Source organism: Gulosibacter sp. 10, from assembly GCF_900163695.1.
GTDB lineage: Bacteria > Actinomycetota > Actinomycetes > Actinomycetales > Microbacteriaceae > Gulosibacter.
This window is the reverse complement of sequence record NZ_FUIC01000009.1, coordinates 1-47,381: the sequence shown is the minus strand read 5'-3', so window position 1 is coordinate 47,381 and position 47,381 is coordinate 1. Positions and strand designations below refer to the sequence as shown.

Sequence of the window (47,381 nt, the reverse complement as noted above, 5' to 3'; positions counted from 1 at the left end):
GGGTCCAAAAAATGGCATTAGACAATAAAAGTGCACACTGTTGAGTTCTCAAGGAACGGATGCTTTCCGACTTCGCGGACCTATTCGGTCCGATCTGCTCGGAAGCAACTTCTCTATATTACACCGGTCAGCGCTTTTGTCAACTGACTTCCGGTCAATCTGTCCGAGTGGAGGCGAAGCCTCCCGATCGGCAATCCGATCCGCTCGTCATCCTTGGGACATCGGAGCGATAGTGGATTTTGACTGGGGACCGTGGTCCCGGTGTCCTGCTGCCGTTTCGGCAACTAGATAAGCGTACGACACGGCATTCCGGAATGTCAACTCGGACCTCCTCCCCGCCTCGATCGCGCCGGCTCATGCCGCGCGCGCCCCGGAGATGAGCGGGTCGACGGGGCGCCGACGCGCGCGCCGGAGCGCGATGACGGCGAGCAGGAGCCCGATCACGGCGATCAGCACCAGGCCGGCCAGGCACGCGAACACCGTCGCGGCCGAACCTCCCGCGAGCACCGTCTGCATCGCCGTCGCCGCCTGCGGCAGCGGGAAGAATCCCGCGACCGTGCTCACCCATGCGCCCCTGAGCTCGAGCGGGAAGAACCCGCGGATGAGGAGGCATTGGAAGAGCAGCAGGAGCACCGACGCGATCGCCGCGTTCCGGCGGCCCATGAGCATCGCGAGCAGCAGGTGCACGGCGCTCACCGTCACCGCCGCCAGCAGGGCGATCAGCACGGATCCGAGGAATCCGCTCCAGGGCGCGCCGAGGAACACGTGCGGGATCACGGCGAGCACGACCCCGACGATCGCGACGGGAAGGGTGAGCCGCCTGGCCGCCGCGAGGAAGATCGAGAGCGTCGACGCGCTCGAGTCGAGCTGGTCGCGGGTGACGATGCGCCGGCGGAGGGCGGTGATGAGCGCCGCCAGCCAGATGCCGACCGCCGTGCCGATCGCGCCGAGCACTCCCCCGAATCCGGGGGCGCCCTCGCGCACCGTCTCCGCCTCGACCGGCGCGGAGAGCACCTCCGCGAACTCCTCGGGGTCGCCGATGGCGTTCCTGGCCTGGTCCGCGCCCTCCTGCAGGCCGTCGCCCATCGTCGTCGCGCCGTCCTCGAGCTCCCCGATGCCGTCCCCGAGCTGCTGCCCGCCCTCGATCAGCTGGTCCTGGCCGTCGCGGAGCTCGCCGAGCCCGTCGACGAGGGAGGAGGCGCCGTCGGAGAGCTGCTGCGTCCCGTCCACGAGCTGCGGCCCGTTCTCGACGAGCTGCCGCCCGCCGTCCACGAGCTGCTGGCCGGCGGTGCCGAGCTCCTGCGAGCCGCCGGTGAGCTCGGCGCCGCCCGCGATGAGCTCGCCCGCGCCGCCCGAGAGCTGCTGGGCGCCGTCGTTCAGCTGCGAGACGCCATCCGTGTACTGCACGATCCCCTCGGCGAGCTGCCCGAGACCCTCGCCCGAACCGCTCAGCTGGTCCAGCTGCTCGACGGCCTGGTCGAGACCGCTCCGGATCGCGTCGAGGTCGACGCCCGAGGCGTCGATCGCGCCGACGAGCTGCTCCACCGCGTCGCGGCACTCCTGCGCGGACTCGGGCGATACCGCCTCGAGCTGATCGCAGTAGACCCCCAGCTGGGCGGGGTCGTATTCCTCGAGGCCGTCCAGCACCGGGCCGAGCTGCCCCAGGGCGTTCGCGACCTCGGCGATGCCCGGGCCGTACTCCTCGAGCCGATCGGCCATGTCGCCGAAGGCGCCGGCGCCCTCCTGCAGCGCGGCCGAGCCGCCGTCGAGCTGCTCGATCCCGCTCGCGAGCTCCTGGGCGCCGCCCGCGAAGGTGTCGACGCCCTCGACGTAGGAGCCCACTCCGTCCGCGTACGACCCGACCCCCGAGACGTACTCCTCGACGCCGCCCGCGAAGGTCGACACCCCGGAGACGTACTCGTCCGCGCCGCTCGCGAGGTCGCCCGCGCCCTGCGAGAACTGGACCGCGCCGTCGTGCGCCTGGCCCGCGCCCTCCGCCAGCTGCTCGTTGCCGTCGAGGAACTGGTCGAATCCGTCGCCGAGCTCGCCCGCGCCGCCGGCCAGCTCGTGGGCCCCGTCGGCGGCCTCCTGCAGCCCGTCCGCGGACTCGTTCATCCCGTCGGCGAGCCCGAGGGCCACAGTGCTGGTGATCGTCTGGCCGAACTCCGCCGTGAGCCCCTCGAAGAGCTCCTGACTCACGGCCCCCGTCGCCCAGTCGGAGGACTGGTTCGCGGTGATGTCGATCCGCGCGCTCCGCGGCTCGCCGCCCGAGAGCGAGAGCACCGCGCTCGAGAAGTCCTCGGGGATCGTGACGGCCACGTAGGCGTCCCCCGCCGCGAGCTCCTGCTCCGCCGTCTCGGGGCTCACGAGTCGCCAGTCGAACCGGTCGATGTTCGCGCTGTCCGTGAGCCAGCTCACGAGCAGCCTTCCCGCGACGACCTGCGTCTCGGTGCCGTCCGGATTCGACTGCGTGACCATCTCGTCGTTGTTCACGATGAGCGCGGGCAGCGCGTTCGACCGCTCGTCGGCGCCGCCGAGGGCCGCGAAGTACGCGGCGAGGAGGGCGATCGGGAGGAGCACGGCGAGCAGGAGGTTCCTGGTCCTCGCCCCGCCGAAGCCGGATGCGTGTCGAGTCGTGGCGCTCATGCGCGAAGGTCCTTTGCAGAATCGTGGGACGGGATGAAGTGCTGCTCGCGGGCCGCGACGACGAGCGCGTGCGGCCGCCTGGCTTCGAGGTGGGCGGGGACGTCGACCGGCTCCTGCGCGCCGACGACGATCGTGACCGAGCCGTCGACGAGGCGGTCGACCGCGCGGAGGACCTCCCCGGCCGCGGCGCCGTTGGCGCCGAAGTCGAGGATGAGCACCTCGGGCAGCTCGACGATCGACACGCCCGCGAGCGCCACGGATCGGGCGAGGGCGTCGAGCTCGTCGAGACGGGTCCCGGGATGCAGTCCGCCGCGGTGGCCGACCGAGTGCAGCGCGGCGTTCAGGTCGTCGATCACCCCGCGCACCGCGTCCTCGGGCAGCTCGGATCGCAGGCTCGCCGCCGCGTAGGTCCCGTGCCGTCCGATCAGCTGGCCCACGGTGAGCGAACGCGCCCGGTCGCTCGGCGCGTCGAGGTTCGCGATCGCGACGCGGGAGACGAGCCCGCCGCCATCGCCGGGCACCGTGCGGCCCAGCACCTGCGCGCGCCCGCCGACCGGGTCGAGGCGGCCGGCCAGCGTGGCCTCCAGCACGCGGCGCGGTCCCGCCTCCCCGGCGATCACGAGCAGGCCGCCCGCCGGCACGTCGCAGGCGACCGGGGCCAGCGGCTGCTCGGCGGTGCCGGCGCGCAGGTCCTCCAGCGCGATCGCCGCGCGGTGCTGCTCCGCCCAGACCGCGCGTTCGCGGTACTCCCGCAGCGCCTCCCCCTCGATGTCGAGGTCCGGGAGCCGCCGCTCGAGCCAGCGCGGGAGCGTCCAGGCGCGCTCGCCGAACAGCGACATGAGGGCGGGCACCAGGGTCATGCGCACGAGGAAGGCGTCGAAGGCGATGCCCGCCGCGAGCCCGAAGGCGATGACCTTGATCACGCCGGCGCCCTCCGGCACGAATGCGACGAAGACGAAGAACATGATGAGCGCCGCCGCGGTGACCACCCGGGCCGCGCCGGCGAATCCCTCCTCGATGGCCGCGCGCGCCCGATCGCCGCGGACATGCGCCTCGCGCATGCCGGAGACGAGGAAGACCTCGTAGTCCATCGCGAGGCCGAAGACGATCGCGAGCAGGATGATGGGGAGGAACGCGATGATCGGCCCGGGCACGATGCCCATGAAGTCGCCGAGGATGCCGTCCTGGAACACCAGCACCACGACGCCGAAGGCGGCGAAGGCCGAGAGCAGGAAGCTCAGCGCCGCCTTGAGCGGGACGAGCAGCGAGCGGAACACGAGCATGAGCAGGATGAAGCTCAGCCCCACCACGACCCCGGCGAAGGGCAGCAGCGCGCCGTTGAGCCGGTCGGTGATGTCGATCTGCACGGCGGTGGCCCCCGTGACGGAGCTGACCGCGCCGTACTCCTCCTCGATCTGCGGAGTCAGGGCGCGCAGCGCCTCCACCGTCTCGAGCGTCGCGGCGTCATCCGGTCCGGTGGTCGGCACCACCTGGATGATTGCGGAGTCGATGGTCGGGTTCGGGATGGCCGCGCCCGCCTCCTCCACGCCGGGGGTCTCGGCGACGAGATCGCCGATCGCCTCGAGGTCGTCGAGCAGCGTCTCGTCGTCCATCTGCGTGATGTCGAGCATGAGGATCATCGGCCCGTTCGCGCCCTCGCCGAAGTGGTCGGCGACGATGTCGTAGGCGTCGCGCGCCGTGCTCCCGACCGCCTCGCTGCGCCCCGAGGGCAGCGAGGTCTCCATGTGCAGCGCCGGGATGGCGAGCGCGCCGAGACCGCCGATCACGAGCACCACGAACAGCAGCGGCGCCTTGAGCACGGTCCGCACCCACCGGCGGCCCATGGTCGGGCGCGCCTCCGGGCCGACCTCGCGCCGCCATGCCCGCGAGCCCTGCCGGGGCCGCAGCCGCTCCCCCGCGAAGCCGAGCAGCGCCGGCAGCAGCGTCAGCGATGCGAGCAGCGCCATGAACACGCCCGCCGCGGCCGCGACGCCCATCACCGAGAGGAACGGGATGCCCACGATCAGCAGGCCGAGCAGGGCGATCATCACCGTCGCCGCCGCGAAGGTCACGGCCGAGCCCGAGGTGCCCACCGCGGTGGCCGCCGACTCCTCGACGTCCTCACCCCTCGCGAGGCGGTTGCGATGGCGCACGAGGATGAAGAGGGCGTAGTCGATGCCCACCGCGATGCCGATCATCACCGCCAGCAGCGGACTCGCGTTCGAGACCGTCACGAACCGGGCGATGAACAGCAGCGCCCCCATCGTGATGCCGACCGCGACGAGCGCCGAGGCGAGCGGCAGGCCGGCCGCCAGCACGGAGCCGAAGGTGACGATGAGCACGACCGCCGCGAACAGCACGCCGATGGCCTCGGTGACGGTCACGCCGTACTCGATGTCCTGGTAGAGGGTGCCGCCGAATTCGACGCCGAGCCCTTCGGCCTCCAGATCGCTCGAGATCGCGACGACCTCGTCGCGATCGTGCTCGAGCTCGCTCATGACGTCGGTGTCGAACTGCACCTGCACGATGGCCGCGTGCCCGTCCTCGCTCAGGCTGCCCGTGGCGTATTCGCTGAAGGGCGACATCGCCTGCGCCACGGAGTCGAGCTCGCCGAGCCGCTCGGCCACGTCCTCGATGGCCTCCTCATGGTCGGCGATCGCTCCCGACCCCGCGTCGATCACCACCTGCGCGCTCGCCCCCGCGACCTCCGGGAACACCTCGGCGAGGCGGTCGAGCGCGTCCTGGGATTCGGTTCCGGGGATCTCGAAGTCCTCCTGCATCTCCCCGCCGAGGCCCAGGCCGAGCCCGAGCGCCGCGGCGAGCGCCGCGAGCCACGCGACGAGCACGGAGCGGCGGTGGCGGAACGAGAAACGACCGATGCGGTACAGGAGCAGCGCCAAGTTGCATTCCTTGTCTGGTGAGGAGGGAGCCGGCGAACGCGGAGGAGTCGAAGATGAGACGGTGCGTTCCGTCTTACGATAGCGCGACTCCCCTCCCGTGAACAGGTACGCTGAGTGCATCCGCACGCTGCACGTAAGGAGCCCACATGCGCAAGTACCTCCTCAACGGGGCACTCATCTCCGCCGTCGCCGGCATCATCCCGACGCTGAAGCGCTCGCAGGACGCCGATTCCAAGGGCTCCGCGATTCTGCAGTGGGTGGCCTGGGGCGTCGCGGTCGGCCTCGCGGTCATGGCGGTGCGCGAGCAGGCGATCTCGGCCCGCGAGGACGACGAGCTCGAGCGCTGAGCGGATTCATCCCGACTCGGCCGGTTTTCCGCGTGCCTGGATGAAATGTCCGGGTCGTGTCCCTAGGCTTGCCTGAAGCCACGAAAGGGGGCCTGGGATGTTCGGCTGGTTCCGCAAACTCACGCAGCGGGAAGACACGGCGCAGCAGCGCGCGCCGGAACGACACGACTCCGATGCGAGCCTGCTCCAAGAGCCGGTCGCGCAGGAAGCTCCGCAGCGGGAGGTGGAGCCGGCGGAGGAGTTCATCGAGGTCTACACCCCCGAGCCGATGCCGGAACCCCCGACCTTCGCCCCGCCGCTGCAGCGCGAGGTCCCGCTCCCGCAGATCGAGGAGCGGGCGGACTCGGAGCAGGAGGACGCCCAGGAGCTTCCCGAGTTCCTGAACGCGCCTCCCGCGCCCCCGGCCCCCGTCGCGCAGCAGGCGCCCGAGGCCGAGCCCGCGTTCGCGCCCGATGACCGGGAAGTCGACGAGGCGCAGAACCCCGACGAGGCGCAGCCCGGAGCGATCGAGACGCCCGCGGCCTCCGAGGCGGTCGCCGAGCGCGAGCCCGAGTTCGACGGGCTGCTCACCGCCCCCTCGCCGCGTCCGGCGATGCCCCTCAGCGCGCATCCCAACTTCGCCGGCCTCGGCCTCGCGGAATGGGAGCCCATCGCGCCCCGGCTGCTCGAGCCGGAGGCGGCGCTCACCCCCGCCGCGCAGGCCGAGCTGATCAAGCTCTTCGACGATCTCTTCGGCCCCTGCGGGCGATACCGCCTCGAGTGGCGCACGACCCGCAGCCCGGGCGACGACGCGATGTTCGCCGAGATCATGACCGCGGACCTCGTGCGCCGGGTGCAGAACACGATCGCGGACGTCTCGGAGCTCGAGCGCCCGGTGCCCCCGAAGGCGATCGGCGCCGCGCCGCTCGACGCCCTCGAGTCGGAGGCCGAGGCCGGGGAGGCGGAGGACGACGCCGATGCCCGATTTCGCCGGGCCAGCTGAGGCGCGAGCCGAGACCCCCTGAACGACGAAGCGGCGGGGCGATCCGAGAAGGATCCCCCCGCCGCTTCGTATCGGGCCCGGTGCCCGGCTAGATCATCGACAGCCGGATGATGTCCCACATCCCGGCCAGTACGAGGCCGATGACGGCGAGGTACCAGACGACGATGACGACCCAGGCCCACTGCGCGAGGCCCCGGCCGGCTCGGATGCCGCCCCGGCCGAGGCGGCCGTTCGCCAGGTTGCCGATCGTGGTGAGCGCGAATGTCGGGATCGTCGCGGTCCAGATGACCATGCACCAGAGGCACAGCGCCCGCAGCTGGAAGCCGCTGTACCACTGCAGATAGGTGATGAGCACCGCGCCGCCGAGCAGGCCGACCTGCAGGCCGATCCAGTACCAGCGCGGCAGCGCGGAGCCCGCGAGCAGCACGACGCCGGAGACCACCGCGATCGTGAAGCTGACGAGCCCCAGGATCACGTTCGGGAAGCCGAGGATCGCCCCGGCGCTCGAGTTCATGGCGGGCTGGCAGGTGACGAACACGTTCACGTCGCACAGCAGCTGCGCATCGGGCTCGGTCAGCGAGTGGATGTACTCGATCGTGAGCATGAAGCTCGCGAGCAGGCCGATGCCGCCGCCGATCAGCAGCACCCAGCCGAGGCCGCGGTTCCCGTACAGCGACGGGAGGGGCTCCGCGGTCTCGACCTCGCCGGTCTTCGGTCCGGTGTCCATGCGCGGCTAGCCGGCCGGGGTCTCGGCCGGCGACTGCTCCTGCGTCGAGATCGGCGCCTCGACGGAGGGCTCCGGGAGCTCCTCGCCGGCGATGATGGCGCGGAACTCCTCGGCGGAGACGGGAAGCTGCTCCTGGATCTCGCCGTCGATCATGATGGTGGGCGTGCCGGGGATGCCGTCCTTGCGGGCCTGATCGGTGCGGTCGCTCAGCCACCAGGAGAACTCGCCGTTCGCCGTGTCCTCGATCGCCTCGGTCGAGGTCACGCCGAGCGTGGCGAGGTGCTGCGAATAGTCGTCGTAGCTCCAGCCCGTCTGCTGCTCCGCGGGAACCGCGAAGAGGCCGTCCATGACCGTGTAGAACAGCTCCGGCTGGTACTCGATCACCGCGGCGGTCGTGGCGCCGGCGAGCAGGCCGTACTCCGCCACGAAGCGGATCATGTGGTAGTTGACCTGCACCTCGCCGTCGGCGATGAGGGTCTTGATGTCCTCATCGACCACGGCGTGGTATTCCGCGCAGTGGGGGCAGGAGAAGTCGAAGTAGTAGTCGATGACGTCGGGCGCGTCCTCCTCGCCGACGAGGATGCCGTCGTTTGACACGGTGATCGGCACCTCGACCGGCTGGCCCTCGGAGTCGGTCACCTCGATCATGCCGGAGGACTCCGGCGTGCGCTGGTTGCCGAACCACTTGGGGCCCATGACGACGAGCAGGACGATGGCGCCGATGACCACCACGGCGCCGATGACGATGCCCACCTGCGTGAGCATGCGGTTGCGGCGCCGGCGCGCCTCCTCCTTCTGGCGGAGCGCGTTCGCCTCCTCGCGGAGTTTGCGGATGTGTTCGCGGTCTTTACTGGCCATACTGCTGGGATTTTCCGTTTCGGTCGGTGGTGGGGCGCGTCCGTCCGCCGCGGTCTCGCGGCTCGGGACGCCGTCGATGCGAGCGGGAACTCGCGTCAGTGCTGCAGGAGGCGCTTGATCGCGGGGTTGTCGGTGCGACCGTGAGGGTCGAGATCCGTCCGGATATGCGCGAAGTCACCATAGCGCGGCATCACGTGCGCAGCCTCAGGACCGTTGAGGGTGTGCCAGCCGCCCCAGTTCGGCAGCCCTCCGAGCGTGATGAACAGGTTCTCGGCATCGCGGGCCGCCCGCTCGTTGGCCGCGTCGAAGCCGCCGGGCAGCTGCAGGCAGACCGCGACGACGTCGCGCGCATAGGCGGGCGAGAGCCACACCTCGTCCGCCGCCACCAGCGAGATCCGGACGTTCGCCGCCGCGAAGAGCCTGTTGCGGTGCACGAGCAGCTTGATCGCCTCGACCACGCGCCCCGCGCTCGCGACGGGGAACTGGTACTCCACCTGGAGGCCGTGGTCGGCGTCGCCGAGCAGCTGCTGCGGGGTGCGCAGCCCCTCGTTGTCGGTGCGGTCGAAGAAGTTGCTCACCCGGTCGATCGTCGGCGCGAGGAACGGCAGGAACTTGGCGAGTCGCGTGCGGATCCGCGAGCGCCTGCGAGGCTTGGGCTCCGCGGCCGGGGCGGCCTCGAGCCGGGCGCGCTTGGCCGCCGCGACGGCCGGGGTCGCATCCTCGAGCCAGCCGACCGTGAGCATCGCCTGGTCGGTGTTCGGGCGCCAGTCGACCCGGTAGAAGTCGGTCTTGGCCCGCGCCTCGGGGATGTCCTGCACGAGGCGGTCGATGTCGCGGCGCTTCTTGCTGGTCTCGAGCACCGCGTTCCTGCGGAAGCCGACGGCGACCTCCGCGATGACGCCGAGCGCGCCCATGCCGAGCTGCGCGGCCGGCCAGTACTGCATGTTGTGGCGGGGCGAGACGCGGAGCACGCTCCCCTCCCCCGTGACCAGCAGCAGGCCGCGGATCTGGGCGGAGAAGCTGGCCTCGCGCGGGTGGTAGCCGTGGCTGCCGGTCGAGACCGCGCCGCCGAGCGTGGCCGCGTGATCGCCGGGGGCGCCGATCATCATCGCGCCGTAGCGGTCGAGCTCGGCGATGGCCTCGCCCACGGTGGTGCCCGCCAGGAAGGTCGCCGTGCCCTGCTGGTCGTCGACGCGGACGAGCCCCTTGAGGTCGCCGGTGTCGACGAGCACGCCGCCCGCCGCGGCGATGCCGGTGGCCGCGAGCCCCGCCCCGGCCGCATGGACCTGCTCGCCGTTCGCGACCGCCGTGCGGACCGCGTCGACCACGTCGTCGACGCTCCTGGCCCGGACGATCCGGCTCGGGAAACTGCTCGCCGACCCCACGCGGTTCTCCCAGCGCAGGCCGGTCCGCTCGCGCGCGACGCCGGTGCCGGTCGATTCGCGCGCTGCGAGTCCATTGGTAGTGGTCACGGGTTCCGCCTTCCTCCCGAGGGCCCTTGGGGCGACGATCGCACCCGGATCCTCACACGTCCATTCTGTCGGATTCCGCGGCGCTTTGCGCACGCCCGGCGCTCGAGGCCCGCACGCGCAGCGTGACGGTGCTCGTCTCGACGATCGTCTCGGCGGGCGGCTCCTCGATCACCCGCACGAGCAGGCGGAGGCATTGCGCGCCGAACTCGCGCGGATGCAGATCGAGCGAGGTGATGTGCGGGTCGGTGTGCACGAGGACGGGCGAGTCGGCGGCCCCCGCGAGCAGCAGGTCCTCGCCGGGCACGCGGTCGCTGGCCGCGGCCGCCGCGAGCACCTCGAGGACGGTGCCGTCGGTCATCGATACGATCGCGTCGATCCCCGGGTCGGCGACGAGCCCGATCGCGGCGGCGTGCACCTCCTCGCTGCTGCCGGGGAAGCTCGTCTCGCGGATGCTGGGCTCGACGCCGGCCTCGCGGCACCACTGCCGGTACGCGGCGCGGGCGGAGATGGCCCAGTCGGTGGACTCGACGGGGGCGATGAGCGCGGGGCGGCGCGCGCCGCACGCGGCGAGATGGTCGAGCAGCACCGGGAACGAGGCCCGGTGGTCGCCGTGCACGACGCCGCGGATCGCCTCGGAGTCGGAGAGCGGCCGCTCCCCCGTCACCACGGGGATGCCGGCCTCCGCGGCCTGGCGGATGACGGGGTCGTCGCGCTGCGGGTCGAAGACGATGAGCCCGTCGAAGTCGGCGGGCGAGTTGAGCGCCCCGCTGCCGGCGATGACGGCGACGAGCAGGCCCGCCTCCTTCGCCGCGTCCACGGCGCCGAAGGCGACGTCCATGTAGTACGTCCGCGTGGTCGACTCGGGCGGGAGGCACAGCCCGACGATCCCGCTGCGCCGGGTGCGGAGGTTGCGGGCCGCCCGGTTGGGCCGGTAGCCGAGCTCGGCCGCGGCCCTGCGCACCCGCTCCCTGGTCGCCTGCGAGACCCGGCCGCGATCGGTGAGCGCGAACGAGGCCGCCGAGCGCGAGACCCCGGCGAGGTCGGCGACGTCCTGCAACGTCGCCTTCTCGCGACGGCCCTCTCCGGGCGCAGGGGTGTCCGCGGCACGCATGTCTGAACGCTACCACCCGGCGCCCGCGCGACGGCGGGCCCTGGCGTCCTCCCCCGCGGCGCGCAGCGCCCGGGCGACCTCGGCCCGGCGCCGCACGAATTCCGGCGACTCCTTCGTCGCGATCTGATCGCGCGGATACGGCAGCGGCACCGGGATCTCGGCGGCCACGCTCGCGGGATGCGCCGAGAGCACGATCACCCGGTCGGCGAGGTAGACGCTCTCGTCGATGTCGTGGGTGATGAAGAGGATGCTCATGCCGAGCTCGGCCCGGATCTCGAGCACGAGGTCCTCGAGCTCGGCGCGGGTGAGCGCGTCCACCGAGGCGAAGGGCTCGTCCATGAGCAGGATGGCGGGGCGGAACGCGAGCGCGCGGGCGATCGCGACGCGCTGCTGCATCCCGCCCGAGAGCCGTCCGGGGTACTGCCCCGCCGCATCCTCGAGGCCCACCCGTTCGAGGCCGGTGCGGACGCGCCGATCGCGCTCCTCGCGGGAGAGGCCGAGCCCGGACAGCGGGAAGGCGGTGTTCCGCTCGACCGTCATCCACGGGTAGAGCGAGCGCGCGTACTCCTGGAACACCACCGCGGGCCGCCCCGCGGCCTCGACCCGTCCCTCGGCGGGCTCGATCAGCCCCGCGATGCAGCGCAGCAGCGTGCTCTTGCCCGCGCCGGAGGGGCCGACGACGGCGAGGAGCTCTCCGCGACCGAGCTCGAGATCGATGCCCTGCAGGACGGGCCGGGCGGGCTCCCCGCGGCGCTCGGGCGGATACGCGTGCCCGAGTCCTTCGACGATGAGCGGCGAGCGGTTCATGCGGGTGCCTCCTCGAGGTCTCGGCGCCAGCGCAGCGAACGGCGCTCGCAGCCGCGCAGCAGCAGGTTGAGCCCCGCGCCGATGACGCTGAGCAGGGCGATGCCCGCCCACATGTCGATGATGCGGAAGGCGCGCATGCCGGAGAGGATCTCGAATCCGATGCCGTTGGTGGCGGCGAGCATCTCCGACACCACCATGAGGATGAGCGCCATCGACAGGCTCACGCGCAGGCCGGCGAAGATCGCGGGCAGCGCGGACGGGATGATCACGCGCAGGACGGTCCTGCCGCGGCCGATGCCGAAGACGCGGGCGTTCTCCACGTGCACGCGGTCCGTCGACTCGACCCCGTCGACGGTGTTGAGCAGGATCGGCCACACCGCAGTGAAGGCGATGAAGGCGATCTTCATCCCGTCTCCCGCCCCGAGCGCCACGAGGAAGACGGGCAGGATCGCGACGGGCGGCAGGCTGCGAAGGGCCGCGAGGATCCAGGACAGGAAATCCCCGAGCCGCGGCAGGAGGCCGATGAGCAGGCCCAGCGCGATGCCGATCAGCGCGGCGAGGCCCCAGCCGGCCAGCATCCGCGCGAGGCTCGGCGCGACCTGCTCGAGCGCCGCGCCGCCCTCGAGGAGGTGGGCGAGGATGCGGCTCGGCGGCGGGAAGTACGCGTAGGCGGCGGCGCGCGTCGCGGCCTCCCACAGCGCGAGGAAGAGGAGCACGGCCGCGGCGCCGATGAGCGGATCCCGCCGCCTCATGCCGCGCCTCCCCGATGCGCCGGCCGTTCCCGCCACGGCAGGAGGGCGCGCTCGAGCGCGCGCAGCGCCGCGTCGAGCACCAGGCCGAGGAGCCCCGCGAACACGATGCCCGCGAACATGAGGTCCATGCGGGTCTGCCCGATCCTCGTCTGGAGCAGCCAGGCGCCGAGTCCCTGCTGCCCGCCGCCGATGAACTCCGCGGTGATCGCGAGGATCAGCGCGATGCCCGCCGAGACGCGGATGCCGGTGAGGACGAGCGGCGCGGCCTGCGGCAGCACGACGGCGCCCAGGATCGTGATGCGGCCCTTGCCGAAGCTGCGCGCGGTATCGGCCGCGACGGGGTCCGCGCCGCGCACGGCGGTCATCGTATTGAACAGGATCGGCCAGATCGCCGCGTAGACGATCAGGGCGACCGACATCTCGAGGCCGCTGCCGAGCACGAGGATCGCGAGGGGGATCAGCGCGACCGAGGGGATGGGCCGCAGCAGCTCGATGATGCCGCGAGCCGCGGCCTGCGCGCCGCGGAAGGACCCCAGGACGAGGCCGAGGGGGACGCCGATCGCGGTCGCGAGGGCGAGGCCGAGCAGCGCCGCCGACAGCGTCGCGCCGAGATGGCCGAGGAACGCGGGATCGGCGAGGAGCCCGGCGGCGGCGCCGAGCACCGCGCTCGGAGCGGGGAAGTACTCGCCGTCGACGAGACCCGAGCGGACGAGCGCCTCGAGCAGCGCGACGAGGATCAGCATCCCCGCGGCGCCGCGCAGGGCGCCCGCCGTACGGGAGCCGACGGCCGCGCGGCGGCTCATCCGACCGCGATGCGCTCGGCGTCGAGCGGGGTCTCGAGCATGTCGAATTCGAGCATGAGGTCGTACACCCGCTGCGTCTCGGCAGCGGGCTGCTCGGGGACGAACAGGATGGAATCGGCGATCACGGCGGCCGCCTCGGGGGTGCTCCCGGCGGCCTGGACGGCGAGGTCGGCGACGAGATCGCGGTCGGCCCGCATGTCCTCGAGCGCGAGGTCGACGCCCGCGTCGAAGGCCGCGACGGCCTCCGGCTGCGCCTCTGCGAAGGCGCCGGACGTGTAGTAGCTCGCGACCGGGAGCCCGTCCAGCTGCTCGTAGTCGGCGAAGTCGAAGAGCGGCACGGCCTCCCCCGAGGCGATGGCCTCCTCGCCCCAGGGCTGGGAGATCTCGGCGGCGGCCACGTCGCCGCGCTGCATGACCGCGGACATCTCGGGGAACTCGACCTCGGTGAACGACACCGAGCCGGCGTCCGCGCCCTCCTCGCGCAGCGCGACCTGCACGCCGAGCCACGCGAGGCTGTGGAGCGCGTTCACCGCCACCGTCCGCCCCTCGAGGTCGGCGACCGACTGCACGCCGCCGGACGACGCCGTGATGACCTGGTGGTACTCGGGGCCGATCGCGTCCACCCCGGCGACCAGCCGCAGGTCGAGTCCCTGCGAGATCGCGAGGCCGGCCGAGACGTCGTTCGAGTAGAGGAAGTCGAGGTCGCCGGCGACGAGGGCGGGAATGGCCGTCGCGCCGCTCGGGTACTGGACGATCTCGACCTCGACGCCCGCGAGCGCGCCCTCGAAGTAGCCCTCCGCCGCGGCGTGATCGACGGCGATCTGCCCGAGGGCGACCACGCCGACGCGGATGCTCTCGGGAGCCTCGGCCTGAGCGCATCCGGCGGCGGCCGCGGTCGCGCCGAGCGCGAGGGCGGCCGTGACGGCGCGCGCCAGGGCGCGGATCGGGGTACGGGGCGGGAAGGGCATGCTGGCTCCTGACTCCGAGGCATCCGCTCCCGGCGGATGCGCGCTCTCCGGATACGAAAAAAGCTCCGCCCATCAAGTGCTGCTTGATGGGCGGAGCTAACCGTGCGCCCCCTGGGACTCGAACCCAGAACCCACGGATTAAGAGTCCGTTGCTCTACCATTGAGCTAGAGGCGCGTCATTCGCCGTGCTGGCGACTGGTAGAGCTTAGCACCACGATTTCTCGGATCGCAAATCGCGCGCGCAGGTTGCCCCGGGCCGGTCGGCGACAATGGTTCGGTTACCGACTTCGAAGGAGCGAAATGACCGAGAACATCCGCCTGCAGCCCGGCGACGCCGCCCCCGCGTTCACCCTCGAGGACCAGTCCGGCGAGCAGGTCTCGCTCGCCGACTTCGCCGGCCGGAAGGTGGTGCTCTACACCTACCCGAAGGCGTTCACCCCCGGCTGCACGACCGAGGCCTGCGACTTCCGCGACAGCGACGCCCGGATCACGGCGGCGGGATACGCCGTGCTGGCGATCTCGGCGGACCCGGTGGCCAAGCTCGCGGAGTTCAAGGAGTCCGAGGGCCTGCCGTTCACGCTGCTGAGCGACCCCGGCCACGAGGTGCAGACGGCGTACGGCGCCTACGGCGAGAAGCAGAACTACGGCCGCACGGTCGTCGGGGCGATCCGCTCGACCTTCCTGATCGACGAGGAGGGCCGGATCATCGAGGCGCTGTACAACGTGCGCGCCAAGGGCCACGTCGACCGCATCCTCAAGAAGCTCGAGGGCTAGTCCCGCCGCAGGTGCTGCGTGACCGCCGGGTGGAACATCAGCAGCAGCACGCAGAGCGAGGCCGCGGCGAGGCTCCAGCCGATCGCATCCGCCATGTCGCCCTGCAGGATCACCACCGCCACCGCGGTCTGCAGCACCTGCCACACGATGCCGCCGCTGCGGCTCCACGCCTGCCCCCTCGCCAGCCCGACCACGACGGCGGCGAGGAACGCCGCCCCGATCAGGGCGAGCACGACGAGGGCGATCGAGGAGGCCACGGAGAGCGAGGGCCGGGTGAGCGTCTCATAGGCGAGGAACGCCGCGACGGCGAGCATCCCCACCGCCTCGACCGCGATGAGCCCCCCGACCAGCGGGAGCGGCCACCTCGGCGCCGCGTTCACCTGTTCGCCCATAGCGCCTCCGTCAATAATTTCCCTTGAAGTGGCCGGTACTGCGTGGCAAGATATTACTCCAGGTCATGACAACATCTGCTGAGTTCCGCACATTCTGCTTATCAGCCGTTGTCTCGAAAGCTCCCCGACGGGAGCATTTTTCTCGCGCGCGTGAGACGCGTAGACAAGGAGCACCATTCCATGGACTGGCGTGACAGTGCCACGTGCCTCGAGTACGACCCCGAGCTGTTCTTCCCCGTGGGGAACACCGGGCCGGCCCTCGAGCAGATCGACGCTGCGAAATCGGTATGCGCCCGCTGCCGGGTGACCGAGCAGTGCCTGCAGTACGCACTGGACACGAACCAGGACTCCGGTGTCTGGGGAGGGCTCTCCGAGGACGAGCGCCGCGCACTCCGCCGCCGCGCCGCCCGCGCCCGCCGCGCCTCCTGATCGTTCTTCCCGGCGAAGGGGCGAGTTCCGAAGAACTCGCCCCTTCGTCGTTATCCGGATCGGACCGGTATCAGGTGGAACGGCTATTCGCGATATCGACCGCGCCGGTATTCGAGATGACGCCCCAGCGTTTCGGAATGCGGATATGCACGGTCGTGCCCTCGCCCGGCTCGGAGCTCCAGGTGATGCTGCCGGCGAGCTCGCCCTCCACGAGGGTGCGCACGATCTGCGTGCCGAGCCCGTTGCCCTCGTGGCCCGTGATCATGCCGAGCCCGTTGTCCCGCACCGCGACGTCGAGGTAGTCGTCCGCGCGGTCGACCTCGACGAGCACGTAGCCGTCCTCGACGTTGTCGTCGAAGCCGTGCTCCACCGCGTTGGTGACGAGCTCGGTCAGCGCGAGGGCCAGTGGCGTGGCGTACTCGCTGGGGACCGCCCCGAACGAGCCCTTGAGCTCGGGCCGGATCTTGTCGCCCTCGCTGCCCGCCACCTCCGTGGCCAGGCGCATGACGCGCAGGAAGACCTCGTCGAAGTCCACCGACTGCGAGAACCCGCCCGAGAGCGTGTCGTGGACCACGGCGATCGAGGACACCCGCCGCATCGCCTGCAGCAGCGCCTCGCGCGCCTCCTCCGAGCGGGCGCGCCGTGCCTGGATGCGGAGGAGCGCGGCGACCGTCTGGAGGTTGTTCTTCACGCGATGATGGATCTCGCGGATGGTCGCGTCCTTGGTGATGATCTCCTGCTCCTGGTTGCGCACCTCCGTGGTGTCGCGGACCAGCAGGATCGCGCCCAGGCGAGTGCCCTGGCGGTGCAGCGGGATCGCCCGCAGCGTCACGGTGATGCCGCGGGCGTCGACGTCCGTCATCCACGGCGCGCGCCCCGTGACCACGAGCGGCAGCGCCTCGTCCACGGTGACGTGGCGCTTGTCGTCCACGAGGTGCGCCGCGACGTCCGCGAAGACCTCGCCCTCGAGCTCGCCGCCGAATCCGAGCTTGTTGATCGCCGAGAGCGCGTTCGCGCTGGCGAAGGTGACGACCCCGTCGGGGTCGAGGCGGATCAGGCCGTCGGAAGCGCGCGGCGCGCCCTTCCGCGGGAAGTCGGGCGCGTCGAGGTCGGGGTACTCCGCCGCCTCGATCATCGCGAACAGGTCGTCCGAGATCTCGCGGAAGGTGAGCTCCTGACGGGTGAGATGCCGCGGCCCCGACAGATTCGTGTGCCGGGTGATCATCGCGATCGGCTCCTCGGAGCGCGTCGACTTGCCGTGCTCGCTGCGCAGCGAGAACACGGGCGTGATCGTGAGCTGCGCGGGGATCTCGTCGAACCAGTCGGGGGCGGACGAGCGCACGGTCTCGCCGCGGCGGAAGGCCTCTTCGACTCCCGCGGCCCACTGCTCCCGGATCTCCTGGCCGATGAGGTCGCGGTAGAAGAGCGTCGGCGCGCCGGACGGCCGCACCTGCCCCACCGCGATGAACTTCCCCTCGGTGCCGCGCACCCACATCACGAGATCGGCCGTGGCGAGATCGGCGAGCAGCTGCCAATCGCGCGTGAGCCAGCCCAGCCACTCGCAGTCCGACGGACCGAGGCTGCTGTATCGCTGTACAAGATTGGTGATGGTTGACACGCGATAAGACTACGAGACCGTGTCTGATAACTGCGCCGCGCCACGAGGGCGCGCATCCATCGCCTCGACCGCGAGCGCGCGCAGCTGTCTGGCGAAGCGGCTGCGGGGCGCGACGTCGGTGAGCGAGGCCGCCTCGCCGAGCGCCCGGTCCGCGGCCTTCGGCTCGTGCGGGAGCAGCGCGACGCGCTCGATGCCGCCGAAACGGCGGAGCGCCTGGCGGATCTGCGCCCCGGAGTCGACGCCCGTGACCGCGCCGCGGACGCGGTTCGCGACGACGAGGATGCGCGTGCCCGGCCCGACCGCGTCGAGCAGCTGCGGGTAGGCCCGCAGGAATCGCTGGATGCCGAGGGGCGTGGCGTCCGCCACCGCGATCGCCGCATCGCAGTCCGCGAGCGCGGCGTGCGTCGCCGCGTTGCGCCGCGGCCCCGCCATGTCGCTGAGCAGCTCCTCGTCGCGCTCGAGGCTGAAGCCCGTGTCCACCACCGTCGCGGCGGCCTCGTGCCGGGCCCGCTCGAGCACGCCGCGCATCCGCGCCCCGCCGAGCTCGGGCCAGCGCGCGGGGTTGGCGATGCCGCTCAGCACCCGGAGCTCGCCCGTCGGGGTCTTCGCGCGCGATGCGACGCGGTCGAATTCGATCGCGTCGAGCGCCTCTGCGCCGGCGAGCCGGCAGGCCGCCGCGAGGCCCGGCGCCTCGTCCGCGATGCCGAGCAGGGGCGCGATCGCGCCCCCGTAGGGATCGGCGTCGAGGAGCGTCGTGCCGATGCCCTCGCCCACGAGCACCGTGGCCAGCGCGAGGGCGACCGTCGTGCGGCCGGGGGCGCCGTGCGGCCCCCAGACCGCGAGCACCCGGCCGCGCCCGCTCCCCTCCTCCTGCGGCACCGGATCCTGCGGCGCCTCGGCCGCTCCTGCGGCGGGGACCTCCCCGCTTCGCCGCCCGAGCGCGGCGAACGGGCGCGGCCGTCCGGGGCGTCTCCGCGCCGGCCCCGGCGCGTCGAGCGCCGGTGCTCCCGGCACGGGCGCCGCATCCTCCGGCGCCGCTCGCCGCACCCGCCCGCAACGCTCCTCCGCACGGCGCTCGCGGCGCGAGCGCAGCCGGGCGGGCCCGGGCCCGGCGGGGTCCGGCACCCCGAGCCCCTCTCCCGACTCGCCGCCGGGTGGGGACGCCTCGGGCTCCCGCCGCGTCCTCAGCGCCACAGCCTCGATGTCGACCCATTCCGACCGCGCGTCCATCCGATCGACCACGCCGAGCGACAGCGCGTTGCGGCGCTCGAGATCGTCGGCCGTGAGCGCGATGGCCCGCGACCCCGCCGCGTCGCAGGCGGCCAGACTGCGGGCGTTGAGGGTCTCGGGCCCCGCCTGCACGATCACGAGGTCCGGCCGCAGCCCGGCGACGGCCTGGACGAGCGCGTCGGCCCCCGCGACCCGGTCCACGATCTCGTGGCCCGAGACGATGACGCCCTCGAGCAGCCGCTCCTCGACGTCGAAGTCCACCGCGAGCAGGATCCGGGCCATCGCTATTCCTCCCCCGATTCCGTCTCGGCCGCGGCGTAGAGCGGCACGAGATGCATCCGGGCGCCGTTGGTGGCGGCCGCGAGCACCTCCGCCAGCGCGTGCTCGGGGATGCGGAGCTCGACCTCGGTCTCCCCGCTGTGCACGAACTGCTCCGCTTCGAGCACCCGGACCACCTGCGCCTCGTCCACGACCACCGTCGGCGGACGGTAGGCGCCGGGGCGCTCGTCGGGCGCGGCGGACCAGAGCTCGACCGCGGTCCCCGGCGCGATCCGCTCCGAGAGGGCGCCGCTCACCGTCACGACCACCTCCGAGACGCCCTGCTCCGCCGCGCCCACCGCGCTGATCGGGATCAGCTCCCCGGCGCCGATGGGCCGGGTGGCGGTGCCGCCCTCGGCGGACAGGAGCTCCGGGGTCAGGTAGAGATCGTTGGTCTCCGACACCGGCACCTCGACGATCGAGAGCTCGGTCGCGCCGAGGGCATCGCCCTGCGCGATGGGCTTCGCGGCGGCATAGACCGCCACGGTCTGATTCGCCGCCGCCACGACCCACGTGACGCCGATGACCGAGGCCACCACGAGGAGGCTGCCGATCAGCAGCCTCGGGTCGAGCCGGATGCGGCGCCGGGTTGCCGTCATAGTTGTTCTCCTCACGCGGGTCGAGCGATTCCGCCGCCAATGCTGCCCGAATCCTCAGGACTGGCCGAGAAGTTATCCACAGACTTTCGAGTACCGGGACGACGAGCGATAATGCTTATATGCATGCGATCCCTGCGCACCGCTTCGGGCGGTTCCTCACGCTGGCCGACGTGGCCGACGTGCTCAACGTCGAACTCGACGTCGCCCGCGCCCTCGTCGAGTCCAACGAGCTCGCCGCGATCCGCATCGGCGAGGCGGGCGAATGGCGGATCGAGCAGCAGGCGCTCGAGGACTACATCCAGGACCAGTACGAGCTGCAGCGCCGGACCGCGATGTTCGAGGAGCACGAGTTCGACGACATCGGCGAGATCTCGACGCGCGACCGCCCGTAACCCGCCGCGGCCCCGTCAGTCCGTCTGGACGCGGATGAGCGTGATGTCGGCCAGCGGCAGGATGCGGTAGGCGCGGATATCGCGCTGACGCCGGGGCGTGTCGACGTCGTGGACCGCGATGTCCAGGTGATCCCGGCCCACCCGGTCCACCGTGCCGAGCACGGCGCCGTGCGCCGTCGTGATCTCGCAGTGGCACCGCCTCCGGGCCAGATCCCGCAGCGGAATGCTCATCCCGAGCTTGCCGGTGATCGACCCCGGACGCTCCGGAAGCGGTTCGAGCGAACGCGCCAGCTGCCCGGCGTCGAGCACCACCGAGGCGATGCCCGCGAGCGGGACGATGCAGGCCCCGTACCGCGAGACCGGCCCGCCGCCGGGGACGCCCTCGCCGCCGGGCGCCGAGAGGCCGGCGCCCACCAGGTCGGCGCCGAACCAGTCCGCCCCGAACTCGACCGGCACGATCTCGATGCGCTCGCCGGTGCGCAGTTCGAGCCCGATGCGCTCCCCCGGCGAGAGCGCCCGGTCGAGCGCGCCGAGGCGATCGCGGATGGTGAGTCGCGTGATGCGCAGCCGCTCCTCGTCCACCGCGGCGCGACGGCGCTCCTCCTCGAGGCCGGCGTCGAACTGGCCCGCGAGGTCGTCGAAGAGGTCGTCCCAGCGCACGGCCCCATTCTGCAGGAGCCGCTCGACCGCGATCCGACTTGTCCACAGGGGCGGGACGAGGGGTAGTTATTCACAGTTGAGAAAAAATCCGCCACCGCACCTCGATTTCCCTGTTGAATATCCCGTAGTCGATTTCGGAACCAAGGCCCATCCGGAGAAGGAGTTCGCTTCGATGCCACAAGCACAACGCGCGGTCGGCGGGAAGGCCCCCGCCAGACCGCTCCGGGTGATCGCGAAGACGCATGAGCCCCCGCAGAAGGAGGAGCTCGGCAAGGGCGTGCTCACCTCCGCCCGGCCGGACCTCGAGATGCCCGACCCCGAGGTGCTCCTGCGGAATCTCGGCCGCAGCGTGTTCGAGGCGCTCGCCGGCGTGCGCGAGGTCGAGCAGATGGCCCGCTGGATCGCGCCCGAGGTCTTCACCCGCCTGCTCGCCCGGGCGCAGCACGCGGCCAGGGCCCGCCGCGTGCGCGGCCGGAGCGTGCGCCGCCCCGTCATCGAGACGCGCGCCTGCCTGTGGCAGTCGCCCCGCAGCGGCGTCGTGGAGGCGACCGTGCTGGTCGACCTCGGCCCTCGCGTACGGGCCGTGGTCATCCGCCTCGAGGAGTTCCGAGGCCGCTGGCGCGCGGAGCGCCTGCACGTGCTCTAACGCCCGGCGTCGGTTCGCACGAGCCATTCGCGCGCGCCGTCGGCGGCCCCGTCGAGGCCGTGGGCGCGCAGGAAGCCGCGCACGTCGAGGCCGCGGGCGAACGCCGCCAGCGCCTCCCGTCGCGAATCGATCGCGGGGCGCAGCGCCTCCTCCGGCTGCCACGACTCGTACGGATGCGGGGTCTCCCGAGTGCGGTGCCGCTCGTTGACCGCGCGCACCGCGAGCTCGTCCTCGTGGAGCAGTGCCTCGAGCTCGACGCCCTGGGAGAGCAGCACCATGCTCGTCGTGATCCCCGTGCGGTCGCGGCCCGCGGAGCAGCACACGAGCGTGCCGGGACCGCCCAGGAAGACCTCGCGGAGCGCGTGCGCCACCCGGCCAGGGAACATCGCCAGGAAGTCCCGATAGCCCGATGTGTGGTTCATGTACGGTACGAATCTGGCGCGGAACTCCGGAAGCCGTGGATCCTCGACCGGCACGAAGCGGTAGTCGATACCCGCGCGCTCCGCGCCCGCCGGGGCGCCGCCGGGCTCCTCTGGATCGCGCAGGTCGAAGATGCGCCGCACGCCGTCGTCCGACGCCTGCCGGAAGCCCTCGGGGGTCCAGGCCTCCGGCTGCCCCGAGCGGAACAGCGCGCCGGCCCGGATCCGCCCGCCGGCGACCGGTACTCCCCCGAGATCGCGCGCGTTGAACGCGCCCTCCCAGCAGCGCTCCCGCGGGTCCCGCCCCGTATGCTCCACCTCGGATTTCCTTTCCCGCCCGAAGACCTCGTGCGCTCGGCACCGGCGCGGTCTCCCGCACGCGGAGACGGGCCGCCCGGGAGGGGCCTGGGCCCGCTCCCGGACGGCCCGTGCCGACCGCGCCGTCAGTCCTTCTGGCCCGAGCCGGATTCCTTCGGCTTGGGCTTGGTCTGCTGGCCGAACGTGCCGACCTGCGTCTTCTTGGCGGCGTTGGCCCGGGACTGCTCGCGCGCGAGGTCCGCGGCCGACCGGCCGCCCGCCGCGCCGGTCTTGGCCGGATTGCCCGACTTCGACTTCTTCGAGGCGGAGTGCTTCTTGGCGCCGCCCTTGGGCGCCGGACGCGAAGCCGGCTTCGCCGAGGCGGCCGTCGACGCGGCGGCCGGAGCCTCGCCGCGCGCCTCGGCGAACGCGGACGCGGTACCCTGGCTCATCTCGCGGCGGATCGCGGCGCGGGTTGCCCCCGCGTTGACGCGCCCCTGATCGTCCGTGACCTGCACGTTGCCCTGGTCGTCGGCGGCGGAGTAGTTGAGCTTCTGGTTCGCGGACTGCTCGAGCCCCTTGGCCTGGACGCGGATCTGGCGCTTCGTGCCGCCCTCGCCGTCCTCGACCTCGGAGACCTGCACGTCGAGGTTCATGAGGAAGCCGACCGCCTCCTCGCGGATGCCGCCGAGCATCTGCTGGTACATCTCGTAGCCCTCGCGCTGGTACTCGACGAGCGGGTTGCGCTGCGCCATGGCCCGGAGCCCGATGCCGTCCTTGAGGCTGTCCATCTCGTAGAGGTGATCGCGCCACTTGCGGTCGATGACCTGCAGCACGACGCGGCGCTCGAGCTCCCGAGTCGCCTCCTCCCCGAGCGTCTCCTCGCGCTTCTCGTACGCGAGATGCGCATCCGCGCGCACCTCCTCGACGACGTCCTGCGACGAGACGTGCGAGGCGCCGTGCTCCTCGATGATCTCCTCGATCGTGACCGTCATCGGGAAGAGCTGCTTGAGGTCGGTCTCGAGCGACTCGACGTCCCAGTCGTCGGGGTCGCCCGCGGCGGTGTGCTGCGTCACGATGTCCTCGACGGCGCCGTCGATGAAGGTCTGGACGCGCTCGGCGAGGTCGTCGCCCTCGAGAATCGCGCGGCGGTCCTTGTAGATCGCCTCGCGCTGCTCGTTGAGCACGTCGTCGTACTTCTTGACGTTCTTGCGGATCTCGGCGTTGCGGGACTCGACCTGCGTCTGCGCCTTGCGGATGGCGCCCGACACGATGCGCGACTCGAGCGCGAGATCGTCCGGGGTGTTGTCGTTGTCCATGATCGCCCGCGCCGCGGACGTGTTGAACAGCCGCATGAGGTCGTCGGTCATGGAGAGGTAGAAGCGGCTCTCGCCCGGGTCGCCCTGACGGCCCGAACGGCCTCGGAGCTGGTTGTCGATGCGGCGCGACTCGTGCCGCTCCGTGCCGAGCACGTACAGGCCGCCCAGCTCGGCGACCTCTTCGGCCTCCTCTTTCACGGCGGCCTTGACCTGTTCGAGCACCTCGGGCCACTTGGCCTCGTACTCCTCCGCGTTCTCCTCGGGGTCGAGCCCGAGCGCGGTCATCTCGGCCACGGCGATGAACTCGGCGTTGCCGCCGAGCATGATGTCGGTGCCGCGGCCGGCCATATTCGTCGCGACGGTGACGGCGCCCTTGCGACCGGCCTGCGCGATGATCGCGGCCTCGCGCGCATGGTTCTTCGCGTTGAGCACCTCGTGCTTGACGCCCCGGCGCGCGAGCAGTTTCGAGAGGTACTCGCTCTTCTCGACCGACGTGGTGCCGACGAGCACCGGCTGCCCGACGTCGAAGCGGTCGACGATGTCCTCGACCACCTGGTCGAACTTGACCTTCTCGTTCTTGTAGACGAGGTCCGGCTGATCGAGTCGCTGCATCGACCGGTTGGTGGGGATGGGGATCACGCCGAGCTCGTAGGTCGACTGGAACTCGGCCGCCTCGGTCTCGGCGGTGCCGGTCATGCCCGAGAGCTTGTCGTACATGAGGAAGTAGTTCTGGAGCGTGACCGTGGCGAGCGTCTGGTTCTCGGCCTTGATCTTCACCCCTTCCTTCGCCTCGATGGCCTGGTGCAGGCCCTCGTTGTAGCGGCGGCCGGCGAGGATGCGCCCGGTGTGCTCGTCGACGATCATCACCTCGCCGTTCTGCACGACGTACTGCTTGTCGCGCGCGAACAGCGCCTTGGCCTTGATCGCGTTGTTCAGGAAGGAGATGAGCGGCGTGTTCGCCTGCTCGTAGAGGTTGTCGATGCCCAGCGCGTCCTCGACGCGGTCGATGCCGGGCTCGAGGATGCCGATGGTGCGCTTCTTCTCGTCGACCTCGTAGTCGCGCCCCTCCTTGAGCCGCTTCGCGAGCTTCGAGAACTCGACGTACCAGCGGTTCACGTCGCCCGAGGCCGGGCCCGAGATGATGAGCGGGGTGCGCGCCTCGTCGATGAGGATCGAGTCGACCTCGTCGACGATCGCGTAGTAGTGCTCCCGCTGCACGCACGCCTCCACGGAGGGGGCCATGTTGTCGCGGAGGTAGTCGAAGCCGAATTCGTTGTTCGTGCCGTAGGTGATGTCGGCCGCGTACTGCTCGCGGCGCTGCGGCGGCGTGAGGCCCGAGACGATGCAGCCCGTCGACATGCCGAGGGCGCGGAACACGCGCCCCATGAGGTCGGACTGGTAGGAGGCCAGGAAGTCGTTGACCGTGACGACGTGGACGCCCTTGCCGGGGATGGCGTTGAGATAGGCGGCGAGCGTCGCCACCAGCGTCTTGCCCTCACCGGTCTTCATCTCCGCGATGTTGCCGTCGTGCAGCGCGGCGCCGCCCATGAGCTGCACGTCGTAATGCCGCTGGCCGAGCGTGCGGCTCGCGGCCTCGCGAACCGCCGCGAAGGCCTCGGGCAGCAGGCCGTCGAGGATCTCCTTGTCGCCCCGGCCCTTCGCCGACTCCTCTTCGTAGCGCTCGCGGAACTCCTCCGTCATCGCGCGAAGGTCGTCGTCGCCGAGCTCCTCGAATCCCTCTTCAAGCTTGTTGACCTGAGCCGCGACCCGCTCCAGGCGGCGGACCTGCCGGCCCTCGCCGAAGCGAAGCATCTTCTCGAGGATTGAAGCCAAATCTGTCTCCTGACAACTCACAACTGCCGGCGATTCCCGGCGCACTCGGCCTATCGTACTTCGCAACGCTTGACGGCAGGCAGTACGGACCCTGGACGACCCGCGCTTCCCTTCACGCCCGCCGCGAACATCCCGCCCGGTCGAGCCCGAGTCCCTCCGCCTGCAGGCGGAGTACGTGCTCGAGGTACGCCGCACCCGACTCCATGCTGTTGCGGTAGTGCCCGTTCAGCTCGAAGGAGACCGTGCCGATCAGCTCGGTCCAGGCCCGCACGACCCCGACGATGAGCCGCGCGGGCACCCGCTCCGCGTCAACGGGGAACGTCCTGCCCGACAGCCATTCGCGCACCCTCGCGAGGTCGGCGCGGAGCGCCTCGGGGAGCTCCCGCTCCTCGGCCCTCGCAGTTTCCGCCGATTCGGACTCGGCCGAGTCGGCCCCGAGCCCCGCTCCCGCCACGAGGATGCCGACCAGCGCCTCGAGCAGCCGCGTCGCCGATACGACGGTCCGCTCCGGTGCGTCGTAGCCGAGCACGGGGGTTCCGTAGATGAGGGAGAACTCGTACGGGTGCCCGATCGCCCATTCCCTGACGGCGAGCCCCGAGCGAACCCATGCGTCCACCGGGCCACGGACGCCGTCGGCGCCGCGCTCGGCCGCGGCGCCGACGGCGTCGTAGGCCTCCACGATGAGCTCCGTGAGGAGCGCGTCGCGACCCGCGAAGTACCGGTAGAGGGCGCCGACGGTGACGCCCACCCGACGCGCCACCGAGCGCATCGAGAGCGCGCCGGGACCGACCTCGGCGAGCTCGGCTCGAGCCGCGCGCAGGATCTCGTCTCGCATCGGAGGAGTGTGGGCGCCCATCCGTCCACCTTCGCACACCGCGGGGCGATCTCGTCGACGCGTCGCCGCTTGACACGGTGAACACTGTTCACGCATACTCGACCCCGTGTCGTGAACACTGTTCACGGCGCTGGCCCGAAGCACCGATCCACTCGAAGAAAGCGTCGCACCCATGACCCGCACCATCGTCATCGGCGCCGGCCCCATCGGCCGCGCGAGCGCCGAGTCCCTGCTCTCCCGCGGGCACGAGGTCGCCGTCGTCACCCGCTCGGGCACTCGCCCGCCGGGGACCGACGCCTTCGTCGCCGACATCACCCTGCCCGGCACGGCATCGCGCCTGCCCGACGCCGGGGCGATCCTCCTGTGCGCGAACTTCCCCTACGGCACCTGGCACCGCGATTGGCCGCCGGCGATCGCAACCGCGATCGCGGCCGCCGAGCGCACCGGAGCGGTACTCGTCATCGCCGGGAACCTCTACGCCTACGGTCCGTCCGCCGCGCCGTTCACGGAACGGGATCCCCTCGCCGCCGAGTACCGCAACGGCAAAGTCCGGGCGGAGGTGTGGCGGCGGGCCCTCGCGGCGCACGAGGCGGGCAGGATCCGGGCGGTGGAGGTGCGCGGCAGCGACTACATCGGCGCGGACACCGGCCCTGGCGCGCACGGAGGCGACCGCCTGCTCCGGCCGGTCCTCGCCGGCAGGCCGGCCTCGATACTCGGCGATCCCGACCAGCCCCACGCCTGGACATCGATCGACGACTTCGGGAGGATGCTCGCGCTGGCCGCCGAGGACGAGCGCATGCAGGGCCGCCCCTGGCACGTTCCCAACGCGCCCGCCTGCTCCATGCGCGAGCTCGCGCGGATCGCGCTGCGCGCTGCCGGGCTCGCGCGCGAACCGGGGTTCCGACGGCTGCCGCGGCCCCTGCTCCGGCTGCTCGCCACCTTCAGCCCCGCCATGGCGGGGCTTCGCGATGCCGCCTACCAGTTCGACGCGCCCTTCCTGGTCGACGATTCCGATGCGCGGACGATCCTCGGACTCGACCACACGCCCCTCGCGACGACGATCGCCGCCGCCGTGCGCGCCCTGCGGCGGTGATCGGCCGTCCGACGCGCGAAGCGCCCCCGCCCGGTATTCCGAGCGGGGGCGCTGGTTCAGCGTCGGCCGGTGCACCGGCCGCGGGCCGTCATCAGGAGGCGGCGCCGACCTGCTGCCCCTCCTCGCCGAGCGCGATCACGCCGTAATCCCATCCGCGGCGCCGGTAGACGACCGAGGGCCGCTTCGTCTCCGACTCGATGAAGAGGAAGAAGTCGTGGCCGAGGAGCTCCATGTGGTCCACGGCCTCGCTCGACGTCATCTGCTTCGGCGCGAACACCTTCTCGCGGATCACGATCGGGTTGTAGTCCTCGTACCCGTCGCCCTCGCCGGCGCCGTCGCCCGAGGCCGGGGTGGCCTTGCCCGAGACGACGTCGATGATGCCCGTGTCGGCGGGCACGATGTCGAGGTCGGCGAACTCGCCGGCGGCCGCCTCGGCCAGGCTCTTGCCGCGGTGGGTCTTCTTCTTGTCCTTGACGCGGCGGAGGCGTTCGACGAGCTTGTCGAGCGCGATGTCGAACGCCGCGTACTTGTCACCCGCTTCGGCCTCGGCGCGGATCGTCGGGAAGGGACCGAAGATCGTGATCTCGACCTTGCCGCGGTCGAGGTTGTTGCCGGCGCGATCGGTGCGGCGCTTCAGCTTGACTTCGACGGACTGCGCTCGATCAGAAAGCTGCTGCACCTTCGCTGTGACTTTCTCATCCGCGTATTCGCGGAATCGGTCCGGGATTTCAGTGTTGCGACCGCTGATGGTGACGTCCATCTCACCCTCCTATATGGAAACTCGAGTGCGGGAAGCCTCCCACATCCGAGTTGGATTGTGTCTGTCCGTTCATCATATGAGCCCGTTTCCGAGTTCACTTTGAGAATTCGCAGGCTCGTAATCCTCGCGACTAATCGCTGTGGTAGAGGCGATCCACGCGCGCGACCGCGGCGGATCCGAGCACCACCGCGCCCGCCGATCGCAGCGCCCTCGCGGCCTCGCACACGGTCGCCCCGGTGGTCACGAGATCGTCGACGATGACGCAGCGGCGGCCCCGCACGGCCGGGCTCGCCGCGAGCGAGCCGAGCAGGTTCTCGTACCGCTCCTCGCGGTCCAGCGCCGACTGGTCGCGCACCCGGCGCACGTGCCGGAGCGCCGCGACGGGCCGGGCCCGCGGCAGCGCCCGCTCGACGATCAGCGCGACGTGGTCGTAGCCCCGCTTCGTCCGCGCCGCGCGCCTCGAGGGGATCGGCACGAGGAGGATCGGCGCGCCCGCCGGCCGGCGGGCGAGGTCGGGCCGCGTCGACCGGACCTCCTCGAGCAGCCGCCGCACCGAGACCCGCAGGAGCGCGCCCAGCTCCCGCGCGAGATCGGCCCGACCGCGCTCCTTGAAGGCGTCGAGGATGCGCCGCACGACCGAGTCGTAGGGCAGCGCGGTCGCGACGATGGTCTCGTCCCAGATGGTCGGGCCCAGGACTCGGTCCGCATACGGGAAGAGCGCCGCCCGGAGCGCCTCGCGGCACTCCTCGCACAGCCGCTGATCCGGCGCGTCGCAGCCCCCGCAGCGCACGGGGAACAGCGTGGCGAGGGCCTGTCGGATGGCGGGCATGGCGCGGTCCATGCCGCGAGTGTGGCAGAGGCGCCGGAGCCCGGCGGGGCGCTCTCCACAGGCCGCCGCTACACCTGCGCGTAGAGGAACGTGATCGTGGTGCTCGCCGCCTGCCAGCGGGAGGTCCGGGGCGCGTAGAGCGTGCCCTGCCGATCGACCACGCGCATGCCCTGGAGCGTATTCGAGCCGGCGACCTGCATCGCGTTCGGGATCGACCCGAACATCGTGAACTCGCCGCCGAGGCGGTAGAGCTGCACCTCGGTCGTGCCCTCGCCGCCGTCCACGAGCATGGCGACCGAGCCGCCGTCCACCCACGCGACGTCGCTGGCCTGATCCCCCGAGACGCCCAGCACCAGCGGGTCGCCGAGGGTGATCGGCATGCCGGTCTCATCGCGGATGATCGGCGAGACCGCCAGCTCCACCCCCTCGTCCGTGTCGTAGAGGAACGCGATCTTCGTGCCGTCCCGCGAGACCTGGTGCGAGATGAAGTCGTCCGACACCTCGTCCGGCAGCCGGATCTCGAGCGTCTGGTACTCGCCGATGCGCGTGATGTAGAGACCGGTCTGCGTGGTCGACTGCGTCCACACCCAGTCCCAGTTGTCGAGCGCCGGCTCGACCTGACCGCCGCGCGCGTCGATGAAGGTGGCCGACTCGTCCTCGAAGCTCATGCCGTAGGTGCCCTCGGAGGTGAGCAGCGCGATCGTGCCGCGCGAGGCCGACACCGCGCCGCGGATGGGGTTGAGCCGCTCGACCTCCGCGACGGCGTTCTCCGAGCCGACGGGCGGCTCGAGCGTGCCGCCGCTCAGGTACCCGAGCGTGCCGTCCTGCTGCACGAGCGGCGAGGGGTTCACGTCCGCGGTGCGGATGACCTCGTCGGAGGCGGGGAGCGCCACGTCGAGCTTGGCGCCGTTCACCTGCATCTCGACCGAGGCGACCCCGTCGAGCTGCGTCAGCGACTCCTCCAGCTGCAGGCGCATGAGCGAGAGCGCGCCGGGCGAGGCGTTCGAGATCGAGTCGGAGAAGTTCACCACGGCGGTCTGCCCGTTGATGCGCACCGCATCGACGAGCTCGACATTGGCGGGGAAGGCGGAGGTAACGGATTCGCCCGGCAGCATCCACTCCGCCGGGCCGGCGATGAGCTCCTCGACCATCCGGGTCGCGGCGCGGCTGTCGTCGAGGAACCAGCGCAGGTCCGAGGCCGTGAACTGCTGCGCGCCGTCGAAGAACGTGAGCGGCCGCGCGCCGTAGAGATCGGTGAAGGCCTGGCGGATGAGCACGATGCCGTCGGGTGCCTCGGCGATGCGCCACTCCCCGCCGACCATCTCGAGGCGGAACTCGAGGGTCTTCGTGGAGGAGGTCGGCGACTCCTGGTAGAAGCCGTGCTCGTCGAGGGTGCCGTTGATCGGCACCGAGACGACGACCTCGGTGTCCGACTCGGCCCGGCTGGAGACCTGCCCGTCGCTCATCAGGAGGACGCCTGCCTCGGGCCGCCAGCTCTCGGCGGCCTCGTCGGTGAGGAACTCGCGGGCGGTCGCGAAGTCGTTCTGCGCGCCCGTGCCGGCGTCGATGAAGCCCAGCACGATCTCCTCCTGCGTCGCGCCGGAGAAGGGGCCGTCGGGGTAGTAGCGGACGCTCTGCGCCTCACCCGCCTCCTGCGGCTCGCCCTGCTCCACCGAGCCCGAGAGCGGGATCTGGGCGCAGGCGGCCAGTACCGTCACGAGCGCCGCGGCGAGCACGGAGGCGCACGCGCGCCGGAATCGGGTCATCGCTCGTCTCCCTTCTCATCGCGGTCCTCGCCGGCGTCGCCGGGGCGGTCGTCCTCGGGTACCCGGCCTTCGTCCTCGGGTGCCCGGCCGTCGTCCTCCGGCGCGCGGCGCGCCTCGTCCTCGGGCGGTCTCGGAACCCGCGAGGCGGCTCCCGGTCCGGCCGCGAGGAGCTCCTCGTCGCTGAACCGCTGGATCTCGTCGGTCGAGAACCAGGGCAGGTCCAGCGGCTGGGTCTCGAGGCTGGGCTCGGCCGCGGCGGCCGAGCGCCGGTCGCCGCGGTCGACGATATACGTGTCCGCTCCGGCGTCCTCGGGAATGAGCGGCAGGGGCGACGAGACGATCGGCGAATCCACCTCGCGCGGGATCGTGAGTCGGAAGTTCGTGCCGAGCGAGGGCGCCGACCAGACCTCGAGACGACCGTTGTGCAGCTGCGCGTCCTCCTGCGAGATGGCGAGGCCGAGGCCCGAGCCGCCCATCGTCCGCTTCCGCGAGGGGTCGGCGCGCCAGAATCGGTCGAAGACCTGGGTCTGCTGATCCTCGGTCATGCCGATGCCGTAGTCCCGCACCGCGATGGCCACCGCGGTGGCGTTCGCATCCACCGTGACCACGACCGGCTTGCCCTCGCTGTGCTCGATCGCGTTCGCGACGAGGTTGCGGACGATGCGCGTGATGCGCCGCTCGTCGAACTCCGCGTCGATGTGCTCCGCGGCCGCGCGCACCACGAGCGCGACGCCCTGATCGGTGGCGGCCTGGGTCATGCTCCCCACCACGTCCTCGACGAGGTGCACCGCCTCATCGGGCTTGCGCAGCAGCTGCACCGCGCCCGCGTCGTAGCGCGAGATCTCGAGCAGGTCCGCGAGGAGCAGCTCGAAGCGCTCGATCTGGTCGTGCAGCAGCTCGGTGGAGCGCGAGACCGTGGGGTCGAGCTCGTCCTTGCGGGCGTACACGATGCCCGCCGCGAGCCGGATGGTGGTGAGCGGCGTGCGCAGCTCGTGCGACACGTCCGAGACGAACCGCTGCTGCACCTTCGAGAGGTTCTCGAGCTGCTCGATCTGCCGCTGCAGGTTGTCGGCCATGTCGTTGAATGAGCGCGCCAGCGTGCCGATGTCGTCCTCGCCGCGCTCGGGGATGCGCTCCTCGAGCCGGCCGGCGGCGAGCTTCCGCGAGGTGGTCGCCGCGATGCGGATCGGGCGGATGACCGCGCGCATGATCCCGCCCACGATCGTGCCGACCATGAGCACGAGGATGACCATGGAGATCGCGAGCGTGCGCTGCACGAAGTCCAGGGTGTCCTGCGAAGGCTGCATCGAGTAGACGAAGTACAGCTCGTAGAGGCCCACGGTGGGGACGTTGACGGTCGACCCGACCACGAGGCCGGGGACCGAGTGCCCGGCCTCGTCCCGCAGCGTGACGGACTGCGAGAACTGCGTGCCGGGCTCGTCCCGAACGCTCGTGCGCATCTCCTGGCTGACGAGGTCGCGCGGAACCTCCTGCGAGGCGACGTCCTGCATCGGCGCGCGCTCGTTCGTCTCCGAGGCGAGGTAGAACGCCCAGCCCTCCGAGTTGGGCGCCTGCGCCACCGCGGCGTCGAGCGCCTGCTGGCGCAGCGCCGTGAGCGCGAGCTCCTCGGTCTCGGTGCCCTGATCGAAGTTGAGCTGCGCGGCGGCCACGGCGTGCGCCGCCTCCTGCATGACCTGGTTCGTGCGGCTCGTGTTGAGGTCGCGCGCGATGCTGTTGCCCATCACGAGCGCGACGACGACCACCGTGGTGGTGGTGAGCACCACGGCGATGAGCGTGGTGCGGAACGGGAGCGAGGTGCGCCAGAGGAAGCGGACGTTGCCTGCGAAGCCCCTCGGCCGCCACCAGCGGTGCGGCGGGTCGACCGAGCGGTCGAGGTCGTCGACGTGCTTGCCGAGCCCCGTAGACAGGGTGATGGATTCGACCTCGCCGCCCTGCTCCGCGCGGGCGCCGCGGAGCCGTCGCAGCCAGGAGGGGGCCATGCGCTACGCGGGCGTGTGCCCGGCGCGGTAGCCCACGCCGCGCACGGTCGTGACGATCTTCGGCTGGTCCGGGCCGGCCTCGACCTTCGAGCGCAGCCGCTGCACGTGCACGTTCACCAGCCGGGTGTCGGCCTTGTACTGGTAGCCCCACACCTTCTCGAGCAGCTCCTCCCGACTGAACACCTTGTTCGGCTCGGAGGCGAGGGTGAGCAGCAGGTCGAACTCGAGGGGGGTGAGGCCGATCGGCTCGTCGTCGCGCAGCACCTCGTGCGCCGACACGTTGATCGTGAGATCGCCGATGCGGATGGACTCCGAGTTCTCGCGCGGGGTCGAGCGCAGGCGGGTCTTGATGCGCGCGATGAGCTCCTGCGGGTTGAAGGGCTTGACGATGTAGTCGTCCGCGCCGGCCTCGAGCCCGCGCACCACGTCGGTGGTGTCGGACTTCGCGGTCAGCATGATGATCGGCACGCCCGAGGCCTCGCGCACGCGGGTGCAGATCTCGATGCCGTCCATCCCGGGGAGCATGACGTCCAGCAGCAGGAGGTCCGGGTCGACCTCGTGGAACCGGTCGACCGCCTTGCCGCCGTCGGCGCAGAACTCCGGCACGTACCCCTCCGCGCCCAGGACGATGCCGATCATCTCGGCGAGCGCGGTGTCATCATCGACTACCAGGATCTTCTCGGCCAAGTCCGCACCTCCGCATTCGTGATCGTGCCGCGCCGTACCCGGGCACACCTGCATCAAGCGTACCCTGTCGCGGGCCCGCGACAGGCGCACGACGGCGCCGTGCCGCGCTCCCCCGAGGCCCCTTGTCGGAGGCGTGTGGGACGATACCGCCGTGACGAATCAGCAGCCTCCATACCCCGACCCGAACGCAGGCGCTCAGCAGCCGCCGTTCCAAGGCGGCGCTGCGTCCTGGAACTACGATCAGCCGGGTGCGCAGCAGCCGTCCTTCGGCAACGGCTGGGCTCCGGCACCCAAGGCCGGGCTCATCCCGCTCCGCCCGCTCTCGTTCGGCGAGATCTTCGGCTCGACCTTCCGGCTGCTGCGCGCCAACGCGGGCGTCTCGATCGGCGCCTCGCTCATCGTGCAGGGCGTCGTCTCGCTCGTCGCGGCGGCCATCCCCACCGCGGTGTTCATCTGGGCGGCCAACCGCGCGACGATGTCCACCGGTTCCGAGGCCCAGACCCTCTGGAACGCCGTCCCCGGCTACATGGCGCTCTCGGTCATCCCCGCCCTGCTGCTCACGATCCTCTCGACGGCGATGCTGCAGGTGATCATCGTCCAGGTCGTCTCGACGAGCATCCTGGGGCGGCGGATCGGCTTCGGCGAGGCCATCCGCGGGGCCTGGAAGCGGTTCTGGCCGATCGTCGGCTACTTCGGCATCGTCATCGTCGCGATGGCGATCGTCATCGCCCTGTTCGCGCTCCTCATCTTCGCCATGGTCACGATGTTCGCGCGCGGCAACGACGGCGGCGGGTTCTCGATGGTCATCCTCGGGTTCTTCGGCTTCCTCGCCTTCGCCTTCTGCAGCATCTGGCTGTCGGTGAAGTTCGCGTTCACGGTCCCGTCGATCGTGCTCGAGCGGATGGGGCCGATCGCCGGCGTCAAGCGCTCGTGGACGCTCTCGCGCGGCTACTTCTGGCGGACGCTCGGCGTCATCCTCCTGCTCCAGCTCATCCTCTCGGTGGCCTCGCAGATGGTCACCGGCGTCTTCAGCTTCATCATGAGCATGCTGGGGGCCTTCGTGACGCCCTTCGGCACCGTCGCCGAGGGGCAGGAGGGCACGGTCGCCGTAATCGCCGTCGTGATGTCGATCCTGATCGTGCTGCTCGCGACCCTGGTCTCCGCCATCTCCTCGGTGCTGCTCACCGGCAACGCCGCGATCATGTACACGGACCTGCGGATGCGCAAGGAGGGGCTGAACATCCACCTGAACGCGGCCACCGAGCAGTACGCGCAGGGGCGGGAGCCCGAGGAGGACCCCTGGACCGCGGCCGATCTGGGACCGCTGCCGGAGCCGACGCCCGGCCCGTACGCGGCACCCGGATACGCGCCCGCCGGCTACCCGGGCGGCGCGCCGGGCTACGGCCCCGGATCCCCCGGGTACGGCCCCGCCGCTCCGGGATACGGCCCCGCCGCACCAGGCGCCCCCGGCTCTGCGCCCGCAGGACCCGGTGCGTACGCGCCCGGCGGCCCGACCGCCGAGGGCTACGGCGCGGCGCCCGCCGCTTCCGGCTGGAACGGACCGCCGGCCGCCGGCGGCTACGTGCCACCGACTCCGGACGCCGATGTGACGAGGGACGTGACCCCCGCCCCCGGCGCCGTTCCGCCGTCGTCCGGCTACGTCCCGCCCGCCCCGGGCGAGGACGTCACGGGCGATGCCGCCGCATCGGCCTATCCCGCGTCCGCTGCGGGCGACGACGCGTCGGCCTCGCCGACGCCGAGCGCCGCGCAGCCCGGCCCGACGGCGCCGGAGTCCTCCGACGCGGAGGGCCCCGACCGCGTCTCCGAGCAGTTCGGCGCGTCGAGCCCGCGCTCGTGGGCGGAGGGCGCGGACGCCTGGCGGCCCGACCTCGGCCCGATCGAGCCCATCTCGCCCTACGCGCCCGACCGGGGCGATGCGGACGACGCGTCCGAGCGGAAGGACGAGCCCCGCGACCGATGACGTTCCCGCCCGCGCTACTCCACGCTCCGCCGCTCGAGCCCGATGAGGATACGGGCCGCGAGTGGCTGCTCGAAGAGCTCTCGAAGCAGGAGTACCAGGCCGCCAAACCGAATCCCTTCGACGAGTTCATGAACCGGCTCTGGGACTGGCTCGCCTCGCTGTTCACGGTCGACCCCGACAGCCCGTTCGGCATCAATCCGGCGTGGATCTTCATCCTGATCGGCATCATCCTCGTCGTCATCCTGTTCGCGGTCTTCGGCCGCCCCCGCGCCATCGCAAGACGGCGGAGCGAGAGCGGCGCGGTCTTCCTCGACGGCGACGAGCGCTCGGCGCAGGAGCTCCGCGCGGCCGCCGAGCGAGCCGCCGCGAACGGCGACTGGTCGCTCGCGACGACCGAGCGCTTCCGCGCCATCAGCCGCGCGCTGTCCGACCGCACGCTCATCGCGCTGCGGCCGGGTACGACCGCCCAGGGCGTGGCCAAGGGCGCCGCGAAGCCGTTCCCCGACGAGCACCGCGCCCTCGTCGGCGCGGCGAACGCCTTCGACCGGGTGCGCTATCTCGAGCAGCGCGTCGACGAGAGCGCGTACGCGCACGTCCGCGAGCTCGACGAGCGCCTCGAGCGCACGGCGCCGGCCTCGCCGGCCGCGGCGGGGAGGGCGGCCCGATGACGATGCTCTCCGATGCCCGCAGCCCCGCCCCCGCGGATGCGCAGGGCGAGCGGCCCGCCGCGGCCGAGTCGCTCACCCCCGACGCCCGTCAGTGGTGGCGCCGCGCGCGCACCTGGGTCTGGGTATTCGTCATCCTCCTGCTCGTCGGGGCGCTCGCCATCGCGACCGGCGGCGGCATGAACGCCGCGTCGAACCGCCCCTACGACCCGGCCTCCCCCGCGCCCTCCGGCACGAAGGGGCTCGTCCAGACCCTCGACTCGCACGGCGTGGACGTGACGCACGCAGAGACCGAGGCGGACCTCGCCGACACCCTCGACGTGGGCGGCCCGACCACCCTGCTGGTCGAGGACCCCTACGGCGCGCTCGACCAGCAGGGCTGGGCCGAGCTCCGCGAGCTCGACGTGGACCGGCTCATCGTCTTCTCGAACTCCTTCGCCTCCAACGGCGCCCTCGAGGGGATCGCGGAGTCGGCCGGCTCCTACCGGCCCCGCACGGACGGGAACGGCGAGCTCGTCGACGAGAACATGCCCGAGACGCTCGAGGCCGGCGCCTGCGAGGCCCCGCTCGCGCAGAACGCACCGGCGGTCACGAACCTCGGCGGGCAGTCCTACCGGCCGCTCGACGGGGCCTCGGGCTGCTACGGAATCCACGACGGCGCCGCCATCGTGCGCGGCGAGGCAGACGGCATGGAGGTCATCGCCGTCGGCGCGATGCCCAACTTCGCCAACGAGACCATCACGCTCGACGCCAACGCCGCCATGGCGATCGATCTGCTCGGCGCCCACGAGCGGCTGGTCTGGTACACCGCCGACCCGGCCGTCGCCGAGGACCTCGGCCCCGGCCTGGGCGCCTACATCCCCCAGTGGCTCCTGCCCGCGACGCTCCTCATCGGCGTCGCGGCGCTCGCCGCGCTGCTGTGGCAGGGACGACGCTTCGGACCGCTCGTCACCGAGCGGCTCCCCGTCACGGTGCCCGCCAACGAGACCCTCGAGGGCCGCGCGCGGCTCTACGACGCCGGCGACTCGCGCCTGCGCGCGATCGACTCGATCCGCGTGGGCGCTGTCTCGAGGCTCGCCGACCTCTGCGGCCTCGGGCCGAACGCGGCCATCGCGGAGGTGATCGCCGCGACCGCGGGCCTGGCGGGGGTGCCTCCCGCGCACGCGCATCGCGTCCTCGTCGGCGCCGAGCCGGCGGACGACGGCGAGCTCGTGGAGCTCGCCAACGCGTGCGCCGAGCTCGAACGCCGAGTCCGCACGGTCACGGGCCGTGCGAAACCCGCTTCCGACCGTTCCACCAACCCACGACAAGGAGACGAGCATGTCGAATGAGATCCGGGCCCGCCTCGGCCAGGTGCGCGCAGAGGTCGCCAAGTCGGTGGTCGGGCAGGACGAGGCCGTCGAAGGCCTCGTCATCGCCCTGCTCTCGGGCGGCCACGTGCTGCTCGAAGGCGTCCCCGGCACCGCGAAGACCCTGCTCGTACGAACGCTGAGCCAGGTGCTGGCGCTCGATACGAAGCGGGTGCAGTTCACCCCGGACATGATGCCGGGCGACGTCACCGGCTCGCTCGTCTACAACAACAAGATCGGCGAGTTCGAGTTCCGCGAGGGGCCCGTGTTCACGAACCTGCTGCTCGCCGACGAGATCAACCGCACGCCGCCGAAGACGCAGTCCTCGCTGCTCGAGGCGATGGAGGAGCGGCAGGTCTCGGCCGACGGCGTGACGCGGGCGCTGCCGGACCCCTTCATGGTCGCCGCCACGATGAACCCCATCGAGTACGAGGGCACCTACACGCTGCCCGAGGCGCAGCTCGACCGGTTCCTGCTCAAGATCGTCCTCGACCTGCCTCCCCGGGATGCCGAGATCGAGGTGCTGCGCAGGCACGCGGGCGGATTCAACCCGCGCGACCTGCAGTCGGCGGGGGTGCAGCGCGTGCTCGGCGAGGCCGAGCTCAAGGAGGCGCAGAAGGAGGCGCGGGCCACGCGGGTGAGCAACGACATCCTCGCGTACCTCATCGACCTCGCCCGAGCCACCCGGCAGTCGCCTTCGGTGCGGATGGGCGTCTCGCCCCGCGGTGCCACCGCGCTGCTCAACGCGGCCAAGGCGAGCGCCTACCTCTACGGCTACGACGCGGTCACGCCCGACCACGTGCAGCGCATGGTGCTGCCCACCTGGCGGCACCGCCTCGCGCTCGAGCCCGAGGCGGAGATCGAGGGCGTCTCGAGCGACTCGATCCTGCGCTCCATCATGCAGCAGGTGCAGGTGCCCATCTAGCAATGGCCATCAGCGGAATCTACGTCGGATTGCTGCTGGTGGGGCTGCTGCCGATCGTCCTGTTCGGCACCGACCCCGCCGGCGCCTTCACGATGCTCGGCGTCGTCCTCGGCCTGTGGGCGCTGCTCGGCGCGCTCGACTGGTTCCTCGCCGCCGCGCCCCGCCGCACCGCGATCGAGCGCGATCTGCCGGAGCGGGCACGGCTCGGCGAGACCATCACCTCCACGGTGCTGCTCACGAACCTCGGCGGCCGCGGCATGAACGCGGTCGTGCGCGACGCGTGGGAGCCCTCCGCCGGCGCGCCCCGCCTGCGGCAGAAGGTGTCGATCCCCGCCGGGGAGCGCCGGGCCGTCAGCACGCCGCTCAAGCCCTGGCGCCGCGGCGATCGCCGCAGCGAGTTCGTCGTCATCCGCTCCTGGGGGCCGCTGCGGCTCGCGGCCCGGCAGGCCACCCTCAAGGCGCCCGGCCGGGTGCGGGTGCTGCCGCCGTTCAACTCCCGGCGCCATCTGCCCTCGCGCATCGCCAGGCTCCGCGAGCTCGACGGCCAGACGACCCTGCAGGTGCGCGGCCAGGGCACCGAGTTCGACTCGCTGCGCGACTACGTCCGCGGCGACGACGTGCGGTCGATCGACTGGCGGGCCACCGCCCGCAGGCAGGAGCTCGTGGTGCGCACCTGGCGCCCGGAGCGGGACCGCCGCGTCATCATCGTGATCGACACCGGCCGCACCGCCGCCGCCCGCATCGAGGACGAGACCCGCATCGACACGGCCATCGAGTCGGCGCTGCTGCTCTCGGCCCTCGCCACCCGGGCGGGCGACCGCGTGGATCTCATCGCCTACGATCAGCGCGTCCGCGCCCGTGTGCAGGGGTTCACCGGGTCCACGCTGCTGTCGCGCATCACGGATGCGATGGCCGATGTCGAGCCCGAGCTCCTCGAGATGGACTGGCAGTCGCTCCCCCGACTTGTGCGGGAGGTGACCACGCAGCGCTCGCTCGTGGTGCTGCTCACGACCGCCGACAACGTCGGGGCCGCGCGGGAGCTGCTGCAGACGCTGCCCTCGGTGACGCACGACCACCTCGTGATGGTGGCCTCGGTGACCGATCCGGACACCGCGAGGCTCACGGAGCAGCTGGGCGACCGCGACGAGGTGCTCCGGGCGGCAGCCGCCGAGCGCGCCCTCCTGGATGCGCAGCAGGTGCGCCGGGCGATGACCCGGCTCGGCGCCGACACCGTGACCGCCACGCCCTACGACCTCCCGCCGCGCGTGGCCGACCGCTACCTCGAGCTGAAGAAGGCCGGGCGGCTCTGATCCGGGCGCGCCCGCACCGGATGGGCCCGCGCCGGCGCCATCCACCCCAACCCGGGACAGCGCACTCACCCGCCGCCTCCCAGTTCCGGGCACATAGCCCCGCCACGCCGCATATGCGCACGGCCAGGCCATCCACCCCAACCCGGGACAGCGCACTCACCCGCCGCCCCGGGTTCGGGGCACATAGCGCCACCACGCCGCATACACGCCCGGCCAGGCCATCCACCCCAACCCGGGCCGACGCCCTCGCCCGAAGCACGCCGCCTCGCAGCATCCCGACACCTGCTTGGGACGCATAGCCGAGCCGACGCGCATACGTCCGCGCCGGCGCCATCCGCCCCGATGCCTGCGCAGTGGGACGTCACGATGCCTGCGGGGCGAGCTGACCGCCGATACCTACGAGGTGAACCGACCACCGAGGCCCACCGAGTGAGCCGACCGCCGAGGCCTGCGCAGGGGCAGCGTCCTCCGGAGGCCCGGCCGCACAGCCCCGGCGTCAGTCGGCGTGCACGCGGGTGTAGCCGGCCTCCGATTCGCGCAGGTCGCCGTCGTGGCCGGCGCGGTGCGCCCTGCGCCCGAGCACGAGCGCGTAGGTCAGATAGCTCGCGAGCGCGAGCGCCCCGATCCCGATCTTCACTGCCCAGGGCCAGTCCTGTCGGGTCACGAATCCTTCCACGAGTCCGGAGATGAAGAGGAAGATCGTGGTGCCGACCGCGACGATCACGAGCGTGCGCCCGGCCCGGCCGAGCGCCTCCATCCTCGTGCGCGGCCCCGGCACGATCAGCGACCAGAACACGGCGAAGCCGGTACCGGCCGCGACGAACACCATCGTCATCTCGAGCAGACCGTGCGGCGCGATCCAGAGGAAGAACGCGTCGAGGTGGCCGAAGGAGGCGAGCACCGCCGCCGACATGCCCAGCCCCACCGCGTTCTGGATGATCACGACGAGCGGCCAGAGCCCGGTGATGCCGAAGGCGATGCACTGCACCGCGATGAAGGCGTTGTTGGTGAAGACCCTGGCCGCGAACTCGGTCTCCGAGAACTCCGAGTAGTAGTTGATGAAGTCCTCTTCGGCGTACTGCTGCAGATTGGCCTGCGTGCCGTAGAACTGCAGGATCGCCGGATTCGACATGTGCCACAGGTACGAGAAGACGCCGATGCCGATCGTGAGCAGGGCGGCGATGAGCGTCCACCAGCGCACCCGGTAGAGCGCGGCGGGCAGCTGCTCGACGAAGAACTCCCGGAGCGAGAGCAGCGGATTGCGGCGCAGCCGGGTGAAGCGCATGCGCGCCTGCGAGAGGACGACCGACAGCATCGTGGTCTCGGAGGTCTCGCCGTAGGTGGTGCGCAGCGCCGAGAGATCGGTCGCGCCCTCCTGGTACCCGGCGATGAGCTCGTCGGACTGCGCACCGCTGAGCCGACGCGACCGCGACAGCTCGCGCACCCGCTGCCATTCGCCGTGGTGCGCTCTCGTGTACGCGTCGATATCCATGTGGTGCAATGATGGCATGAGCACCTCAACGACGGCGAGCAGCATCTCCTTCGACGAAGACGACATCGTCATCGGCGAGGGCGTCGCCCTGGGAGTCCCCTCGGCGGGCTTCCTCTCCCGTGCCGGCGGGGCGGCGATCGACCTGGCGGTCACGCTGCTGCTCTACATCCTGTCGCTGTTCGCGCTCGGCTGGCTGCTCACGAACTGGATGTACTTCACCGGCTCCACCATCTCCGAGGCGTGGCTGCCCGTGCTGCAGGTGTCCTGGACCGTGCTCTGGTTCATCTTCGTCCCCGTCACGGTCGAGACGCTCAGCCACGGCCGGTCGCTCGGCAAGCTGATCTTCGGCGTCCGCGTGGTGCGCGACGACGGCGGGGCCATCGGCTTCCGCCACGCCTTCGTGCGCGCCCTGCTCGGGCTCTTCGAGGTCTTCATCACCTTCGGCTCCGTCGCGATCCTCGTGGGGCTCCTCAACCCGCGGGCGAAGCGCTTCGGCGACATGCTCGCGGGCACCTACGCGCAGCTCGAGCGGGTGCGGCGGCCGGTGCCGCTCGACCTGCGACTGCCGCCCGTGCTGCAGGGATGGGCGGCGGTCGCGGACGTCTCGAAGCTCCCCGACCCGGTCGCGCGCCGGATGCACGACTTCTTCCTGCAGGCCGAGCGCCTGGACCCCCGGGCTCGGCAGCAGCTCGCGGGGGTGCTCGCCCGGCAGGCCCGCCCGCACGTGCATCCCATCCCGGACGTGGATGCGGAGACCTTCGTGCTCGGGGTCGCCGTGCTCCGCCGCGAGCGCGAGTACCAGGGCATCGAGCGCCGCAGGACCCGCGTCGAGCGCATCGCGCAGTCGACGCAGGCCCTCCCCCACGGGTTCCCCTACCGCGGCTGAGTGCGATGACGGACGGCACGCAGGACGGGGCCGCGGGGCGTCCGCTCGACGACGGCGCGACTACTGCGCGGCCGCATACTGGTTGGCGGCCTCGGCGACGCGGTTGTTGTACTCCACGGAGGAGTTGTAGGCCTCCACTGCGACGATCCAGTTCTCGGGCTGGGTGAGGTCGCCGCCGCTCGAGCACAGGTAGGCGGCTGCGCTGACGGCGGCGTCGTCGATGTTGTGCGGGTCGGCGACGCCGTCGCCGTTGCCGTCCATCCCGTGCTGCTGCCAGGTGGCGGGGATGAACTGCATGGGACCGACGGCGCGGTCCCACTCGCTGTCGCCGTCCAGCGCGCCGCCGTCGGTGTCGGGGATGGAATCGGTCGATGTCCCGTCGAGTGGGATGCCGATGATCTCCGGCGAGGCGATGCCGTCGTTGCCGATGCTGCCGCCGTCGATGCTGCCGTGCTCGCTCTCCACCAGGCCGATCGCGGCGAGCGTGTTCCAGCCGAGCCCGCAGGAGGGGAATTCGGCGGAGGCCCAGAGCGCGGCGCCGGCGTATGCGGCCATCGCGCGCTCGGGGATGCCGGTCTTGCTGGCGATCTGCGCGACCCAGGCCGGGTCCGCGAGTTCGTAGACGATGAGCTCGCCGTCGTCCTGGCCGAGTGCCGGCATGGTCGGGTCCGGGCTCTCGTCCTGGGGCGGGAGGTTCTCCTCCTCTGGGGCGACCCGTTCGGGCATCGCCTCGGCGGGCTGCAGCAGCGATTGCCCGAACAGGCCGAGCACGAGACAGCCGATGGCGAGTACGGCGCAGCCGATCGTGAGGGCCGGCAGCAGCCAGCCCTTGCGAGGCTTCCGGTCGGTCGCGTCTTGGGGTTCTTCGCCGTTTTCCATGGTCGGCGGGTCCAGCAGGGTCATCGCTGCGATCCTTCCTCGTCGTCCTCGGTGCTGCTCTCGGCAGCATCCGTTGCGGCTGCCGCCGCGCTCGCCCGTGAGGCCCGGACCTTCTGGCGGAGACGGCGACCCCGCGCGATCGAGACGATGAGGCCGACCACCAGGCCCACGGCCACGACGACGATGAGGATGACGAGCGTGAGCACGACGGGGTCGTCGAACCAGGAGGGCGCGGGCACGGCGTCCGGCTGCGGCTGCTGCCCGTCTTCGCCGTCCTGCTGCTGTTCCTGGCTCTCCGGCTCCTCGGGCGGGGCTTCGCCCTCCCAGGTGGCGGCGAAGGCGTTCTGCGGGTTGGTGGCGGTGCCGACGGCGAAGCGGAGGAGCTGGGTGTCGCTCACCGTGGTGCCGTCGGCGAGGTCGGCGGCCACCTCGAGTTGGACGAGGTAGACGCCGGGCTCGGTGAAGACCCAGTTGGCGTGGGTGTGGGTGTTGGTGTCGACCCAGATGGGCTGCGGTTCGGGGTTCTTGGAGTCCCAGAGCAGTTCGGGGCCGCCGAAGTTGCCTGCTTGCAGGTAGGCGGTCATGCTGCCGGGGCCCTGCACGCCGGTGAGGGTGAGGGTGACGCCGCGGTCGAGCCGCTGCATCACTTCGGGGTCCTGGGTGTTCCAGCCGAGCCAGACGACCTCTTCGTTCTGGGTTTGCGGCACGACCCACACGTCGGTGCCGGGGTCGACGCCGACGAAGTCGAAGGCGGGATCGTCCGGTGCGGGCAGGATCGCTTCGTCGCCGACGTGGAAGACGGTCTCCTCCGGGTAGCGCCAGACGCTGGTGGCGTTCGCGTCCGCTCTGGCGGCGTCGTCGTGGATGAGCAGCTGCCATTCGCCGTTCTCGTCGAACTTCGGCCCCATGTCGACGTGGCCGGCGTCGAGGACGTGCTGGCCGTGGACGATGCCGAGGTCGTCGAGCTGCTGGTCGAGGTCGGGGTCCGTGTCGGCGTATGCCGCGGCTGGTGCGCCGAACAGCGCTGCCGCGAGGGTGAGGGCGAGGCTGGCTCGGGCCCCGTGCCGTGGTCGGGTGGTGGAGGTCATGGTTGCGTGGTCTTTCAGGGTGCTGGTCGGGGAGTTCGGGTACTGGTCGCGGTGCGGGTGCGGGGCGGTGCCGCGCGGCCCGGTCGGGCGCCGGCGGCCTGCACGGGCGGTGGCGAGGTGATTCCCGCCACCGCCCGGCCGGTTCAGAGCGCCGGGATGCGTCCGCGTCGCCACCAGAGGAATCCGGATCCCGCTGCGCCGGTGGCGAGCAGGCCGCCGAGGACGCTGAGGAGCAGCGGCACCGGGTTGCCGGCGGCGAGTTCCTCGAAGGGGTTCCAGAGGCCGCCGCTGCCGTCGCCGGGCAGGTGGTCGCGGGCGGCGAGCGCCGCCTCGGCGGCGACCTGCTCTGCGGAGAGCATGGCGTCGGCCGCGGAGTCCTCGTCGCCGAGCAGCGCGGCGTTGGAGACCACTCCGCAGTTGGGGTCGTCGATCTTCCCGATGGCGGAGGAGGGGTCGACGTTGCCGACTGCGATGGTGAGCGTCTCGGTGTCGCTCGAGGTCTGCCCGTTGGCGAGGGTGACCGTCTGGGTCATCTTGATGCGGTAGATGCCCTCCGCGGAGAAGCTCCAGTTGGCGTGGGCGTGCACGCCCAGGTTCACCGCTTTGGAGCCGCCGTTGTTGAACACCATCTCCTCGACGCCGCCGAAGGGGCCATCGGTGTAGACCTGCACCGTGCCCGGACCGTCGATGCTGTTGATGGTCCACTGCACCGTTCCTCGGGCGTTGCCGCGGTTGAGGCCTTCGGTGGACCATCCGAGCCAGATGAGGTTCGGGTCCTGCGTCTGCGGCACCGACCACGTACCTCCGCTGTGCGCCGCCGGCTTGAGCCAGAGCACGGTGCTGGAGGGTTCTCGGTACACCTTGGTGCCGGTGGTGTCCTCGCCGAGCAGGGATTCGAGTTTGCCGTTCACGATTCGCGAGGCGTAGTCGATGTGCCCGGCGGAGAGCACGGTGGCGCCTTCGAGGCACTGCTGTGGTGCGACGTTCTGGGAGGCGGGCCGCCCGTCTGCCGTTTGCGCCCGTGGTCCCGAGGTGGCCGGTGGCGCGATGACGTTGATCGAGTCCCAGCCGATCAGGTTGCCGTCGCGGTCGGTGATCGAGAGCCGGTGCGCCCCGGGTTGGGCGTCGACCGGCAGGCGGATCTGGATGGCTCCGGATTCGCCGACGTAGGCCCAGCCCATGGGCTTGGTGCCGAGGTAGGCGTACACCCACTGGCCGACGTAGTCCTTGCCGACCTGCACGGTCACGAGCTGACCGGGGGTGAAGCCCTTGCCGGCGCCGACGACCTGCACCTCGCCGGCGTTCCCCTCGTCGAGGTCGACGGGAGGCGGGGGTGCTTTGTCCTCGCCGGGTTTGCCGGGCGGTTCCTTGAAGCACTGGTCGGGGTTGATCTCCTTGACCCTGACTTCGCCGACGGCGATTGCGGTGACGAAGGTGTCGCTGACGCGCTGCCCGTTGGTGAGGGTGGCGGAGCGCTCCCAGGCCATGCAGTAGGTGCCTTCGGCGGTGAACGTCCAGTTGGCGTGCGTGTGGGTGTTCTTGGGGATCTCGAAGCGGTCGGCGTCGGTGATGCCGTCCTTCGTGTTGAAGTACACCTGTTGCAGGCCGTTGGCGAACACCGCGACCTCGCCTGGTCCGGAGACGTCGTTGAGCTTCCAGTCGACGCCGCCCTGGGTGGCGTCGAGCGGCACGCGCTCGGTGGACCATCCGGGCCAGAGCAGGCCGTCCTGCGGGGTCTCGTTGACCTGCCAGACGATGTCGCCGACGTTCGCGATGAACTCCTGGTTCTTCGAGGTCACCCGGGTCGCGGCGTCCGGCAGCACTTGGAGCACGACGTCCTGAGTGTTCAGGTAGTCAGGAGTTCCGGTTCCTGTGGTGTCGTCCTTGATCTTCGTGTCGAGGCTGCTGCCGTTGAGCACGGAGGCGATGTCCACGTGGCCGTCGTTGATGATGCGGTCGCCCGAGTTGGTCTTCGAGGCGTTCGGCACGTCCCAGTCGTCCCGGGTGATGGGGGGACGGTTGCCGCCCCCACCGGGGTTGTCGCCGCCACCCGGATTGTCTCCGGGGTCCTCGCCGCCGGGGTTCTCATCGGGTTCATCGCCCTCGCCGCCCTGCGAGCACAGGGTGACCTGCGAGGGGTCGGTGTATCCGGGATCGCCGGGCAGCCCGCGGTTGACGACGTAGGTGAGGGTCTTGCTGACGCTCTGCTCCTTGCCGTCGATCACGGCCGTCCAGGTGACGGGCACGCAGTATTGGCCGTCGGCGGTGAATCGTTCGGTATAGCGCTCCGTCCAGCCCTTCCAGATCGAGGCCGAGGTGGTATCGGTGCCAGACTCCACTCGGGGTTTCCCTCCGATGAACACCATCTGGTAGGAGCCTGGGCCTTGGACCTCGCCGATGTCGACTCGAACATCGCTCGACAGGTGTTCTTCGATCATCCCGGTGATCAGATGGACCGACCCTCGGTTTCGATGCGGATTTGAGCTCGTGAACACCATGGATTCGGGGTCTCGCCAGACGGCCGGGTCGCCCGCCTTCTGCGTGCTCGAAGTCGCGATGGAGAGCTTGCCCTTGTCGAGGAAGAGCGCGGTCTGTTCGAGCGACGCGTCTGTGTCCGAGATCACCGGTTCCTGCGACATGGCGAGTTCGATGGGCTGGTCGGCGTCCACGACGGCCTCTGCCGAATCATCGCGCTCGCAGGGCAGCATTCCCTCGAGGTCGACGTCGCCGACCACGAAGGTCACCATGCCGGTCACGGAGTCCTCGGATCCGTCCGCCGTAGCGCCCCGCGCCTTCGCCTCGACGTTGATGCAGTACCGCCCGGGCTCGCTGAACATCCAGTTCATGTGGACATGGGTCTTCACCATCGGATACGAGTAGGCGTGGTCGTGTTCGGGATTACTCGAGTAATAAACGCCTTGCACCTTCGGCGGTGACTGGCTGCCAGCGCCGTTCTCCAATACGAAGTCGCCGGGGCCGTCCACCCCGAGAATTGAGAAGTCAATCGTCCCTTCAAAACCGTTTCCCCCCGTATTGAGCGTGTTGAGCCCAGGCCACACTGCCCAGTTGAACGCATTACCTCTCGCGTGGAACTGATAGTAGGTGTCGCCGGGGTCTCCCATCAGAGTGGTATCGATGAGGTCGTTCTGCACCACGGTCCGTTCCACGAACGGACCGTTACCGACGATGATGATGTCCTCAATACCCGTGTACTCGAGTTCGCCGCTGGTCTCATCTCCCACGTAGAGGGTCAGCTCGTCGTCGACCACACGGGTACCGATGTCGGTGTGTCCGTGACGGAGGTAGGTGACGTCTTCGAAAAGCCCCTCGTCCGGATCTTCCTGCGCCGGAAGCTCTTCGCTCGGCGCGCAGGCCTCCACAGTGTGGGGGTCGACACCGACAGCGAAGGTGTAGGTCTGCCAGGCTTCGCTGAACTCACCTCCCCGTGGCGTGGCTGTGGCACGCACGGTTACGCAGTATCTGGCTCTTCACGAACGAGGGTGTAGTCGAGGTCTGAAACCGCCGGCTTCGAGCAGA

40 protein-coding genes and 1 tRNA gene are annotated in these 47,381 nt (G+C 71.2%); 13 read left to right on the top strand and 28 right to left on the bottom strand.

The annotated features are described in order from the left end of the window. Positions 1-354: 354 nt before the first annotated feature. Together FM112_RS03590 and FM112_RS03585 are read right to left on the bottom strand one after the other, a co-directional pair. Positions 355-2,646, bottom strand: coding sequence for a YhgE/Pip domain-containing protein (locus FM112_RS03590; protein WP_087003590.1), 2,292 nt, complete (start codon positions 2,644-2,646; stop codon positions 355-357). After that, complete coding sequence (locus FM112_RS03585; RefSeq protein ID WP_176386651.1) at positions 2,643-5,546, bottom strand: MMPL family transporter; 2,904 nt, start codon at positions 5,544-5,546, stop codon at positions 2,643-2,645. Before FM112_RS03585 ends, FM112_RS03590 begins: the two co-directional genes overlap by 4 nt. Before the next feature lie 146 nt (positions 5,547-5,692). Here FM112_RS03585 and FM112_RS03580 point away from each other — a divergent pair, with 146 nt between their 5' ends. Both FM112_RS03580 and FM112_RS03575 read left to right on the top strand, forming a co-directional pair. Next, complete coding sequence (locus FM112_RS03580) at positions 5,693-5,893, top strand: hypothetical protein (RefSeq protein WP_087003584.1); 201 nt, start codon at positions 5,693-5,695, stop codon at positions 5,891-5,893. Positions 5,894-5,990: 97 nt separating this feature from the next. Next, a complete protein-coding gene (locus tag FM112_RS03575) occupies positions 5,991-6,875 on the top strand; it encodes a hypothetical protein (protein ID WP_087003581.1) in 885 nt (294 codons plus the stop codon). A gap of 88 nt (positions 6,876-6,963) precedes the next feature. Here FM112_RS03575 and FM112_RS03570 read toward each other — a convergent pair whose 3' ends face one another. The 9 genes from FM112_RS03570 to FM112_RS03530 all read right to left on the bottom strand — a co-directional run bounded on the left by FM112_RS03570 (position 6,964) and on the right by FM112_RS03530 (position 14,548). Then, positions 6,964-7,602, bottom strand: a complete 639-nt coding sequence (locus FM112_RS03570) for a vitamin K epoxide reductase family protein (RefSeq protein ID WP_087003578.1) — start codon at positions 7,600-7,602, stop codon at positions 6,964-6,966. Positions 7,603-7,608: 6 nt separating this feature from the next. Beyond that, complete coding sequence (locus tag FM112_RS03565) at positions 7,609-8,460, bottom strand: thioredoxin domain-containing protein (RefSeq protein WP_087003575.1); 852 nt, start codon at positions 8,458-8,460, stop codon at positions 7,609-7,611. Between the two features lie 95 nt (positions 8,461-8,555). Further along, the gene (locus FM112_RS03560; protein ID WP_176386650.1) at positions 8,556-9,932 is read right to left on the bottom strand and encodes an FAD-binding protein; all 1,377 of its coding nucleotides are present in this window, start codon (positions 9,930-9,932) and stop codon (positions 8,556-8,558) included. 52 nt (positions 9,933-9,984) lie between these two features. Continuing rightward, positions 9,985-11,043 (bottom strand): LacI family DNA-binding transcriptional regulator, encoded by a 1,059-nt coding sequence (locus FM112_RS03555; protein WP_087003569.1) that lies wholly within the window; start codon positions 11,041-11,043, stop codon positions 9,985-9,987. Positions 11,044-11,052: 9 nt separating this feature from the next. Further along, on the bottom strand, positions 11,053-11,850 hold the full coding sequence (locus tag FM112_RS03550; protein WP_087003566.1) for an ABC transporter ATP-binding protein: 798 nt from the start codon (positions 11,848-11,850) through the stop codon (positions 11,053-11,055). Further along, on the bottom strand, positions 11,847-12,602 hold the full coding sequence (locus FM112_RS03545; protein WP_087003601.1) for an ABC transporter permease: 756 nt from the start codon (positions 12,600-12,602) through the stop codon (positions 11,847-11,849). The genes FM112_RS03550 and FM112_RS03545 overlap by 4 nt, the downstream gene beginning before the upstream one ends. Beyond that, positions 12,599-13,405, bottom strand: a complete 807-nt coding sequence (locus tag FM112_RS03540) for an ABC transporter permease (RefSeq protein ID WP_087003563.1) — start codon at positions 13,403-13,405, stop codon at positions 12,599-12,601. Before FM112_RS03540 ends, FM112_RS03545 begins: the two co-directional genes overlap by 4 nt. Further along, positions 13,402-14,373, bottom strand: coding sequence for an ABC transporter substrate-binding protein (locus FM112_RS03535; RefSeq protein ID WP_087003560.1), 972 nt, complete (start codon positions 14,371-14,373; stop codon positions 13,402-13,404). Before FM112_RS03535 ends, FM112_RS03540 begins: the two co-directional genes overlap by 4 nt. Positions 14,374-14,476: 103 nt before the next feature. Further along, a tRNA-Lys gene (locus FM112_RS03530) sits at positions 14,477-14,548 on the bottom strand. A 125-nt stretch (positions 14,549-14,673) separates the two neighbouring features. Between FM112_RS03530 and bcp the strand changes: the two genes are divergently transcribed. After that, positions 14,674-15,147: a thioredoxin-dependent thiol peroxidase gene (gene bcp / locus FM112_RS03525; protein WP_087003557.1), complete on the top strand. Its 474-nt coding sequence runs from the start codon at positions 14,674-14,676 to the stop codon at positions 15,145-15,147. On the opposite strand, the gene FM112_RS03520 is transcribed toward bcp, so the two are convergent. Next, positions 15,144-15,539: a hypothetical protein gene (locus FM112_RS03520; RefSeq protein WP_087003555.1), complete on the bottom strand. Its 396-nt coding sequence runs from the start codon at positions 15,537-15,539 to the stop codon at positions 15,144-15,146. The two genes, bcp and FM112_RS03520, sit on opposite strands and share 4 nt — an antisense overlap. 180 nt (positions 15,540-15,719) lie before the next feature. On the opposite strand from FM112_RS03520, the gene FM112_RS03515 reads away from it, so the two are divergent. Continuing rightward, entirely contained in the window at positions 15,720-15,968 is a 249-nt protein-coding gene (locus tag FM112_RS03515) for a WhiB family transcriptional regulator (RefSeq protein WP_087003552.1), read from the top strand. A gap of 70 nt (positions 15,969-16,038) precedes the next feature. Here the strand turns inward: FM112_RS03515 and FM112_RS03510 are convergent, their stop codons facing one another. From FM112_RS03510 to FM112_RS03500, 3 genes are read right to left on the bottom strand one after another with little or no spacing between them, the layout of a single operon-like run. Continuing rightward, complete coding sequence (locus FM112_RS03510) at positions 16,039-17,586, bottom strand: sensor histidine kinase (protein WP_087003548.1); 1,548 nt, start codon at positions 17,584-17,586, stop codon at positions 16,039-16,041. 9 nt (positions 17,587-17,595) lie between these two features. Then, a complete protein-coding gene (locus FM112_RS03505; RefSeq protein ID WP_087003545.1) occupies positions 17,596-19,098 on the bottom strand; it encodes a hypothetical protein in 1,503 nt (500 codons plus the stop codon). Positions 19,099-19,100: 2 nt separating this feature from the next. Next, positions 19,101-19,733: an SAF domain-containing protein gene (locus tag FM112_RS03500; protein ID WP_087003544.1), complete on the bottom strand. Its 633-nt coding sequence runs from the start codon at positions 19,731-19,733 to the stop codon at positions 19,101-19,103. A 119-nt stretch (positions 19,734-19,852) separates the two neighbouring features. Between FM112_RS03500 and FM112_RS03495 the strand changes: the two genes are divergently transcribed. Then, positions 19,853-20,125: a helix-turn-helix domain-containing protein gene (locus FM112_RS03495; protein ID WP_087003543.1), complete on the top strand. Its 273-nt coding sequence runs from the start codon at positions 19,853-19,855 to the stop codon at positions 20,123-20,125. Between the two features lie 15 nt (positions 20,126-20,140). Here the strand turns inward: FM112_RS03495 and FM112_RS03490 are convergent, their stop codons facing one another. After that, on the bottom strand, positions 20,141-20,785 hold the full coding sequence (locus FM112_RS03490) for a hypothetical protein (RefSeq protein ID WP_087003542.1): 645 nt from the start codon (positions 20,783-20,785) through the stop codon (positions 20,141-20,143). A 172-nt stretch (positions 20,786-20,957) separates the two neighbouring features. On the opposite strand from FM112_RS03490, the gene FM112_RS03485 reads away from it, so the two are divergent. Next, positions 20,958-21,431 carry an Rv3235 family protein gene (locus FM112_RS03485; protein WP_254910356.1) on the top strand — a complete coding sequence of 158 codons (474 nt, stop codon included), beginning with the start codon at positions 20,958-20,960 and terminating at the stop codon, positions 21,429-21,431. Here the strand turns inward: FM112_RS03485 and FM112_RS03480 are convergent. From FM112_RS03480 to FM112_RS03470, 3 genes are all read right to left on the bottom strand, one after another. Next, positions 21,428-22,168 carry a tyrosine-protein phosphatase gene (locus FM112_RS03480; protein WP_176386649.1) on the bottom strand — a complete coding sequence of 247 codons (741 nt, stop codon included), beginning with the start codon at positions 22,166-22,168 and terminating at the stop codon, positions 21,428-21,430. The two genes, FM112_RS03485 and FM112_RS03480, sit on opposite strands and share 4 nt — an antisense overlap. Before the next feature lie 125 nt (positions 22,169-22,293). Beyond that, positions 22,294-25,299, bottom strand: a complete 3,006-nt coding sequence (secA, locus tag FM112_RS03475) for a preprotein translocase subunit SecA (RefSeq protein WP_087003541.1) — start codon at positions 25,297-25,299, stop codon at positions 22,294-22,296. 112 nt (positions 25,300-25,411) lie between these two features. Next, positions 25,412-26,134 carry a TetR/AcrR family transcriptional regulator gene (locus FM112_RS03470; protein WP_176386648.1) on the bottom strand — a complete coding sequence of 241 codons (723 nt, stop codon included), beginning with the start codon at positions 26,132-26,134 and terminating at the stop codon, positions 25,412-25,414. A 172-nt stretch (positions 26,135-26,306) separates the two neighbouring features. On the opposite strand from FM112_RS03470, the gene FM112_RS03465 reads away from it, so the two are divergent. Continuing rightward, positions 26,307-27,227 (top strand): NAD-dependent epimerase/dehydratase family protein, encoded by a 921-nt coding sequence (locus FM112_RS03465; RefSeq protein WP_087003539.1) that lies wholly within the window; start codon positions 26,307-26,309, stop codon positions 27,225-27,227. A gap of 91 nt (positions 27,228-27,318) precedes the next feature. On the opposite strand, the gene raiA is transcribed toward FM112_RS03465, so the two are convergent. From raiA to mtrA, 5 genes are all read right to left on the bottom strand, one after another. Continuing rightward, a complete protein-coding gene (gene raiA, locus FM112_RS03460) occupies positions 27,319-27,987 on the bottom strand; it encodes a ribosome-associated translation inhibitor RaiA (RefSeq protein WP_087003538.1) in 669 nt (222 codons plus the stop codon). A gap of 130 nt (positions 27,988-28,117) precedes the next feature. Then, the gene (locus FM112_RS03455; RefSeq protein ID WP_087003537.1) at positions 28,118-28,828 is read right to left on the bottom strand and encodes a ComF family protein; all 711 of its coding nucleotides are present in this window, start codon (positions 28,826-28,828) and stop codon (positions 28,118-28,120) included. Between the two features lie 56 nt (positions 28,829-28,884). Continuing rightward, positions 28,885-30,582, bottom strand: a complete 1,698-nt coding sequence (locus tag FM112_RS03450; RefSeq protein WP_087003536.1) for a GerMN domain-containing protein — start codon at positions 30,580-30,582, stop codon at positions 28,885-28,887. Continuing rightward, a complete protein-coding gene (gene mtrB, locus FM112_RS03445; protein ID WP_087003535.1) occupies positions 30,579-32,582 on the bottom strand; it encodes an MtrAB system histidine kinase MtrB in 2,004 nt (667 codons plus the stop codon). The genes FM112_RS03450 and mtrB overlap by 4 nt, the downstream gene beginning before the upstream one ends. Before the next feature lie 3 nt (positions 32,583-32,585). Next, the gene (gene mtrA, locus FM112_RS03440; RefSeq protein WP_087003533.1) at positions 32,586-33,269 is read right to left on the bottom strand and encodes an MtrAB system response regulator MtrA; all 684 of its coding nucleotides are present in this window, start codon (positions 33,267-33,269) and stop codon (positions 32,586-32,588) included. A gap of 151 nt (positions 33,270-33,420) precedes the next feature. Here mtrA and FM112_RS17070 point away from each other — a divergent pair, with 151 nt between their 5' ends. The 5 genes from FM112_RS17070 to FM112_RS03415 are packed head-to-tail and all read left to right on the top strand — an operon-like array spanning position 33,421 to position 39,499. Next, positions 33,421-35,250 (top strand): hypothetical protein, encoded by a 1,830-nt coding sequence (locus FM112_RS17070; protein WP_087003531.1) that lies wholly within the window; start codon positions 33,421-33,423, stop codon positions 35,248-35,250. Beyond that, positions 35,247-35,918, top strand: coding sequence for a DUF4129 domain-containing protein (locus tag FM112_RS03430; protein ID WP_087003529.1), 672 nt, complete (start codon positions 35,247-35,249; stop codon positions 35,916-35,918). Before FM112_RS17070 ends, FM112_RS03430 begins: the two co-directional genes overlap by 4 nt. Next, positions 35,915-37,246 (top strand): DUF4350 domain-containing protein, encoded by a 1,332-nt coding sequence (locus FM112_RS03425; protein ID WP_140400556.1) that lies wholly within the window; start codon positions 35,915-35,917, stop codon positions 37,244-37,246. Before FM112_RS03430 ends, FM112_RS03425 begins: the two co-directional genes overlap by 4 nt. Then, complete coding sequence (locus tag FM112_RS03420) at positions 37,236-38,189, top strand: MoxR family ATPase (RefSeq protein ID WP_087003525.1); 954 nt, start codon at positions 37,236-37,238, stop codon at positions 38,187-38,189. The genes FM112_RS03425 and FM112_RS03420 overlap by 11 nt, the downstream gene beginning before the upstream one ends. A 2-nt stretch (positions 38,190-38,191) precedes the next feature. Continuing rightward, complete coding sequence (locus FM112_RS03415; RefSeq protein WP_087003523.1) at positions 38,192-39,499, top strand: DUF58 domain-containing protein; 1,308 nt, start codon at positions 38,192-38,194, stop codon at positions 39,497-39,499. Between the two features lie 496 nt (positions 39,500-39,995). Here FM112_RS03415 and FM112_RS03410 read toward each other — a convergent pair whose 3' ends face one another. Next, the gene (locus tag FM112_RS03410) at positions 39,996-40,991 is read right to left on the bottom strand and encodes a stage II sporulation protein M (RefSeq protein WP_087003520.1); all 996 of its coding nucleotides are present in this window, start codon (positions 40,989-40,991) and stop codon (positions 39,996-39,998) included. 16 nt (positions 40,992-41,007) lie between these two features. Here FM112_RS03410 and FM112_RS03405 point away from each other — a divergent pair, with 16 nt between their 5' ends. After that, positions 41,008-41,877 (top strand): RDD family protein, encoded by an 870-nt coding sequence (locus FM112_RS03405; RefSeq protein ID WP_087003517.1) that lies wholly within the window; start codon positions 41,008-41,010, stop codon positions 41,875-41,877. Positions 41,878-41,937: 60 nt separating this feature from the next. Here the strand turns inward: FM112_RS03405 and FM112_RS03400 are convergent, their stop codons facing one another. From FM112_RS03400 to FM112_RS03390, 3 genes are all read right to left on the bottom strand, one after another. Beyond that, the gene (locus FM112_RS03400) at positions 41,938-42,780 is read right to left on the bottom strand and encodes a lytic transglycosylase domain-containing protein (RefSeq protein ID WP_254910355.1); all 843 of its coding nucleotides are present in this window, start codon (positions 42,778-42,780) and stop codon (positions 41,938-41,940) included. Continuing rightward, complete coding sequence (locus tag FM112_RS03395) at positions 42,777-43,844, bottom strand: choice-of-anchor M domain-containing protein (protein WP_087003514.1); 1,068 nt, start codon at positions 43,842-43,844, stop codon at positions 42,777-42,779. The genes FM112_RS03400 and FM112_RS03395 overlap by 4 nt, the downstream gene beginning before the upstream one ends. Before the next feature lie 143 nt (positions 43,845-43,987). After that, complete coding sequence (locus FM112_RS03390) at positions 43,988-47,086, bottom strand: TIGR03773 family transporter-associated surface protein (protein WP_254910357.1); 3,099 nt, start codon at positions 47,084-47,086, stop codon at positions 43,988-43,990. Between the last annotated feature and the right edge of the window lie 295 nt (positions 47,087-47,381).

Excerpts from the sequence above, each read along its gene's own strand:
- FM112_RS03590 (WP_087003590.1), bottom strand. The coding sequence starts at position 2,646 with ATGAGCGCCACGACTCGACACGCATCCGGCTTCGGCGGGGCGAGGACC.
- FM112_RS03580 (WP_087003584.1), top strand. The coding sequence starts at position 5,693 with ATGCGCAAGTACCTCCTCAACGGGGCACTCATCTCCGCCGTCGCCGGC.
- FM112_RS03575 (WP_087003581.1), top strand. The coding sequence starts at position 5,991 with ATGTTCGGCTGGTTCCGCAAACTCACGCAGCGGGAAGACACGGCGCAG.
- FM112_RS03570 (WP_087003578.1), bottom strand. The coding sequence starts at position 7,602 with ATGGACACCGGACCGAAGACCGGCGAGGTCGAGACCGCGGAGCCCCTC.
- FM112_RS03565 (WP_087003575.1), bottom strand. The coding sequence starts at position 8,460 with ATGGCCAGTAAAGACCGCGAACACATCCGCAAACTCCGCGAGGAGGCG.
- FM112_RS03555 (WP_087003569.1), bottom strand. The coding sequence starts at position 11,043 with ATGCGTGCCGCGGACACCCCTGCGCCCGGAGAGGGCCGTCGCGAGAAG.
- FM112_RS03550 (WP_087003566.1), bottom strand. The coding sequence starts at position 11,850 with ATGAACCGCTCGCCGCTCATCGTCGAAGGACTCGGGCACGCGTATCCG.
- FM112_RS03545 (WP_087003601.1), bottom strand. The coding sequence starts at position 12,602 with ATGAGGCGGCGGGATCCGCTCATCGGCGCCGCGGCCGTGCTCCTCTTC.
- FM112_RS03540 (WP_087003563.1), bottom strand. The coding sequence starts at position 13,405 with ATGAGCCGCCGCGCGGCCGTCGGCTCCCGTACGGCGGGCGCCCTGCGC.
- FM112_RS03535 (WP_087003560.1), bottom strand. The coding sequence starts at position 14,373 with ATGCCCTTCCCGCCCCGTACCCCGATCCGCGCCCTGGCGCGCGCCGTC.
- bcp (WP_087003557.1), top strand. The coding sequence starts at position 14,674 with ATGACCGAGAACATCCGCCTGCAGCCCGGCGACGCCGCCCCCGCGTTC.
- FM112_RS03520 (WP_087003555.1), bottom strand. The coding sequence starts at position 15,539 with ATGGGCGAACAGGTGAACGCGGCGCCGAGGTGGCCGCTCCCGCTGGTC.
- FM112_RS03515 (WP_087003552.1), top strand. The coding sequence starts at position 15,720 with ATGGACTGGCGTGACAGTGCCACGTGCCTCGAGTACGACCCCGAGCTG.
- FM112_RS03505 (WP_087003545.1), bottom strand. The coding sequence starts at position 19,098 with ATGGCCCGGATCCTGCTCGCGGTGGACTTCGACGTCGAGGAGCGGCTG.
- FM112_RS03500 (WP_087003544.1), bottom strand. The coding sequence starts at position 19,733 with ATGACGGCAACCCGGCGCCGCATCCGGCTCGACCCGAGGCTGCTGATC.
- FM112_RS03495 (WP_087003543.1), top strand. The coding sequence starts at position 19,853 with ATGCATGCGATCCCTGCGCACCGCTTCGGGCGGTTCCTCACGCTGGCC.
- FM112_RS03485 (WP_254910356.1), top strand. The coding sequence starts at position 20,958 with ATGCCACAAGCACAACGCGCGGTCGGCGGGAAGGCCCCCGCCAGACCG.
- FM112_RS03470 (WP_176386648.1), bottom strand. The coding sequence starts at position 26,134 with ATGCGAGACGAGATCCTGCGCGCGGCTCGAGCCGAGCTCGCCGAGGTC.
- FM112_RS03465 (WP_087003539.1), top strand. The coding sequence starts at position 26,307 with ATGACCCGCACCATCGTCATCGGCGCCGGCCCCATCGGCCGCGCGAGC.
- raiA (WP_087003538.1), bottom strand. The coding sequence starts at position 27,987 with ATGGACGTCACCATCAGCGGTCGCAACACTGAAATCCCGGACCGATTC.
- FM112_RS03455 (WP_087003537.1), bottom strand. The coding sequence starts at position 28,828 with ATGGACCGCGCCATGCCCGCCATCCGACAGGCCCTCGCCACGCTGTTC.
- FM112_RS03450 (WP_087003536.1), bottom strand. The coding sequence starts at position 30,582 with ATGACCCGATTCCGGCGCGCGTGCGCCTCCGTGCTCGCCGCGGCGCTC.
- mtrB (WP_087003535.1), bottom strand. The coding sequence starts at position 32,582 with ATGGCCCCCTCCTGGCTGCGACGGCTCCGCGGCGCCCGCGCGGAGCAG.
- FM112_RS03430 (WP_087003529.1), top strand. The coding sequence starts at position 35,247 with ATGACGTTCCCGCCCGCGCTACTCCACGCTCCGCCGCTCGAGCCCGAT.
- FM112_RS03425 (WP_140400556.1), top strand. The coding sequence starts at position 35,915 with ATGACGATGCTCTCCGATGCCCGCAGCCCCGCCCCCGCGGATGCGCAG.
- FM112_RS03420 (WP_087003525.1), top strand. The coding sequence starts at position 37,236 with ATGTCGAATGAGATCCGGGCCCGCCTCGGCCAGGTGCGCGCAGAGGTC.
- FM112_RS03415 (WP_087003523.1), top strand. The coding sequence starts at position 38,192 with ATGGCCATCAGCGGAATCTACGTCGGATTGCTGCTGGTGGGGCTGCTG.
- FM112_RS03410 (WP_087003520.1), bottom strand. The coding sequence starts at position 40,991 with ATGGATATCGACGCGTACACGAGAGCGCACCACGGCGAATGGCAGCGG.
- FM112_RS03405 (WP_087003517.1), top strand. The coding sequence starts at position 41,008 with ATGAGCACCTCAACGACGGCGAGCAGCATCTCCTTCGACGAAGACGAC.
- FM112_RS03400 (WP_254910355.1), bottom strand. The coding sequence starts at position 42,780 with ATGACCCTGCTGGACCCGCCGACCATGGAAAACGGCGAAGAACCCCAA.
- FM112_RS03395 (WP_087003514.1), bottom strand. The coding sequence starts at position 43,844 with ATGACCTCCACCACCCGACCACGGCACGGGGCCCGAGCCAGCCTCGCC.